Consider the following 56663-nt stretch of genomic DNA (forward strand, 5'->3'; position numbering starts at 1 on the left):
AACAGGCAGGTCATCAACGCCAGCAGACGCAGCGCCGTAATCAACCGGCTGGGATTCTTAACCTGAGAAGCGATAAGCAGACTACCGACGAAGCGCGCGACCATACCACAGCCAAGCAGCAGGCCAATCTTCTCAGCATCCAGGCCGGTGCCTTTCAGCCACACGCCCCAGAATGGCAGATAGATGCCGTAACAGAAGAAGTAAGTGAAGTAGCCCAATCCGAGCCATCTGGCGGAGCCGATTGCCATATTCCCTCCAGCAAGTGTGCTGCCTCGCAGCATGAGTGGGCGCTACTCTGGCAGAGCGCCGCGGGACAGGCAATAAAAAAGGATGGCAGATGCCATCCTTTTTATGCTGTCTCACAACAGGTTAGCGATTAAGCGTAGACCGGCAGACGGCTGCAGATATCCAGCACTTTCTTCTTGGTGCGCTCAATGGTTGCTTCGTCATTGATGTTATCCAGCACATCGGCAATCCAGCCAGCCAGCTCACGCACGTCTGCTTCTTTGAAGCCACGACGGGTAACTGCTGGTGTACCGATACGGATACCGGACGTCACAAACGGGCTTTTCGGATCGTTTGGCACGCTGTTCTTGTTAACCGTGATATTGGCACGGCCCAGCGCCGCATCGGCTTCTTTACCGGTCAGGTTCTTGCTCACCAGATCGATCAGGAACAGATGGTTATGGGTGCCGCCAGACACGATGTCATAGCCACGCTCGATCAGCACTTCTACCATCGCTTTGGCGTTTTTTGCCACCTGCTGCTGGTAGGTTTTGAACTCTGGCTCCATCGCCTCTTTAAAGGCAACTGCTTTACCGGCGATAACGTGCATCAGTGGACCACCCTGCCCGCCAGGGAAGACAGCAGAGTTCAGTTTCTTATAGAAATCTTCGTCGCCGTTTTTCGCCAGAATGATGCCGCCGCGCGGACCCGCCAGCGTTTTGTGGGTGGTGGAGGTCACGATGTGCGCATGTGGAATCGGGCTTGGATAGACTTCTGCGGCAATCAGGCCAGCAACGTGTGCCATATCGACAAACAGCCATGCACCTACGCTATCCGCGATTTCGCGCATTTTCGCCCAGTCGCAGACGCCGGAGTACGCCGAGAATCCGCCAACGATCATTTTTGGCTTGTGGGTTTTCGCCAGTTCAGCCAGTTCGTCATAGTCGATTTTACCGGTCTCATCGATACCGTAAGCCACTACGTTATAGAGTTTGCCGGACAGGTTAACCGGTGATCCGTGAGTCAGGTGTCCACCGTGCGCCAGGTTCATCCCGAGGATGGTATCGCCCGGCTGCAGCAGCGCGGTGTAAACCGCGAAGTTAGCCTGGGAACCAGAGTGTGGCTGCACGTTAGCGTAATCAGCGCCAAACAGTTCTTTTGCACGGTCGATCGCCAGTTGCTCAACGATATCAACGTACTCACAGCCGCCGTAGTAGCGTTTGCCCGGATAGCCTTCAGCGTATTTATTGGTGAGCTGAGAACCCTGCGCCTGCATAACACGCGGGCTGGTGTAGTTTTCAGAAGCAATCAGTTCAATGTGCTCTTCCTGACGCACTGTCTCCTGCTCCATTGCCTGCCACAACTCGGCATCGTAATCGGCAATGTTCATATCACGCTTTAACATCCGGATCTCCTGACTCAGCTAACTTTCTGACGGTATTTACCCCCCTTCAGGGGCGAAGGCCCACAGTGTAAACCGTTTTAACAGGTGAAGGTAGGGTGAACCGCCTCTTTTTACGCAAACGATTGGCTGGCTGCTGGCACGGCATTTTTACACCTTTTTACCCCGTTCAGACGCCACGATTTTTCTTCAGGTTGTGACGAAGGTTTTTCATGATGCACTAAAAAGTTGCCACTCAGACAACCAGAAAGTTCATTGGGTTATTTACACCGCAGACGAAGCGGCTATAAGATGCATTTAAAATACATGTTTATCTGAGAGGCTACTTCTATGCTTGATGCCCACACCATCGCTACCGTTAAATCGACCCTGCCTGCCATCGCTGCCTGCGGCCCAAAGCTTACGGCCCACTTCTATGACCGCATGCTGTCGCACCATCCGGAACTCAAAAACGTCTTCAACATGAACAACCAGCGCAACGGCGATCAGCGTGAAGCGCTGTTCAACGCCATCTGTGCCTATGGCGCGAATCTGGAGAATCTGGCGGCGCTGCTGCCTGCAGTGGAAAAGATTGCGCAGAAACATACCAGCCTGAATATCCAGCCTGCGCAGTACGCCATCGTCGGTGAAAATCTGCTGGCCACCATCAAAGAGCTGCTGGATCCAGGCGAAGAGGCGCTGGCGGCATGGGGCCAGGCCTACGGCGTACTGGCGAGCGTATTCATCAATCGCGAAGAGGAAATTTATCAGGCCACGGAGCAGCAAACCGGCGGCTGGCGCGGCACCCGGGCGTTTCGCATCAGCGCGATTGCGCAGCAGAGCGATGTGATTAAAAGCTTTACCTTTACGCCGGTAGATGGCGGCCCGGTCGCCGCCTTTAAGCCCGGTCAGTATCTGACAGTCCACCTGCAGCCTGCCAGCTTCGAACATCACCAGATTCGTCAGTACTCGCTGACGCATCTCAGCAATGGCAAAGCGTATCGCATCGCGGTGAAACGTGAAGCGCAGGGCACCGTCTCCGGCTGGCTGCATCAGAATGGCAAGGTGGGTGATGAACTGATGCTCGCCGCACCGCACGGCGACTTCTTCCTTGAGGTCGATCCTGTCACGCCAGTAGCGCTGATTTCCGCAGGCGTGGGTCAGACGCCGATGCTGGCGATGCTCCATGCGCTGGCAGCAAGCCAGCACCGCGCGCTGGTCAGCTGGCTGCATGCCGCAGATAACAGTAAACAGCATGCGTTTAGCGCGGAAGTTCGTGACACAGGCGCACAGCTCGCCGATTTCGTCAGTCATGTCTGGTACCGCGATCCCGCGGCTGAAGATGCCGGTCGCTATGACGCGCAGGGTCTGATGGATATCACCGCGCTTTCAGCACGTCTCACCTCACCTGACACCCATTTCTACCTCTGCGGCCCGCTGCCTTTTATGCAACATGTGGTGGCGCAACTGCGTGATGCCGGTGTGGCAGATTCACACATCCATTACGAACTCTTTGGTCCGCACAAAGGTATGTGATTGAGCCATAAAAAAAGCTCGCAGCGCGTGTTTAAATTGCCAACAAATCCAATGTAAACCAGGCAGCCGCACATAAGTCTAAAGCGAGGGGAACACGGGCAGAGGAGGAAAGCGTCCCGCGTCATGGACAAAAACGCCGGGAGCGTTTTTGAACAACGCAGCGCGTTGGCCCGTTTACGGGCGCACCTCAGGGATGAGGTGCGTAATCGCGCGGGCCGAGCGTGCCATGGATGGCGGGTTTTGCGTCTTTCCGATCTGACCGTGTTCCCGGAGCGGGCTCGGTTTCAAAGCCAACCTCACCAAGTCCCAGCATAAAAAAAGCCCGCAGCGCGGGCTTCTTTATGCTGATAAAGAGGTTATCAGATCGCCTCTTCATCCTCTTCACCCGTACGGATACGCACTACGCGCGCCACGTCGAAGACGAAGATCTTACCATCACCGATTTTGCCGGTCTGCGCCGTGCGCATAATGGTCTCGACGCAGGTATCAACGATATCGTCGCCCACCACCATCTCGATTTTCACTTTAGGTAAAAAATCGACCATATACTCTGCGCCGCGGTACAGCTCGGTGTGCCCTTTCTGGCGGCCAAAGCCCTTCACTTCACTCACGGTCATCCCGGTGATGCCCACTTCCGCTAAGGCTTCACGAACATCATCGAGTTTGAATGGTTTGATAATCGCATCAATCTTTTTCATGTCAGACCCTTTTTCACTCCCTCCATGGTCAGAGGGTTTATCAAGTATAAATGTTACTGGCGCTGTCGGGCGGTAATATCCGGGTTTCTTCAGGTTGCCGCAAGCGCTGTCAGATTGCGCTGACTGCAGCCATTCTGCGTCGGGCCTGATCAGTCAACCTCCCGGTATCACTTCGCCGCCCCCGCTACTCTTTGAAATCACTGGCGTCCAGTTCATGCCGGGACAGCAGCTTATAGAACTCCGTGCGATTACGCCCGGCCAGACGTGCGGCGTTGGTCACATTGCCTTTGGTCATCTGCAACAGCTTACGCAGATAGTTCAGCTCAAACTGATTGCGCGCCTCAGCAAAGGTCGGCAACGCGCTGTTCTCGCCGCTTAAGGCCTGCTCCACCAGCGCATCGCTAATCACCGGCGATGAACTCAGTGCCACGCATTGCTCAATTACGTTCACCAGCTGACGCACGTTGCCCGGCCAGCTGGCCGCCATCAGACGCTTCATCGCATCGACGGAAAAACTGCGAATCTGCGGTTTATGCCTTTCTGCCGCCTGACGTAACAGATGATTAGCCAGCAGCGGGATATCTTCGGTGCGCTGATGCAGCGCCGGAATCTTCAGATTCACCACATTCAGACGATAGAAGAGATCCTCACGGAATTCCTTCTTCTCCATCGCCTTTGGCAGATCGCGATGGGTAGCTGAAATGATGCGCACGTCGATCTCAATATCGTGATCGCTACCCAGCGGCCTGACCTTACGCTCCTGCAGCACCCGCAGCAATTTCACCTGCAGCGGTTGCGGCATATCGCCAATCTCATCCAGGAACAGCGTGCCGCCGCCAGCGGTTTTAAACAAACCGTCACGGGCACTGACCGCGCCGGTAAACGCCCCTTTAGCGTGACCGAACAGCTCTGATTCCAGCAGTTGCTCAGGCAGTGCGCCACAGTTAATGGCGACAAACGGCTTGCCGTTACGCGGGCTGGCGGCGTGAATTGCCTGCGCCAGCATCTCTTTACCGGTGCCGCTCTGACCGTTAATCAGCACGCTGACGTCGGACTGCGCCACCATGTGCGCCTGCTCCAGCAGCTTCAACATCAGCGGGCTGCGGGTGACAATCGCTTCGCGCCAGCGGTCATCGCTGACTGGTGCCTGCTGTGCCAGCGCCTCATCAATGGCTTTATAGAGCGCATCTTTGTCCACCGGCTTGGTCAGGAAGCTGAAGACGCCCTGCTGCGTGGCAGAGACCGCGTCCGGAATGGAGCCGTGCGCCGTCAGGATAATCACCGGCAGACCGGTGTGACGCTTCTGGATTTCGCCAAACAGCGCCAGACCGTCCATCTCGTCCATCCGCAGATCGCTGATCACCAGCTCGATTTTCTCTTTCTGCAGCAGACGCAACGCTTCAGGTCCGCTGGCCGCGGTAGTGACCTGATATCCTTCGCTGCGAAGACGCATGCCCAGCAGCTTCAGCAGGCTGGGATCGTCATCCACCAGCAGCAATTTTGCCGCTTGTCTTACCATCATTGCTCCTCATCCTGCGGCAGTGCCGTGCCGTGACCGCTGTCAGACACATCCGGGGCTTTGCGTGATGAAAGCTGACGCTCGATGTCAGTCAGCCGCTCGAGCTTATGCTGCGTGTCGCTGAGCTGCTGCTGCTGTTTCACCATCTGCTGGCGTATCGCCTCAAGCTGCGTATCACTGCTCTGCTGCAGATGGGCATACCGGGTGCGCGCTTCACTGAGGTCAAGCTGCGCGGTCTGATTACTGCGCCACAGCTGAATCAGCGGGCGCACGGACTGCGGGAAATCGCTGCTGTAGCGATCCAGGGTTTCAACATAGCGACGACGTTCAACAGGCGTCACGTTGCCGTTGGACATCAGTACGCCCTGCTTGAAGGCGCGCGACCAGTTTTCAGCCGGCCAGCGATGGGCTTCGGCACGGGCCTCCGCGGGAGAAAGACGTTCGGCACAGTCGATCGCCCGCATCCAGTAGAGGGTGTTACCCAGCGCCGTACTATTTTCTATCGGCCACAGGTCACTGCAGCGGGTCGCCAGGTAATCAGCGATTCTGACCTCGGGTTCCGCCACCTGATGGCCTGACGGCAAAGAAGAGGTGGCCGGGGAGGTCGTACATCCGCTGAGGAGCAGCGTAGTCAGCGTGCTCAACAGCAAAGCGGGTAAATATTTCATCAGTCAGACTTTCCCGGCTGTGGTGTTCAGTTCAATTCGAAAACAGACGTCAGCCTGCTCGCAGGAGACCAGCGTCAGGTCGCCCTGCATCCGGCGCAGGCAATCTTTGGCGATACTCAATCCCAGCCCGCTGCCTTTCACCGGCCCTTTACGCTGCTGGCTGCCCTGGTAGAACGGTTCAAAAATCATCGCCTGCTCTTCAGGCGGAATCGGCGAGCCGCTATTCGCGACCTCAATCCAGACCCGATCGCCCTGCTGCTGACTGCGAAGCCAGATGGTACCGGATTCGCTGCCGTAGTTCACGGCGTTCGAATAGAGGTTATCGATGACCCGCATCAGTAACATCGGTTCTGCCAGGCAGTGACTGACCTTAAGATCGACGACCGTCTGCATCAGTTTGGCGCGGGCCGAAAGCGCATGTGCGTTAACGACATCTTCCACAATCTCCGCCACGCTGACCGGCTCCAGCGCGATCGGGCCATCCGCCAGTTTGCGGTTGTAATCGAGCAGCTGTTCAATCAGCTGCTGCAGATGACGGCTGCTGCTGTCGAGGATAGTGACCACTTCTTTTTGATCGGCATTCAGCGAGCCGGCGACTTCGTCCGCCAGCAGTTCCGTGCCTTCACGCAGGCTGGCCAGCGGCGTTTTCAGCTCGTGAGAGAGATGGCGAAGAAATTCATGACGCTGCGATTCCAGCCACTGAAGCCGCTCGCTGAGCCAGACGATGCGTTGTCCCAGCGATCGTAATTCGCGCGGACCGCGAAATGTCCCGCGGTTACCCAGTGCCCGCCCTTCGCCAAGCCGGTTGATCATCCGTTCAATGCGCTTAACCGGACCGATAATCATGCCGGTAAACAGCGTCATCAGTGCCAGACTGATGATAAACAGAATCAGCGCCTGCCAGCCAAAAAACTGGCCGCGATCGGCAATTTCGCGCTGCAACTGTAAGCCACGCGAAAAGACCACCTCGCGCGTGTCCTGCACCATCTGCGCATTGGTCGCAGAAAAGCGATCCAGCGCCTCTGCGGCAACCGGCACCGGATTGCCATTGTCACATTTCAGTGGCGTCAGCAGCGGCAGCGTCGCCTGTAAGGTCTGGAAGGCGGGCAGTTCGGGCAGGCTCGCGCTGTGTGAGCTCAGCATCTGACTGTAGCGGGTATGCTGAGTCTGATAGAGGCGCGCCAGCGAGGCATCATCCAGCACGCAGTACTGGCGATAGCTACGCTCCAGCTCAACTGCCGTTCGCGCCATCGCCTCACTTCTGCGTACATCGGTAAAGGTATTGCGGTTGGTGTCCGCAGCCTGTTCGCTTAATGCAGAGAGACTTTCCCACGCCTGCCAGGCCAGCACCAGCAGGGGCAGCAGCACCAGGACAAACGCCATCAGCACCAGCTGACGCAGAGAACGGGGAAATAAACGCCATTTTTTCACGCAGCCGCTTCCTTAAGATTCGCTGGCTGGATGCTAGCGGACTCTGTCTGCGGAAGAAAGGGGAACAAAAGAAAACGGCAGGCTCAATGGCCTGCCGCTGGCACGACGCGTAGTGCATCGCGTAAGAATGGGTGGAGCCTTACTCAACGTTACGTCCGGTGTTTGATAACGCAAGCGATTATCGGTCAGGTGGACGGCAGGCTCCGTTTGGTGCGTCATTCGGGCTTTATGAGCTCTTATCCGCTAAGCGGGGCAATCATAAACAGGTGAATGAGCAGCTGCATGAGTATAGCAAGTTCCATGCCAGAAAATAAATCATTATATTTTTCAGCAAATTGAGCAGGCCCTCCCGCTGGCTATTGCGAAAAATCTTATATCAGCACAGGCTACCTGTCTCCGTAAGGCGACACTAAAATCAGTATGATAAGCACACTTTAAAAATCAACGAGATAAATGTCGCCACAAAGCGACAGTGCAACGCCCCTGTTGTCGCTATTTGCCAACAGTGGCGCAAAAAAGAACAGGAGGCACGCTGGCCTCCTGTTCATTTCAGTGGAATAAATTAACCCAGCTGTCTGCGCGCATTGCGGAAAATGCGCATCCACGGACTGTCTTCGCCCCACTCGGCCGGATGCCAGGAGTTACTGACGGTACGGAACACGCGCTCCGGATGCGGCATCATAATGGTGACGCGGCCACTTTCATTGGTCACGGCGGTAATGCCGTTCGGAGAACCGTTCGGGTTAGCCGGATAGGTTTCTGTCACCTTGCCGAAGTTATCGACGAAGCGCAGTGCCACCAGTCCTTTCGACTCCAGCGCTGCCAGATGCGTCGCATCACGGACTTCGACAAAGCCTTCACCGTGCGAAACCGCGATAGGCATATGCGAACCGGCCATGCCGTCCAGCAGCAGTGACGGACTGGCGGCCACTTCGACCAGGCTGAAGCGTGCTTCAAAGCGCTCAGACTGGTTACGCACGAATCGCGGCCAGAGATCGCTGCCCGGGATCAGTTCGCGCAGGTTGGACATCATCTGGCAACCGTTGCAGACGCCCAGCGCCAGGGTTTGCGGACGGTGGAAGAAGGTTTCGAACTCGTCACGCACGCGCGGGTTGAACAGAATCGATTTCGCCCAGCCCTCACCGGCACCGAGCACATCACCGTAAGAGAAGCCGCCACAGGCCACCAGCGCCTGGAACTCTTCCAGACCGCGACGTCCGGCCAGCAGATCGCTCATGTGAACGTCAATGGCGGTAAAGCCAGCCCGGTCAAAGGCGGCGGCCATCTCGACGTGTGAGTTCACGCCCTGCTCACGCAGCACCGCGACGCGTGGACGTGCGCCCGTAGCGATCATCGGCGCCGCCACATCTTCCTGCGGATTGAAGGTCAGATTCACGTTCAGGCCAGGGTCGCTGTCGTTCTTCTTCGCTTCATGTTCCTGATCGGCACACGCCGGGTTGTCACGCAGGCGCTGCATCTGCCAGGTGGTTTCCGCCCACCAGGTGCGCAGCGTGGTACGGCTTTCGCTGTAAACCGCGCTATCACCGGAACGGATCACAAAGCGATCGCCCGGCTGTGCGCTGCCCAACAGATGCGTCGAGGCGGCAAGGCCGTGATTCGCCAGGATCTGCTCAACCGCCGCGCGATCGGTGGCATTGATCTGGATCACCGCGCCCAGCTCTTCGGTAAACAGAGCAGCCAGCGCATCGTTGCCCAGCGAGGCGATATCAACGTCGATACCGCAGTGACCGGTAAACGCCATCTCGGCCAGCGTCACCAGCAGGCCACCGTCAGAGCGGTCGTGGTAGGCCAGCAGTTTCTGCTCAGCCACCAGCGCCTGAATCGCATTGAAGAAGCCCGCCAGCTGTGTGGCATCACGCACGTCGGCAGGTTTGTCGCCGAGCTGCCGATAGACCTGCGACAGCGCGGTTGCGCCCAGCGTATTCGCGCCGTTGCCCAGGTCAATCAGCAGCAGCAGGTTATCCTGATCGGCCTGCAGCTGTGGCGTGACGGTACGACGAACATCTTCGACGCGGGCAAACGCGGTAATCACCAGCGACAGCGGTGAGGTCATCTCTCGCTGTTCGGTGCCTTCCTGCCAGCGGGTTTTCATCGACATCGAATCTTTACCGACCGGGATAGTGATCCCCAGCGCCGGACACAGCTCTTCGCCGACCGCTTTCACCGCCGCGTATAAACCAGCATCTTCACCCGGATGACCGGCTGCAGACATCCAGTTAGCGGAAAGTTTCACGCGCTTCAGCGAACCAATCTGCGTTGCCGCCAGGTTAGTCAGTGCTTCACCCACCGCCAGACGACCCGACGCCGCGAAGTCCAGCAGCGCAACCGGTGAACGTTCGCCCAGGGCAAAGGCTTCGCCGTGATAGCTGTCGAGACTGGCAGTGGTCACCGCACAGTTGGCAACCGGGATCTGCCACGGGCCGACCATCTGATCGCGCGCTACCATGCCGGTCACGCTGCGGTCACCGATGGTGATCAGGAAGGTTTTCTCCGCTACGGCAGGCAGATGCAGCACGCGATTCACCGCATCGACCAGCGTAATGCCGTCGCGCTGCAGTTCGGTCCCCTGTGCCTGCTGTGTCACCACATCACGCGTCATCTTCGGCGTTTTGCCCAGCAGCACGTCAAGCGGCATGTCGATTGGCTTATTATCGAAATGGCTATCTTCCAGGCTCAGGTGCAGTTCTTCGGTCGCTTCACCAATCACCGCGAACGGAGCGCGTTCGCGCTGGCAGATCGCCTCAAACTGCGCCAGCTGATCGGGCGCGACGGCCATCACATAACGTTCCTGTGATTCGTTACACCAGACTTCCAGCGGGCTCATGCCTGGCTCGTCACTCAGGATGTCACGCAGGTTAAACCGGCCACCGCGGCCACCATCGCTGACCAGCTCCGGCATGGCGTTGGAAAGGCCGCCCGCGCCTACGTCGTGAATAAACAGAATCGGGTTCTCATCGCCCAGCTGCCAGCAGCGGTCGATCACTTCCTGGCAACGACGCTCCATCTCCGGGTTATCACGCTGAACCGAGGCGAAGTCGAGATCGGCATCCGACTGGCCCGAGGCCATGGAGGATGCTGCGCCGCCACCCAGGCCGATGTTCATAGCCGGTCCGCCCAGCACCACCAGCTTCGCGCCGACGGTGATTTCGCCTTTCTGCACGTGATCGGCACGGATGTTACCGATGCCGCCCGCCAGCATAATCGGCTTGTGATAGCCGCGCAGCTCGGTGCCGTTGTGGCTGGTGACCTGCTCTTCATAGGTACGGAAGTAGCCGTTCAGCGCCGGACGACCAAATTCATTGTTAAACGCAGCGCCGCCCAGGGGACCGTCGGTCATGATTTCCAGCGCGCTGACGATGCGCGCCGGTTTGCCGAAATCCTCTTCCCACGGCTGTTCAAAGCCAGGGATGCGCAGGTTAGAAACCGAGAATCCAACCAGGCCCGCTTTGGGCTTGGAGCCGCGTCCGGTTGCGCCTTCATCACGGATCTCACCACCGGAACCGGTCGCGGCGCCTGGCCACGGCGAGATGGCCGTTGGATGGTTATGCGTTTCCACCTTCATCAGGATGTGCGCGGCTTCCTGATGCCAGCGGTATTCGCTCTCGCCGGCGTCAGCAAAGAAGCGGCCAACCTCTGACCCTTCCATCACGGCGGCGTTATCTTTATAAGCAGAGAGCACGAAGTCCGGCGTCTGCTCCATGGTGTTTTTAATCATCTTAAACAGCGACTTCGGCTGTTTCTCGCCGTCGATAATCCAGTCGGCGTTGAAGATCTTGTGACGACAGTGCTCAGAGTTCGCCTGCGCAAACATATAGAGTTCAATGTCGTTGGGATTGCGGCCCAGCGCGGTAAATGCCGCCACCAGGTAGTCAATTTCATCGTCTGCCAGCGCCAGACCCAGCGAGATATTTGCCTGAACCAGCGCCTGACGGCCTTCACCCAGCAGATCGACGCTCTTCACCGGCTGCGGCGTATGGTGCGCAAACAGCTGCTCAGCCTGGGCCAGATCGCTATAGACTGTCTCCATCATCCTATCGTGCAGCAGTGTACCCAGCGTCTGCCACTGCGCTTCTGTCAGTTGCGGAGCCTGCACATAAAAAGCCAGACCGCGTTCCAGACGACGTACCTGCGGCAGGCCGCAGTTATGAGCAATGTCGGTGGCTTTGGATGACCAGGGCGAAATGGTGCCGGGACGTGGTGTCACCAGCAGCAGACGTCCCTGTGGGGCATGTTCAGCGAGAGAGGGACCATACTTCAGCAGGCGTTGCAGGCGGCTCTGTTCGTCAGCGGTTAAAGGCGTACTGACATCAGCAAAATGGATGTACTCAGCGTAAATATCACTCACCGGCAGATGAGCGTCCTGAAAGCGGGTCAGCAGTTTGTTTACACGAAATGCCGACAGGGCGGGCGAACCACGCAGAATTTCCATTAATAAGTCTCTCGTCAGGGCGCCGGGCGACGCTTGATTGGGCGCAACAGGGAAAACGGGGCGTATTATAGAGAAAGCGACCTCGCGACGAAACCGTTTGCGCACAATTTTTGGCAACCCGGATTTGCCTGAATTTTGCGCAAAAGCTGCTATAAAAGTTGCTCAGTGTGATTTTGTTGCGCAAAATGCCCCTCGCTCTGGGAGTTCAAAGAAGATAAATACTGCCTTTAAAAGACAGAGGCCTTAGAGCCAGCGAGAGATAACTATTTGAAACGCCTAAAATTTAATTATCTGTTTATCGGTCTGGTTGCCGTGCTGTTAGCGTTAGCGCTGTGGCCATCCATTCCCTGGTATGGGGGTGGGCAGGACAGGATTTCACAGATTAAATCACGGGGAGTCCTGCGGGTCAGTACCATCAACTCCCCATTAACGTACTACACAGTTAACCAGTTACCGGCCGGTATGGATTATGAGCTGGCAAAACGCTTCGCCGATTATCTTGGCGTCAAACTGAAGGTGACGGTTCGTCCTAACCTGAGCGATCTGTTTGATGATCTTGACGAGGGTAAAGCCGATTTGCTGGCCGCTGGCCTGAACTACAACAATGAACGCCTGACGCGCTATCAGACCGGGCCAGGTTACTACAACGTTTCACAACAGCTGGTCTATCGCGTGGATAAGCCACGCCCTAAAAACCTCGGTGACTTAAAGGGGCGGCTGACAGTTGCGTCCGGATCGGCCTATCTGTCCACGCTCAAGAGCGCCCGTTCCAATCAGTTCCCCGATCTGGACTGGGCGATCTCCACCGATCAGAGTCCTAAGGCCCTGCTGGAAGCGGTCGCCGACGGCAAGCTCGACTACACCATTGGTGACTCGGTTACCATCGCCCTGCTGCAGCGCATCTATCCGCAACTGGCGGTGGCGTTCGACGTTACCGATGAAGAGCCGGTGACCTGGTATGTGCGGCACAGCGATGACGACAGTCTGAATGCAGCAATGCTCGACTTTTTTAATGGTATGGGCGAAGAAGGCGCGATGGCGCGGCTGGAGGAGAAATATCTCGGTCACGTCGGTACCTTTGACTATGTTGATACCCGCACATTCCTGCGCGCCATCGATAATACGCTGCCCGACATCAAGCCGCTGTTTGAGAAGTACGCCACCAGCATCGACTGGCGGCTGCTGGCGGCGATCTCCTATCAGGAGTCGCACTGGAACCCGCAGGCTACCTCGCCGACCGGCGTGCGCGGCATGATGATGCTGACGCGTAACACCGCTGATAGCCTGGATGTGGGCGATCGAACCGATCCCGAACAGAGCATTCGCGGCGGCAGTCAGTATCTGCAGGATATGATGGCGAAGGTGCCGCAGACCATCCCGGAAGATGAGCGCATCTGGTTTGCGCTGGCGGCTTATAACATGGGTTATGCCCATATGCTTGACGTCCGCAAACTGACGGCCCGCCAGGGCGGTAATCCGGACAGCTGGGCGGATGTGAAGCTGCGTCTGCCCATGTTAAGCCAGAAGCGCTACTACACGCAGACAGCGTATGGCTATGCCCGTGGGCATGAAGCCTATAACTACGTGGAGAATATCCGCAAGTATCAGATAAGCCTGGTGGGTTATCTGCAGGAGCAGGAGAAGCGTCTGGCGCGGCAGGCTGAAGCCCAGGCCGAACTGGCGAAGGGCTACCCGGCGGTCGAACCGAAGATCGCCATGAACTAACCCTGGCGTTGCGCCTGACGCAGCGCTTTTTTCTGCTCGCGACGCATACGGAAGAAGTCGCTCAGCATGGCTGCACACTCTTCAGCCAGCACGCCGCTATGCAGTTCAACCTGATGATTCATGCCAGGATGGCCCATTACATCCAGCAGCGATCCCGCCGCCCCACTTTTAATATCGTGCGCACCGTAGACCAGTCGGCTAATACGGCTGTGAACCATGGCACCGGCACACATCACACACGGCTCCAGCGTGACGTAGAGCGTAGTATCCAGCAGGCGGTAATTTTCCAGTATTTTACCGCCCTGCCGCAGCGCCATGATCTCTGCATGCGCGGTCGGATCGTGCTGGCCGATGGGCCGGTTCCAGCCTTCACCAATCACCCGGTCGTTCTGAACCAGCACGGCTCCCACCGGCACTTCGCCCTGCTCCCAGGCGCGGCGCGCCAGGCTAAGCGCGTGGCGCATCCAGTATTCATCTTGTTGTTTCACGCTGACCACTCCGGGCGACTGAAAAGCGGCGCATTATAGCGATCTCTGCGAGCGTGTCGAAACTTATTCCAGCTGTTGCAGTTCACCCGCCGGCGTCACACGCCAGCGATGCTGACAGAAGAACAGCAGCGGGTTGTCCTGTTTGCTGTCGCTGTAGCCGCTGTAGAGCTGTAACGGCGTGCCGATTTTCTCTTCAAGCTGGGCCACTTTCTCATGGCCGAGGCAGCGCATCGCCAGCACACGCCCGCCCCAGCCGCGACGCATCTGACTGGCAATCAGCTTCACGCGTGGCAGAAACGCGGAGTCGTAATAGACCTGCTCCACCAGCGACTGTGGCGATCCGGTGATCAGCCAGACGTCAGCGTCATCACTGCCGAGGTAATCCGTCAGGCGCTGCTGTACCACCGGAAAGGCTTTTACGCGCAGGCGAAACCACTGGGCAAACTCGGCTTCGAGGCGCAGCAATGTCTGCTCGGATCGGCCAAAGGTAATTGACCAGAGCAGCAGGCTCATGGGCCAGCGTGCCGCGCGGCCTTTAAACAGCAGACCGATGCCCACCACCGGCAGTAACGGCACCACCAGCAGCAGATTAAGCGGGCGGCGACGCAGCAGATAGCGCATAAAGGTGCCGAACATGTCCTGCTGATGCAAAGTGCCATCGAGGTCGAAAAATACGATGCGACGTTGTGTTCCCCTGGTCAAACAACTCTCCTTAACGGCTGATTCCGGGATGATAAAGAGTAGTGTAGCCATCATCAGGCGGTACGGCGATGACGGTCATTTTTAATTCCGATGACTACAATGCCCGATGAATAGTTTATTCTTCACTGATTATCCCTGAATTATGAGGATTGGGCATGAGTTCATTGCTGCGCATTCGCCAGCTTTATCCACGTCTGGCATTGAACGAGCGTCGGCTGGCGGATTTTTTACTGTCGCAACCCGATCGGGCACGTCACCTGAGTTCGCAAAAGCTGGCGGAAGAGTCGGGCGTCAGCCAGTCGAGCGTGGTGAAATTTGCTCAGAAGCTGGGATATAAAGGCTTTCCGGCGCTTAAGCTGGCTCTGAGTGAGTCACTGGCGGACAAGGATGCCATTACCGTGCATAACCATATTCTCAGCGACGATCCGCTTAAAATGGTGGGCGAAAAGCTGCTGACCGAAAAGCTCTCGGCGATCCGCGCCACGCTGGATATTAATAGCGAAGAGAAGCTCAACGATGTGTTACAGCTTCTGAAAAATGCCCGGCGCATTTTACTGGTCGGCATCGGCGCATCGGGCCTGGTGGCAAAGGACTTCTCCTGGAAGCTGATGAAGATTGGTATCAATGCGGTGGCGGAACAGGACATGCACGCCCTGCTGGCCAGCGTGCAGGCGATGGGGCCAGGTGATGTGCTGCTCGCCATCTCCTACACCGGGGAACGGCGCGAGATTAATCTGGCGGCGCAGGAAGCGGTTCAGGTTGGGGCCGATGTGGTAGCGTTTACCGGCTTTACGCCGAACACCCTGCAACAGAGTGCCAGCTACTGTCTCTACACGGTGGCGGAAGAGCAGAGCACCCGCAGCGCGGCGATCTCCTCGACCACAGCGCAGCTGGCCCTGACCGATCTGCTGTTTATGGCGCTGGTGCAAAACGATCCGGAGCGCGCATCGAGCCATATTCGTCACAGCGAAGCGCTGGTGAAAAAGCTGGTCTGATCAGCGGCAGCGCGTATAATACCCGCGCTTTTTCTGTTGTTATCAGGTGGGTAAAATGGCGCTGTTGATTACGTCCAGATGCATTAACTGTGATATGTGCGAACCGGAGTGCCCGAACCAGGCGATTTCACTGGGCGATACGATCTATGAGATTGATGTCAGCCGCTGCACGGAATGCGTCGGGCATTATGAAGCGCCAACCTGTCAGCGGGTCTGCCCCATCGACAACACCATTATCACTGACCCACAGCACACCGAATCACGCGATGCGCTGTGGGATAAGTTCGTGCTGCTGCACGGCTAGCTTTCAATGATTACCGTGGCGCAGGCGTAGTGACGCTCGTCGGCCAGCGTTACGTGAACGTGGTTAACGCCCAGCTTCTCTGCCACGTCAGCGGCCTGCTGAAAGAAGCGTAACCCCGGTTTACCCAGCGCATCGTTGTAAACTTCGAACTGATTAAATGCCAGACCACCGCGAATGCCGGTGCCGAAGGCTTTGGCTGCCGCCTCTTTAACCGCAAAGCGTTTGGCGAGAAAGCGCACCGGCTGTTTGTGCGCCTGATACTGCTGCCATTCGGCTTCACTCAGCACCCGACGCGCCAGCCTGTCGCCGGAGCGCGCTATCACGTCGGCGATGCGTTCAATCTCAACGATGTCGCTGCCCAGTCCCAGAATAGCCATCAGCGGCGGGCTTCACGTAGCAGTTGCTTCATCTCTTTGACCGCATCCGGCAGGCCACTCATCACCGCACGGCCGATAATCGCATGGCCGATATTCAGCTCATGCATTTCCGGCAGCGCCGCAATCGGCAGCACGTTATGGTATGTCAGACCGTGACCGGCATTCACCTTCAGCCCCAGGCTGGCGGCAAAGGTCGCGGCATGGCGAATGCGTGCCAGCTCTGCGTCACGCGCCCGTCCCTCGGGAGCCTCAGCATAAGCGCCGGTATGAATTTCGATGTAAGGCGCACCGGTAGCAACGGCCGCTTCGATCTGGCGGTGGTCGGCATCAATAAACAGTGAAACCAGAATGCCCGCGTCACGCAGCAGTCGTACGGCCGCGTTCATCTTCTCCTGCTGCCCTGCCACATCCAGTCCGCCTTCCGTGGTCACTTCCTGGCGCTTTTCCGGCACCAGGCAGCAGAAATGGGGCTGGATATCACAGGCGATGCCGATCATCTCATCAGTGACCGCCATCTCCAGATTCATGCGCGTCTGGATGGTGTCCCGCAGAATTCGCACGTCGCGGTCGGTAATGTGACGGCGATCTTCGCGCAGGTGCACTGTAATGCCGTCTGCGCCTGCCTGCTCGGCGATGAACGCCGCCTGCACCGGATCGGGATAGTTTGTCCCACGGGCGTTACGCACCGTGGCAATGTGATCGATATTGACGCCTAACAGCAACTCAGCCATAACCATCCTCACTTCTTTTCCATCGTGATGTTGAGTGTACCGCGCAACTATAAACCGTCAGTACACCCTGCGCTATTCATCTGCCTGTTCGGGCTTTTTCTTCGGGATAAACTGACGGAACAGCTCCTGACTTTTCAGCGGCTTGCCACCCAGGTAGGGCTTCAGGGCAATACGGGTAAACCGCTTCGCAGCGCGCAGCGTGTCGGCATCGGGAAACTCACGCTCGCACAGGGCGTGCAACTCGCGGCCGGTAAAGCTGCGCTGATTGACCACCAGACTGGCGATAAAGCCACGCTCTTCACGGTAGCTGTACGTCATGTCGTCACTGACCGGCTCGCCGCTGCCGGCGCAATGCAGGAAGTCGACGCCGTAGCCCAGGTGACCGAGCAGCGCCAGTTCAAAACGGCGCAGTGCCGGTTCGGGCTTGCCGTGCGTTGAGGCTAATGCCTGAAGGCAGTTGAGGTAGTCGAAGAAAAGTTCCTGGAAGGGCGATTCCGGCTGCAGTACGCGAGAGACCAGCTCATTGACGTAGAGACCGCAGTAGAGCGTAATGCCGCTGAGCGGTAAAGCCAGCGACACCGCTTCGGCGTTGCGCAGGGTTTTGACGTCCCCGCGCCCGCTCCAGCGAACCAGCAGCGGGGTAAAAGGCTGTAACGCACCTTTCAGCTGGGAGCGCCGCGAGCGTGCGCCCTTGGCCAGCACCCGAACCCGCCCTTCGTTTTCGCTGAACAGGTCGAGCAGCAGGCTGGTTTCGCTGAAGGGACGACTATGCAGCACAAAGGCGCGTTGCCAGCCTTCCATTGAATCAGAGATCGTCTGTATAACCCAGGCTGCGCAGCGCTCGTTCGTCATCTGCCCAGCCGGATTTCACTTTCACCCACAGTTCGAGATGCACTTTCGCTTCGAACATCTCTTCCATTTCCCTGCGCGCTTCTGTTCCGATGACTTTGATTTTGGCACCTTTGTTGCCAATCACCATCTTCTTCTGCCCTTCGCGCTCGACCAGAATCAGACCATGGATGTCATAACCGCCGCGTTCGTTAGTCACGAAGCGCTCAATCTCCACGGTGACCGAGTAAGGCAGTTCAGCGCCCAGGAAGCGCATCAGTTTTTCACGGATCATCTCTGACGCCATGAAACGCTGAGAGCGATCGGTGATGTAATCTTCCGGGAAGTGATGATCGGCCTGCGGCAGATGCTTGCGGGTAATGGCCGCAATGGTATCGACGTTTTTGCCGCTCTCCGCAGAGATTGGCACGATATCAAGGAAGTTCATCTGCTGGCTGAGGAACTGCAGATGCGGCAGCAGAATGGTTTTATCCTGGATGTTGTCGACTTTATTCACAGCCAGCACAACCGGCACTTTGTTGTCGCGCAGTTTGTTTAACACCATCTCATCATCTGGCGTCCAGCGGGTACCTTCAACGACGAAGATCACCAGCTCTACGTCGCCAATTGAACTGCTGGCTGCACGGTTCATCAGACGGTTAATGGCGCGCTTCTCTTCCATGTGCAGTCCGGGGGTATCGACGTAAATCGCCTGATAGTTGCCCTCAGTATGAATGCCCATGATGCGGTGGCGCGTGGTTTGCGGCTTACGCGAGGTGATCGACACCTTCTGCCCCAGCAACTGGTTCAGTAAGGTGGATTTACCGACGTTCGGTCGGCCAACAATCGCGACAAAGCCGCAATAAGTAACGTTTTCGCTCATTCGAGTCCTGAATTGTTCAGCGCCTGATGCGGCGCCGAAGAGTGCTATTTGAGTCATGTGTCATTCAGCGTCTTCTGACGCCGGGATAGAGCTGTCAGAGGGTGATTGATTCAGCGCCGGTCCGGCACTGTCACCCCGACAGACCTATTCGAGACCTAATTTTATCAGTGCCTGTTCAGCCGCTGCCTGCTCGGCTTTACGACGGCTGGAGCCGACGCCGACGACCGGCTCGGCCATGCCACTCACCTGACAGTGAATGGTAAATTCCTGATCGTGGGCTTCGCCACGCACCTGCACCACCAGATAACTTGGCAGCGGCAGATGACGTCCCTGCAGATACTCCTGCAGGCGCGTTTTGGGATCTTTTTGTTTGTCGCCAGGACTGATTTCATCCAGGCGCGTCTGATACCAGTCGAGGATCAGTTGCTCTACCCGCTCAATGCTGCTGTCGAGGAAGATGCCGCCAATAAGCGCTTCCACCGTATCCGCCAGGATCGATTCGCGACGGAAACCGCCGCTTTTCAGCTCACCCGGCCCTAAGCGCAGGCACTCGCCAAGATCAAATTCGCGAGCCATTTCAGCCAGCGTATTGCCGCGCACCAGCGTGGCACGCATGCGGCTCATGTCACCTTCATCAACACGCGGGAAGCGGTGATAAAGGGCATTCGCAATCACATAGCTAAGAATAGAATCGCCCAGAAATTCCAGGCGCTCGTTGTGCTTACTGCTGGCGCTGCGATGAGTCAGGGCCTGCTGTAACAGTTCCGAATGAGTAAAAGTGTAGCCCAGTTTGCGCTGAAGCTTGTTAATCAGGATGGGGTTCATGCGATTCCAGTTCTTTGTTGCGTCTGTGACTCTGCATACCAAACGGGGCTGGCAGTCCAACACGTTCCGTTTGGTGTGCAGTGGCCTCCCTGAGGAGGCCACCCGATTTGCCTGTTAATCAGACAAAATTATTAGTGGATACCGCCGATGCGACTGAATCGCACGCCGGTTGGCCACTGACCTTCTTGTTTCTCAAAGCTCATCCAGATAGCGACCGCTTTGCCGACCAGATTACGCTCCGGGACAAAGCCCCAGTAGCGGCTGTCGGCGCTGTTATCACGGTTGTCGCCCATCATGAAATATTGCCCTTTCGGCACGACCCAGCTCGCCTGCGGCTGACCCGGCTGCTGATAATACATGCCCGCCTGACTCTGCGCTTCGTTAACCAGCAGAATGTCATGCGTCACGTTACCGATTGTCTCTTTGCGTGTTCCCAGGCGCAGACCACCGCGCAGGGTATCGCCCTGTGGCACCTGATAAAAACCGTTGCCGGTTTCGTTGCCATCAAAGCCGCTAAAGGTCTGGATAAAGTTGCTTGGCTCAACGTCGGTGTAAGTCACTGCTAACGCTGTGTCGCAGGCTTTATCATCACCACAGGTCGGTTTCACCGTCAGCGTTTTGCTGTAAGGATCATAGATGACTTTATCGCCTGGCAGGCCAATAACGCGCTTAATGTAGTCCAGGCTCGGATCTTTCGGGTATTTAAATACCGCAATGTCGCCACGCTTCGGCTGACCGGTTGGAATCAGCGTCGTCTGGGTGATCGGATCTTTAATGCCGTAAGCAAATTTCTCCACCAGGATAAAGTCGCCAATCAGCAGTGTTGGCATCATCGAGCCAGAGGGAATCTGGAACGGTTCGTAAATAAACGAACGCACGATGAAAACCACAGCCAGCACCGGGAACACGGACGCGGTGGTCTCAACCCAGCCTGGCTGTGAAGAGACTTTCGCCAGCGTTTTGCTGTCAAGTGCGTTACCGGTCTGAGCCTGCGCCGCCGCCTGTTTCGCGCGACGCTCGGGTGCCCATTTGAAACGATCAATTACCCAGACGATGCCAGTAATCAGCGTCGCTATCGCCAGAATCAGGGCGAACATATTAGCCATTGGAAATCCTTATTTGCTGTCCTTACCGACATGCAGAATGGCGAGGAACGCTTCCTGTGGCAGCTCAACGTTACCAACCTGCTTCATGCGCTTCTTACCATCTTTCTGTTTCTGCAACAGTTTCTTCTTACGACTGACGTCACCGCCATAACACTTGGCGAGAACGTTTTTACGCAGCTGTTTAACGGTTGAACGCGCGATAATGTGGTTACCAATCGCAGCCTGAATCGCAATATCAAACTGCTGACGCGGGATGAGCTCTTTCATTTTCTCAACCAGATCGCGGCCGCGATAAGGCGCATTGTCGCGGTGGGTAATCAGCGCCAGCGCATCCACACGTTCAGAGTTAATCAGTACGTCGACACGCACCATGTCTGAAGGCTGGAAACGTTTGAAGTTGTAATCCAGTGAGGCATAGCCGCGCGAGGTGGATTTCAGACGGTCAAAGAAGTCGAGGACCACTTCTGCCATCGGAATTTCATACGTCAGTGCAACCTGATTGCCGTGGTAAACCATGTTGGTCTGCACGCCACGCTTCTCAATACAGAGCGTGATAACGTTGCCCAGATACTCCTGCGGCAGCAGCATGTGACATTCCGCGATCGGCTCACGCAGTTCTTCGATGTTATTTAGTGGCGGCAGCTTGGATGGGCTGTCGACATGAACAATTTCGCCGCCGGTGGTCACGACTTCATACACTACCGTCGGTGCAGTGGTAATCAGATCGAGGTCGTATTCGCGCTCCAGACGCTCCTGGATGATTTCCATGTGCAGCAGACCGAGGAAGCCACAGCGGAAACCAAAGCCCAGCGCCGTTGAGCTTTCTGGCTCATAGAACAGCGAGGCATCGTTCAGACTCAGCTTGCCAAGCGCATCACGGAACGCTTCATAGTCGTCAGAGCTGATCGGGAACAGACCGGCATAAACCTGCGGCTTCACTTTTTTAAAGCCTGGCAGCGCTTTGTCTGCCGGGTTGCGGGCGGTGGTCAGGGTATCCCCCACCGGTGCGCCGAGGATATCTTTAATGGCGCAGACCAGCCAGCCGACTTCACCGCAGTTCAGTTCATTACGATCGACACGTTTCGGGGTAAAGATACCCAGGCGATCAGCGTTATAGACCTGGCCGGTGCTGAGGACTTTGATCTTGTCACCTTTACGCATGGTGCCGTTTTTCACACGCACCAGCGAGACAACGCCCAGGTAGTTATCAAACCAGGAATCGATAATCAGCGCCTGCAGCGGGCCTTCCGGATCGCCTTCCGGCGGCGGAATATCGCGCACTAAGCGTTCCAGCACGTCCGGAACGCCGACGCCGGTTTTAGCGGAGCAGCGCACCGCATCAGCCGCATCGATGCCGACGATATCTTCAATCTCCTGCGCAGCGCGATCGGGGTCGGCGGCCGGCAGGTCAATTTTGTTAAGAACCGGCACTACTTCCAGATCCATCTCCATCGCGGTGTAGCAGTTCGCCAGTGTCTGCGCTTCAACACCCTGACCCGCATCCACCACCAGCAATGCACCTTCGCAGGCAGCCAGTGAGCGGGAAACTTCATAAGAGAAGTCTACGTGGCCCGGAGTATCGATGAAATTGAGCTGGTAAGTTTCGCCGTCTTTCGCGTGGTAATCGAGTGTGACGCTCTGTGCTTTGATAGTAATGCCACGCTCCCGCTCCAGATCCATGGAGTCAAGAACCTGCGCAGCCATTTCACGGTCAGAGAGGCCACCACAGATCTGAATAAGGCGGTCAGAGAGCGTAGATTTACCATGGTCGATATGAGCGATGATGGAGAAATTTCTTATGTGCTTCATTTATAGGGATATCTTCGCTTAAAATTCAGTTGAAAATCTGAGCACAGACACATTCAGGAAGATCGCTCTTTACCCACAATCCTGTCAGCCTCATTAATGACGACGCATATTACACTGTTAACGCCGCGCATAAAAGAATGGAACGTGGTGGAAGCGAAACAGATATCTGCGCAAGGCAGAACGGACAAAGGCCGCGGGATGCGCGGCCTGGACGTACATTACGCTTCGCTTTCAACACGCAGCGCATCGGGAGGGAGGGCAATGTTCAGAATGACCGGCTGAAAGGCTTCGCGATCGCCAAATTTCATTGAAACGCCTTTCGCGACAATAAAACCGCCGATGCCGCCCAGCAGTGCGCCACAGGCGGCCGCCAGATCGCTGCTGAACAGCGACTGAAACAATCCGGCAACCACAAACAGGCCAAACAGCGGCGTCATATAGACCAGCAGCGCTGAACCCAGCAGGCTGCTCTCTTTGATGCCTAACTCAATGCGCTGTCCCGGCTGCAGCGGCTTGCTGCTGGCAATCTGCATCACGTGAGCATTCTTCGGACCGAGTTTGTTCAGCATATGGCTGCCACAGCCTTTGCGTGCCTGGCAGCTGTTGCAGGACGTTTTTGCTTCGGTGTGCAGTGTGGCAATACCATCCTGCCATGCCACCACGGTGGCCCATTCTCTCATCATTTTTGTGACCCCAGGTCGATGCTGTCCGCAATACGTTTTGCGGTTGAGGGCGGTAATTCGCCGATCACCGCAATTTCGTTATTATTGCGCACAACGGTCTGGACCGTACGACGCCCAGTGCGCAATGTCTGGGTTGTGCTGCTTTTATCAGCTGGCGTCACGTTGATCGCGAAACTAAACAGACCATCGCTGTAGAGCTTCGACTCAATATTTTTGTTCAGCCCCGGCAGCGTGCGACGATTCTGCGACACCAGCGACATGCCTGCGGGTATCCAGCCTGGCTGCCAGGTAACGGTAACCGCGTCCCCTTTCGGCACGGACAGCGACGGTGGCAGATTCGCTTTCTCCAGCCCCTGCATCAGATTGCGCACCCCTTCATCCACCGCAAAGCTGATGACGCGGAACTGCTCCAGCGTTTCACCATCACGATCGAGCAGGTCGATGCGCAGCGGCAGCTTGGTGTCCACATCCAGCCAGACCACATAGCTGTAACGCGTGCCATCGCGTGACACGATGCGCAACACATCACACATCTGATCGGCAATGCGCGAGCGTCCCACGGTAATAAAATCGTAGGCAGTGGCGAGCTTGGTGAAGTCAGCAAAAATCACCGACGGCAAAGCGTCAATAATGTGATTGCCAGGGAGCGAGAAAGGATCAAGGCCGGGTTCGAAGTAGCTGATATCGTTGCCACGCTGGATCACTTCCCGACGTGGCCCATCCATCTGCAACAGCTGCGCGAATATCCGGTTATCGATCACAGCATGACGATAACGCAGCGATTCAATGCCGATGCGCGAGACGTTGATATAGGCAAATTCGTAGTTAAGGTTCTGACTTGCCTGCTCCATCTGCTGCAATAGCGCCCCGGACGCAGTAGTTTGCGCCGGGGCGGCAGATGACCACAACAGGCTGCCTGTCAGCAGGCTAACAGCATACCAAAGCGGCTTCATTACTGCTGCTGCTGTCCTAATGACTGGTTTCCGGGAACATCAACCTGCGCCTGTTTTGGCGCATCGGTTTCAAACTGCAGCTGATCAGCATGCAGACGACGTTGCAGTTCATAGTCCTGCAGCATGGCGTTTACGCGACGACGCTGATCCTGAACCTGCTGATTTGAGCTGTTGGTGTCAAAGGCATCAGACGGCACACCCAGGCTCACCGGTGAAGCTTTACCCATCATCGGCAGCGTATTAAACACCGGAGAGTCAGAGGTCTGCGTGGCGCTACCCTGCGGCTGGTTGTAGTGCTGAACACCCACGATCACGGCCAGTGACACACAGGCAGCTACGCCCACCTGAGTCAGTTGCGCAGCCCACGGGCGCGCTTTTTTCCAGAACGGCATTTTTTCCCAGCGGGAAGGTTCTGGCTGAGCTTCAGGGATCAGCGTGGTAACCGTACGCAACGGTTCTTTTTCGATAGCAGCAGCGACGCGCGCAGAGATATCAAAATGCAGGACATCGCCCACATCACCGCGCATGGTATCGCGAATAAGATGATAGCTCGCCCAGCTTTTCTGTAGTTCTGCGTCCTTAGACAAGGCGGAAAACAGCTCGTTATCTAAGGTCTCACCATCCATTAAAGCGGAAAGTTTTTCTTTCTGCATGCCTATGTACCCTTCCAGTAGCCGTTATCACTAACGTTGGATAAGCGGTTGAACTTTGTTATCAATGGCCTCTCGCGCACGAAAGATACGTGATCGAACAGTGCCTACCGGGCAATCCATAATGACGGCGATCTCTTCATAACTCAGACCGTCCAGTTCCCTGAGGGTGATTGCCATACGCAAGTCCTCGGGTAGCGCCTCGATGGTACGAAAGACAATTTGTTTCAATTCGTCAGACAACATTAAGTTCTCAGGGTTCGAAATTTCTTTTAATGCACCCGCACTTTCGAAATTTTCTGCGTCAATCGCATCCACATCGCTGGATGGCGGACGACGCCCCTGAGCAACCAGGTAATTTTTCGCTGTGTTTACCGCAATGCGGTACAGCCAGGTATAAAACGCGCTATCGCCCCGGAAAGAGTCCAGTGCGCGATACGCTTTAATAAACGATTCCTGTACTACATCAGGCACGTCGCCCGAGGGAACATAGCGTGAAACCAAACTCGCCACTTTATGCTGGTAACGAATCACCAGTAAGTTGAACGCTTTTTGATCTCCCTTCTGTACCCGCTCGACAAGGACCTGATCCGTTAACTGCTCGCTCATCCGAGGTAATGTCTCCCCAAATTTTTCATATGCAAAAGTAACTGCCAGCACATCTCATGTTTCTGAGCAAGCATGCGCTTAGAGTTGTGATGTGGTGCGAAGTTCACTTCCCGCCGTGATATTTACCGCTCCGATGGAGATAACACAGGTTGTTCGTTTTCGTTCAGTGTCAGGAGCGTAAATCGCAGGCAGAGTAACCTATGACAACAGCTTTTTCATCATTAAATCCTTTAGGTTTAATAAGTTTGCTATAAAAAACCACGGCTGAAGCGGCATGTTTTTAACTTACTGATTATAGGTGACTTTAGATAATTGCCAGATTAACGCGCGCATCTGATGTTTAAAATACTTCACAGAACCCCCTGTTACGCTTATGCTCAGGCCTGGTCTTGTTTAGTAAATTAAACATTATGATGAATGCGAAACCGGATTATCAGTGTGATGTGTTGATTGTAGGCAGCGGTGCGGCTGGACTGTCGCTGGCGTTACGGCTGGCAAAACAGTATCAGGTGACCGTTCTCAGTAAAGCGCAGGTCAATGAAGGGTCAACCCTTTATGCGCAGGGCGGTATTGCTGCGGTATTTGATGAGACGGACAGCATCGAGTCACATATCGAAGACACGCTGATTGCCGGCGCGGGATTATGCGACCGTGAGGCCGTGTCGTTTATTGCCAGTAATGCCCGGCATTGTGTGCAGTGGCTGATCGACAACGGCGTTGCGTTTGATCTCGATCCACAGGCGGCGGGTGACATGCGCTATCACCTGACGCGCGAAGGCGGCCACAGTCATCGCCGCATTCTGCACAGTGCTGACGCCACCGGCCATGCGGTAGAAACCACGCTGGTGAGCCAGGCATTAAGCCACCCTAACATCCGGATTCTGGAGCGCACCAACGCGGTCGATCTGATTCTTTCAGATAAAATCGGCCTGCCTGGCGCTCGGCGAGTGGTGGGTGCGTGGATCTGGAATCGCAATCGCGAGCAGGTCGAAACCTGTCGGGCGCGGGCCGTCGTCGTTGCAACGGGCGGGGCCGCCAAAGTCTATCAATATACTACTAATCCTGACATCGCCTCCGGTGATGGCATCGCGATGGCGTGGCGCGCGGGTTGCCGGGTAGCCAATCTGGAATTTAACCAGTTTCATCCGACTTGCCTGTTTCATCCTCAGGCGCAGAATTTCCTGTTAACCGAAGCGTTACGCGGAGAAGGTGCCTGGCTGTTACGTCCCGATGGCAGTCGTTTTATGCCCGACTTCGACGAACGCGCCGAACTGGCCCCGCGCGATATTGTTGCCCGCGCTATCGACCACGAGATGAAACGGCTGGGTGTGGACTGTATGTATCTGGATATCAGCCACCAGCCTGAAGAATTTGTGCGCGCACACTTCCCGATGATCTATGAGAAGTTGCTGACCTTTGGCTTTGACCTGACCAAAGAGCCGATTCCGATCGTGCCCGCTGCGCACTACACCTGCGGTGGCGTCGTCGTCGATCAGCACGGTCAGACCGATGTCAGTGGCCTGTATGCCATTGGTGAAGTGAGTTATACCGGCCTGCATGGCGCTAACCGCATGGCCTCCAATTCGCTGCTGGAGTGTCTGGTGTATGGCTGGTCCGCGTCAGAGGAGCTGATGCGTACCCTGCCCGGCATTGAAGCCGTCACTGCCCTTCCTGCATGGGATGAGAGTCAGGTTGATGACGCCGATGAACGCGTAGTGATCCAGCATAACTGGCACGAGTTGCGGTTATTCATGTGGGATTATATGGGCATCGTCCGCACCACCCGGCGGCTGGAGCGGGCGCTGCGCCGCATCAATCTGCTTCAGCAGGAGATCGATGAGTATTATCACCACTTCCGCCTCTCCAATAATCTGCTGGAGCTGCGGAATCTGGTGCAGGTCGCTGACCTGATGGTACGCTGCGCGCTGGAGCGAAAAGAGAGTCGCGGCCTGCACTATATCCATGACTATCCGGACTTACTGCCAGAAGCGCTGCCAACTATTCTGACCCCGCCGGGTTACATGAAGAGGTAAAAGTCCTGCGTCAGGCTACACCACTTATCGGAATAGTGGGTGTCTGGTGCGCGGATTGAGAGACGCTCCAGCAGCGTTTCCCCAGCCTGCGGCGACAGACCCAGTACGACGCGGTGTGGCGGACGATGGGCATATTCCGCCACGTCCAGCCGGAAACGCAGATGCCAGCCATCGGCCTGCGCCAGGGTGATAAACGTCTGCCCAATATCGACGGGCAGCACCACGCAGAACATCCCCTCTTCTTCAATTAATAAGGCTGCACTGCGTAACAGCGTCTGATGATCGAGCGAGGCTGTCGCGCGTGCATTGTCCCGTGCCACGGTAGAACAGGCTACGCCCGGCGTAAAATAAGGGGGATTGCTGACAATCAGCGAGTAACGTTTATCGCACTGCTCAGCCCAGCTGGCGATATCCTGCTGATGAACCTGAATACGTTCAGGCCACGGCGACTGCTGCATATTCTCCTGCGCCTGCTGTGCGGCTTCAGGTTCTAACTCCACCGCATCGATTTGGACCTGTGACGGCGTGCGCTGCGCCAGCATCAGTGCGATTAACCCGCTGCCACTGCCAATATCCAGAATGCGTCTGACTCCGGCGACCGGCGCCCAGGCACCAAGCAGAATGGCATCGGTGCCCACTTTCATCGCACAGCGATCGTGGGCAACAAAAAATTGTTTAAAGGTAAATCCGTTCTTGTTTAACTGAGGCCGTTCACGCGGCTTATCCTGCATCATTCGTCACTACCATCGTTTTTTCCTGCCGCACGGCAGCGCATGAGTGTAACGTGACGACAGTGGGAATTCACGCAGCAGACAACCCCAGGCGCAGCGGAAACGGATTAACAGATGAAGATTCAGTCTGATCTGTCTATAATCAGCGCCCCAAACTGAGGTAGACCATGACAGTAACCACATTTTCCGAACTCGAACTCGACGAAAGCCTGCTACAAGCGTTGCAGGAAAAAGGCTTTACGCGCCCAACAGTGATCCAGGCCGCTGCAATTCCGCCCGCGCTGGAGGGCCGTGACGTTCTGGGTTCGGCACCTACAGGAACCGGGAAAACCGCCGCGTATCTGTTACCGGCGCTGCAGCACCTGCTTGATTTTCCGCGCAAGAAATCCGGACCACCACGCATCCTGATTGTGACCCCGACCCGTGAACTGGCGATGCAGGTTGCCGATCATGCGCGTGAACTGGCGAAACATACGCATCTGGACATCGCCACGATCACCGGCGGCGTGGCTTACATGAACCATGCCGAAGTCTTCAGCGAAAACCAGGATATCGTGGTCGCGACTACCGGCCGTCTGCTGCAATACATCAAAGAAGAGAACTTTGACTGCCGCGCCGTAGAAACGCTGGTGCTGGATGAAGCGGACCGCATGCTTGATATGGGCTTTGCTCAGGATATCGAAACCATCGCGGCTGAAACGCGCTGGCGCAAGCAAACCATGCTGTTTTCCGCCACGCTGGAAGGCGACAATATCCGTGACTTCGCCGAACGTCTGCTGAACGAACCGGTTGAACTGGAAGCGGATCCGAGCCGTCGCGAGCGCAAAAAGATCCAGCAGTGGTACTACCGCGCTGATGATCTGCAGCATAAAACCAAATTACTGATTCATCTGCTGAAGCAGCCGGATGTGACGCGCAGCATTGTGTTTGTGCGAAAGCGTGAACGCCTGCATGAACTGGTGAGCTGGCTGCACGAAGCGGGGATTCGTAGCAGCTATCTTGAAGGTGAAATGGTGCAGGCCAAGCGTAACGAAGCGATTAAGCGTCTGAGTGAAGGACGGGTTAATGTGCTGGTTGCGACGGATATCGCCGCGCGCGGCATCGATGTTGAAGATGTCAGCCACGTCTTCAACTATGACATGCCGCGTACTGCCGATACCTATCTCCACCGCATCGGTCGTACCGGTCGTGCGGGCCGCAAAGGCATCGCCATTTCACTGGTTGAAGCGCATGACTTCGTGCTGCTGGGCAAAATCACCCGCTATGTTAACGAGCCAATTAAAGCGCGTGTGATTGATGAGCTGCGTCCTGAGACGCGTGCGCCTGGTGCTAAAACCACGGGTAAACCGTCGAAAAAGGTGCTGGCAAAGCGTGCCGAGAAGAAAGCGAGCGAAACAGAAAAGCCGCGCGTGAAAAAACGCCATCGTGATGCCAAAAACGTCGGTAAACGCCGCAAGGCAAGCGGCACTACGCCAGCTAACGAGAATGCGGAATAAAACATCACACGCATAAAAAAATCGCCTCACAGGAGGCGATTTTTTTTATCTGATAATCAGTTACGGCCTTTTCAGAATGTTTTTTCTGCCAGTGCCCTTTCTTCACAACACTGGCATCCGCATGCCGGGTAATTAACTGCTTATCTCTTTCATAATACGAATAAAAATTGCTGTGTGCGCTTTGCGCTAATTTTCAGCGCCCGATAATTCAGGCGGTTTACAGACTTTCGGTAAAGGTACGGGTGATCACGTCGCGTTGTTGCTCAGGCGTCAGTGAGTTAAAACGCACGGCATAGCCTGAAACACGAATGGTCAGCTGCGGGTAGTTTTCAGGATGTTTTACCGCATCTTCCAGTGTTTCGCGACGCAGAACATTGACGTTCAGATGCTGTCCGCCTTCAACGCGCACCTGCGGTTTGATTTCAACCGGCACTTCACGGTAAGCGAATTCGCCCAGTTCGCTGATGGCGACAACCTGATCTTCTTCATAGCCCGCTTTTGCGCACAGGCAACGCGCTTCAGCTTTCTCTTCATCCAGCAGCCAGAAGGAGTTCAGAAGTTGTGAATTGTTAGTTTGAGTGATCTGGATACCAGTGATCATGATTGCGTCTCCCGGATAAAACGTGAATAAATCAAATTTGAGGCCCCGGTATACCATCGTTCATTCGACACAGCCTTGACCTGTATCAATATTAATCAGCCATTCAGCGCGCTTTTTAGCTAACCCATTGATCTCAAAATGCCTGCCAGCTAAAAATAATTTTTATTTTTCAAATTATTTTTGCCTTCAGGTCAGCGGCAGGAACGGCTAAGCTTACTCCACTAACGTTAAGGGAGTTAAACATGGCTGAAAAGCTGACCTGGCACGACGTGCTGGCTGAAGAGAAAGAGAAACCCTATTTTATTGAGACGCTGAAGCAGGTCGCCGATGAACGCGCCGCGGGCATAACCGTCTATCCACCGCAGAAAGATGTGTTCAATGCGTTTCGCCTGACGGAACTGGGTGACGTCAACGTCGTGATTCTGGGGCAGGATCCCTATCACGGTCCAAATCAGGCGCACGGGCTGGCTTTCTCGGTGCTGCCGGGCGTTCAGGTACCGCCCTCACTGCAGAATATCTATAAAGAGCTGATGCAGGATATTCCCGGCTTCCAAAAACCCGATCACGGCTTTCTTGAGAGCTGGGCAAAACAGGGGGTGATGTTGCTGAACACGGTGTTAACGGTTGAGGCGGGTAAAGCCCATTCCCATGCTCGTTTTGGCTGGGAGACCTTTACGGACAACGTGATTGCGGCGATTAACCAGCACTGTGAAGGGGTGATTTTCCTGCTGTGGGGCTCACATGCGCAGAAGAAAGGCAGCATTATCGATCGCAAGCGCCATCATGTGCTGCAGGCGCCGCACCCCTCGCCGCTCTCCGCGCACCGTGGATTTTTCGGCAGCAAACACTTCTCAACGACCAATGAACTGCTGAGCGCTGCCGGTAAAAAGCCGGTGGACTGGACGCCGGTCTTACCTGAATAGCGCCCAAACGCACACGGCCGCGTCAGTGCGCGGCCGTGTAACAGGATTCAGGTTGAATCAGCTTTTAGCTTTAGAAACCGCAACCATCGCCGGGCGCAGCAGGCGACCATTCAGCGTATAGCCACGCTGCATCACCAGCATGACATGGTTAGGTTCAAATTCTTCAGACTCCATCATCGACATCGCCTGATGGACTTCAGGGTTGAATGGCACGCCGGTTTCGCCGACCACTTCAACACCGAACTTACGCACGGCACCGAGCAGGCCCTTCAGCGTCAGTTCAATCCCTTCGATCATGGATGCCAGCTGTGGGTCCTCTTTATTGGCCACTTCCAGCGCACGTTCCAGGCTGTCGATGACCGGGAGCAGTTCGTTGGCAAACTTCTCCAGCGCAAACTTGTGCGCCTTCTCAACGTCCATCTCGGCACGACGACGAATGTTCTCAACCTCAGCCTGCGCACGCAATTGGGCATCGCGTACACCGGTCTGCGACTGCGCTAATTCGGCTTCGAGCTGAGCAATACGCTCATCACGCGGATCCACCTCTGCTGCTGTCTCCGCTTCCTGAGGTTGCTGCTGATCCTGCTGAATTTCGTCTGAGACTTGCTCGTTTGGGGTGTTCTGTTCTTTACTACTCATGAATTTCTCCGCGTTTTGCACATTCATTTCGCTGGTTGGCTTATTATGGGGATTGGTATGACGGATTCAAGGGAACCTATCACATTGCCTTGCCGTTTTGGCTTATAAGGAACACCGACCAGATGAACAAACACTTTAACTGCATTGGTATCGTGGGTCATCCGCGCCATCCCACCGCGTTAACCACGCATGAGATGCTCTGGCGCTGGCTGACAGCCAAAGGTTATCAAGTGATCGTTGAGAAGCAGATTGCGCAGGAGCTGTCGCTTCACGACGTGCAGACCGGCACGCTGGCGGAGATTGGTCAGCAGGCTGATTTAGCGGTCGTCGTGGGCGGTGACGGTAACATGCTGGGCGCAGCGCGAGTGCTGGCGCGCTATGATATCAAAGTGATTGGCATTAACCGCGGTAACCTCGGTTTTCTCACCGACCTTGACCCGGACAATGCGCAGCAACAGCTGGATGAGGTGCTTCAGGGTAACTATTTCGTCGAGAGCCGCTTTCTGCTGGAAGCGCAGGTGTGCAAATCTGACTGCTCACCACGCATTGGCTCCGCCATCAACGAAGTGGTGCTGCATCCCGGTAAAGTCGCGCACATGATCGAATTTGAAGTCTACATTGATGAAGTGTTCGCCTTTTCCCAGCGCTCTGATGGGCTGATTATTTCGACCCCCACCGGCTCTACCGCCTATTCCCTCTCTGCGGGTGGCCCGATTCTGACGCCATCACTCGAAGCGATTGTGCTGGTGCCAATGTTCCCGCATACGCTGTCAGCGCGGCCACTGGTCATTAACAGCAGCAGTACCATCCGTCTGCGCTTTTCTTCACGCCGTAGCGACCTGGAAATCAGCTGTGATAGCCAGATTGCGCTGCCAATTCAGGAAGGTGAGGATGTACTGATTCGGCGCAGTGCCGGTCATCTTGATTTAATTCATCCTAAAAACTACAGCTATTTCAATACGCTGAGTTCAAAACTGGGCTGGTCAAAAAAATTGTTCTGAAAACCGGCCTCACCTCTTTACTGGATAAAAAACCAGTTTATACTGTATGAAAAACCATATGTGTTTATTCGTACAGGTGAACCTATGCTGGCCCAACTGACCATCAGTAATTTCGCTATCGTTCGTGAGCTCGACATTGATTTCCAACGCGGCATGACGGCAATCACTGGTGAAACCGGTGCCGGTAAGTCTATCGCGATTGATGCGCTGGGATTATGTCTGGGCGGCCGTGCCGATGCTGACATGGTGCGTCAGGGTGCCAGCCGGGCCGACCTTTGCGCCCGCTTCCAGCTTAAGTCCTCCCCTTCTGCTCAGCGCTGGCTGATGGATAATCAACTCGACGACGGCAATGAGTGCCTGCTGCGCCGGGTGATCAGTGCTGATGGTCGTTCCCGTGGCTTTATCAATGGCACGGCGGTGCCACTTTCTCAGCTGCGCGATCTGGGCCAGCTGCTTATCCAGATCCACGGTCAGCATGCCCATCAGCTTTTGCTCAAACCTGATCATCAGAAGCATCTGCTGGATGCCTATGCCGGTCACGACGATCTCCTGCAGAAAATGCGCGCCAGTTATCAGACCTGGCACCAGAGCTGTCGCACTCTCGCGCTGCATCAGCAGCAGGCGCAGGAGCGCGAATCACGTCGCGAGCTGTTGCAGTATCAGCTTAAAGAGCTGAACGAGTTCGCGCCGCAGCAGGGCGAATATGAGCAGATTGACGAAGAGTACAAGCGCCTGGCCAACAGCGGACAGCTGCTGTCGACCAGCCAGCAGGCGCTGCAGCTGTTAGCAGACAGCGATGACAATAATCTCAACAGCCTGCTCTACACCGCGCGTGAGATGATTTCAGAACTGACCTCGCTGGATGAGAAACTGAACGGCGTTCATAACCTGCTGGAAGAGGCGGCGATTCAGCTGAGCGAAGCCAGCGACGAACTGCGTCACTACTGCGACAGCCTTGATCTGGATCCCAATCGCCTGTACGAACTGGAAAAGCGTATTTCCCGCCAGATTGCGCTGGCGCGTAAGCATCATGTCACGCCAGAAGCGCTGCCTGAACTGCATCAGCAACTGCTGGCGGAAGCGGAGTTGCTGTCACAGCACGAAAGCGATCAGGAAAGCCTGCAATCGCTGGTGGGTGAACATTACCAGGCGGCACTGCAAAGTGCAGAGCAGCTGCATCAGCAACGCAGCCACTATGCCGATGAGTTGCAGCAGCTGATTACCCAGAGTATGCATCTGCTCTCAATGCCACACGGCCAGTTTAAAATCGCGCTGACCTTTAATCCGGATCAGCTGACGGCAGATGGCGCGAGCCGCGTCGATTTCCAGGTGACGACCAACCCAGGCCAGCCACTGCAGCCGCTGGGCAAAGTTGCTTCGGGCGGTGAACTGTCACGTATCGCGCTAGCGATTCAGGTGATCACCGCGAAGAAAATGGAAACACCGGCGATGATTTTCGATGAAGTGGATGTCGGGATCAGCGGCCCGACCGCTGCCGTCGTCGGTAAACTGCTACGTCAGTTGGGTGAATCGACCCAGGTCATGTGCGTCACCCACCTGCCGCAGGTTGCCGGTTGCGGACATCAGCACTTCTATGTCAGCAAAGAGACCGATGGCGCGATGACCGAAACCCATATGCAGCCGCTGGACAAGCGGGCGCGTCTGCAGGAACTGGCGCGACTGCTGGGCGGCAGCGAGGTGACACGCAATACCCTGGCCAACGCAAAAGAACTTTTAGCCGCATAGCAGCGCACTTTTTTAACGTACCGTGGTCATATGCTTGCTCTGTAGAGGTTTCCAACGGCAAAAAGGTTTATTATCATCGGCACTTATGTCGCCAGAGTAATAAAGCCTGCCGCAGGCAGAGTTCAGATTTTGATGGCAAGAAAGCCGCCTGTTAAAGGCGTTTGGCCCCGGAAAAGGAATGTATAGATGCGCTGTAAAACCCTGACTGCCGCGGCAGTGGTAATGTTGATGATGACCGCCGGATGTTCCACCTTAGAGCGCGTGGTCTATCGTCCTGATATCAACCAGGGTAACTATCTGGTTGCCAACGATGTGGCCAAGATCCATACCGGTATGACACAGCAGCAGGTGGCTTACACGCTCGGTACGCCGATGATGAAAGATCCGTTTGGCAGCAATGTCTGGTATTACGTCTTCCGTCAGGAGCCAGGCCATGAGAGCGTGAAGCAGCAGACGCTGACGCTGACCTTTGATGGCAACGGTGTTCTGACTAACATCGATAACAAGCAGAATCTGTCTAAGAACAACGACTGATTTCACGACAGACCGTTTTAAAGACAGCAAAAAAGGCGCATTGAGCGCCTTTTTTATGCCTGTTATCCGCTGATTCTGGCGATATCACGACTTATTTTTTGCTTTCTGCTGCTCGCTCTGCGCGCTGACGACGCAATTCTTTCGGATCGGCAATCAGCGGACGATAGATCTCGATACGATCGCCGTCCTGAACCACATCATCCAGCTTCACTGGTCGACTATAGACGCCGACTTTGTTGCTGGCGAGGTCAATCTCCCGACGCAGTTCCAGCAGGCCTGACTTCAGGATGGCCTGCTCTACCGTGCTGCCCTGCTCCACTTTCACGTAAAGCTGATACTGCTTTTCAGGCAAGGCATAGACCACCTCGACGGAAATATCAGGCACGGTAGACCTCTTTGGCGCGCTGGGTAAAGGCCTGCACCATACTGTTGGCTAACTCTTTAAAGATACGACCAAAGGCCATCTCTACCAGCATGTTGGTGAATTCAAACTCCAGGCTTAACTCCACCTTGCAGGCATCATCGCCCAGCGAGACGAATGTCCAGCCACCGGTCAGCTTGCGGAACGGCCCATCAACCAGTTGCATATGGATGCTCTGGTTATCCGTCAGGGTATTGCGGGTGGTAAACGTTTTGCTGATGCCCGCCTTCGACACATCCACGGATGCCGTCATCTGATTATCAGACGCATCCAGCACGCGGCTTCCGGTACAACCCGGCAGGAATTGCGGATAGGCATCCACGTCATTTACAAGTTGGTACATCTGCCCGGCACTAAACGGGACCAGTGCCGAACGACTAATCTGAGCCATAATGGTTCCTGTTCATCACAAAACCGCTGAATAATAGCATTTTCAGCGATTAAACAAAAATGTCCCCGAGTGAGGGTGTGCTAGAATATCCCGTTTCCTGCTGCCCCGCTGGACTGGGGATGCGATAACCGACTAAGTGATGTAAAATACGCCGCACTATGACAAAGAAAAAAGCACACAAACCCGGTTCTGCCACTGTTGCCATGAACAAACGCGCCCGCCACGAGTACTTCATTGAAGAGGAGTATGAAGCGGGATTGTCGTTACAAGGATGGGAAGTTAAGTCACTTCGTGCCGGTAAAGCCAACATCAGCGACAGCTATATTCTGCTGCGCGATGGCGAAGCCTTTCTGTTCGGTTCAACCTTTCAACCCTTAGCCGTTGCCTCCAGCCACGTAGTCTGTGACCCGACGCGCAGCCGTAAGCTGCTGCTGAAGCAACGTGAACTCGACTCCCTTTATGGCCGCGTTAACCGCGAAGGCTACACCATCGTGGCACTGTCGCTGTACTGGAAGAATGCCTGGTGCAAACTGAAGATTGGTGTTGCACGCGGTAAGAAAGAGCACGACAAGCGCGACGATATCAAAGACCGCGAATGGCAGTTAGACAAAGCACGTATCATGAAGAATTCAAAGCGTTAAGCACTGGATTTTTATTTGTATTGTTGCTAGTATTTGAAGTTCTGGGGCTGATTCTGGACTCGACGGGATTGTGAAGCCTTAGGAGCATGCCGAGGGGCGGTTTGCCTCGTAAAAAGCCGCAAAAAAATAGTCGCAAACGACGAAAACTACGCTTTAGCAGCTTAATAACCTGCTCTTAGCCTTCTCTCCCTAGCTTCCGCTCTTAAGACGGGGATCAAGAGAAGTCAAACCCAAAAGAGATCGCGTGGATGCCTTGCCTGGGGTTGAAGCGTTAAATCCAATCAGGATAGTCTGTTAGTGGCGTGTCTGTTCGCAGCTAACCGGCGAATGTAAAAACTGACTAAGCATGTAGTGCCGACGGTGTAGTAATTTCGGACGCGGGTTCAACTCCCGCCAGCTCCACCAAAATTCTTCAAAGATGGTTCCAGTGCCATCCGCAGAAGTCCTGAAAGCCCGCATGGCACAAGCCTTGCGGGCTTTTTTGTGTCTGTAGTTATCCGAGACGATCCGCCTGAATCCAGAGATAATTGGTACACGTTTAGGTACACGTTATAATGTGGGCCAAAAACGTGTACCAATTATGGACGGAAACCAGTCATGGCGCGGATGACACGCCCTCTCACCAATAATGAAATTCTCAAAGCTAAGCCTCAAGAGAAAGACTTCACGCTGCATGATGGCGATGGGCTTTTTCTGCTCATCAAAACGTCTGGTAAGAAGCTATGGCGTTTTCGCTACCAGCGGCCAGCAAGTAGCAGCCGTACAAATCTCAGTCTAGGCGCTTACCCTGCCCTAACGCTCGCTGTCGCACGACAAATGCGTGACCAATATCTCTCGATGCTTGCGCAAGGTATAGACCCGCAGAAGCAGCAAGAGGAAGTATCAGAGCAACGGCAAATTGAACTGGATAGTCTTTTTTCAGTTGTTGCTGGGAGATGGTTCCAGCTCAAAAGCAAAAGCGTCACCGAGGATTATGCGAAGGATATCTGGCGATCGTTGGAGAAGGACATCTTCCCGACTATTGGTGAGATTCCTGTTCAAACGCTCAAAGCCAGAACGATCGTTGAAGCATTGGAGCCGATTAAAGCTCGCGGGGCGCTTGAAACAGTTCGCCGCTTAGTCCAGCGTATTAATGAGATCATGATTTATGCAGTCAACACAGGGTTGATTGATGCGAATCCTGCTTCTGGCGTTGGGATGGCTTTTGAGAAACCCAAAAAGCAAAATATGCCAACCTTGCGACCGGAAGAACTGCCAAAGCTAATGCGTTCTCTAATGATGTCAAATCTTTCTGTTTCGACTCGCTGCCTGATTGAATGGCAGCTCTTGACACTTGTTCGCCCTTCTGAGGCTTCCGGTACTCGGTGGGAAGAAATCGATCTAGATACGAAGCTCTGGACTATTCCAGCAATGCGGATGAAGGCTAAGCGGGAGCACATTGTTCCTTTATCACCTCAGGCTTTAGATATTTTGGAAGTAATGAAGGCTATCAGCCCTCATCGAGAGTATGTTTTTCCAAGCAGAAATGATCCACAGCAACCAATGAATAGCCAGACGGCTAATGCTGCTTTAAAACGCATTGGATATGGTGGTAAGTTAGTTGCACATGGATTGCGTTCAATTGCGAGTACAGCAATGAATGAAGCTGGATTTAACGCCGATTTAATTGAAGCAGCTCTGGCGCATTCAGATAAAAATGAAGTGCGTCGCGCCTATAACCGTTCCACTTATCTTGTACTCCGTCAGGAGTTAATGACTTGGTGGTCAAATTTAGTTTATAATCAATTTATTATAAAACCGTTAGAGGTAAATGATGGCAACCCTACTATTAGATCAGAATGAAGAATTAGCGGAAGAAGGGATTTTATCTGGAGTTGAAATTGAAGATGAAGATATCTCGAATGAATCTTATGAAAAAGAACCTTTTGATACTGATTCCATTTCAATAACATCTAAAATTGTCGCTTTAGATACTGTTCTTAGAAGAATAAAAAATAAGACCATTAAATTAGCTCCCGACTTTCAACGAGAGTATGTGTGGGATATAAAAAGGAAAAGTCAGCTCATTGAGTCCATGATGCTTAAAATACCTTTACCAATGTTCTATGTTTCTGAAGATAAAAATGGAATATGGGAGGTTGTAGATGGTCTCCAGAGGCTAACTACTATTAAAAATTATGTTCTAGGTGACGATAATGATGGTAAAGGCTTTAAGCTCAAAGGGCTTGAGTTTTGGTCAGAGATTTATGATGGTTTTGATTTTTTTAATCTAGAAAAGCAAGCGTCTAATGTTAAGGTCGTCAATAATATTTTAGAAACTGAGCTTTCATTTATAGTAATAAATCCCGAGACACCAGAAAAAGTAAAAAGGAATATTTTCAAGAGGATAAATACTGGTGGAATGAGATTATCAAACCAAGAAATAAGGCATGCTCTTTATCAAGGGAGAGCTAGTGATTTATTAAAAATATTAGTTGAAGATAATGTATATAGCAATGTAATTAATAACACCGTTAAAGATAACCGAATGGCTGGCAGAGAGTTAATTCTAAGGTTTTTATCATTTTATTTACTAAACTATGCCACTTACAAAGGCGATATGGATGATTTTCTTTCAAACACTATGAGAGCTATAAATGGTGAAATTGATATACCATTTAAGGATATAGCAATCCCAGATGATACAGAGATTGTTAAATTATTTAGAACTGGATTATCACGAGCTTATAGTTTGTTTGGTGAGCATGCCTTTAGGAAATCATTACCTAATGACGCAAGAAAAACACCAATAAATAAATCACTATTTGAACTATGGCTTTGTGTATTATCAAAAATGAAAGAAAATACATATAAAACGTTGAATACGAAAAAAGATTTACTTATTAAAAGATATTCTGAAATAATGCAGGATGATGATTTCATCAATTCGATTAGCAGACATGGCTCAAGTATGCAAGGTGCTAAACACCGCAGAGAACAGATATTAAAATTGATTAGGGAGATTAAAAGTGCTTGATTCCATTAATATTAAATCATTCAAGTCTTTCATAGACTCGACTATTTCGTTGAATAAATTAACAATTTTAACTGGACTTAATAACTCTGGAAAAAGCTCTATCATCCAAGCAATTAGAATGTGCTTGTTATGCAAAGACAATTTATCTCCATATATTCTAGGGCATGGTGATTTTTCAGAGTTAAAATCAAAGCTATCTTCACTGCATTCCAAAATTGATATCACCCTGAAAGAATCAAATAATGATTCAGGTGGGGTTTTGAATGTCAAATTAGAAGAAGATACTACCTTTTGCGACTGTAATATAGAACCTATTTCTTATGATTATATAAGCGCTGATAGGCATGGCCCTAGTGTAATTCTACCAACAATGAATAATGACATTAGTAACATTACTATCGGTTCAAAGGGTGAGTATTTCGTTGATTATTTCTTAAAATTTGAAAATGTAATCATCCCTGAATTAATCAGACATGAGAGTTCAATTGGTAATACGCTGAAACACCAAGTATCATATTGGATGAGTGAAATATCACCGGGCGTTGACTTAAACTTTGAAGTTAACAAAACCATGATATCTCTCATCTTGAAGTAAATACTTTCCGTGCAACCAATACAGGTTTTGGCATTAGTTATTCATTACCTATTGTTTTGTCAGCTTTAACAATGACTTCTATGCCACCGCTTGATGAATTTAAAAATCCCAAATTAAAAAAATGGCACAGCTGTCCTAATAAACTACTTATCATTGAAAATCCAGAAGCACATTTACATCCTAAAGGGCAAACAGCTCTTGGGAAATTGATTGCCTTAGCCTCAGCATGTGGTGTTCAAGTTATCATCGAAACTCATAGCGATCATTTTGTTGATGGTGTCCGATTAGCAGTTAAACAGTATAACGCACTTTCTGCGCAAGACTGTTCAATTCATTACCTTACAAGAGAAAAAGGAATGCAATCTGTTAGTGAGGTAATTAAAATTAGTGAGGATGGAAAGCTAAGTTCTTGGCCAATAGGATTTTTTGACCAAACATCAATAAACTTATCAAAATTAGCCAAACGAGATAAAAAATGAATGCCACATTTATACTTGATGAACGTTGGTTGATTAATGCACTCAATGTAATCCCAAAATCTATTGGGCATTTAGAAAACATTACTGATTTGGTAGACAATATAAATGAAAAATCAAATTCACTTATTCTTTGCTGCTCTGAAATTTATGAAAAACAATGCTCCGACCAACAGCTTTGTGATGTAATTTTTGGCGATTTAGCCAGGCACCCTATATCTAGGGATGCATTATTACGCTTATCTGTCATGTTAAATTCGATGGAAAAGATAGATATTACAAGTGACAATAAAAACATCGAATCAGATGCATTAAAGATATTAAAAGAATATGATTTCGGTGGGTTAATTTTTAATGAAGATATCGTTACCGACTGGTGGAAGCCAGAATCAATGATGGTAGTTAATGAAAAAAACAATATAGAAAAATACTATAGACTTCAATCGCTCCATGAAATGATTCCTTATCCCGATCTTTCTATCCATCTCGATGATTTATTCCCATTGTTATATTTCCTTCCTGACGCAAAAGATTTCTCCAAGCTAGGCGTTTCTCACAGAGAACATTTTAAAACCATCATTGAACATTTGTCTTATTTAAATGACCACGCTCGCAATCATTATCTAGAAGATAGAGACTCTTTCAATCGCACAGCAAGTTCGCACGGTATTGATCTTTCTGGCGAAAGTAGTAACACAAGAAGTAATCCTAGTGCAATCAGAGAAAGAATTCGAATAATAGAAGATATTAATCTTGGGTTTGAAATGCATACTAAAATAACATGGAACAAGGGTAGAATTCATTTTCACATCGGAAATAACTTGCCCGCATCAGTCTCAGAAATTACAGAAGGAAAATTAATTATCGGAATCGTGTGCGAACATTTGTCAACTTGACATTTACTTCCAGCGCGCAATGCTATCCCCGCCACGCCTGCCCGCTTTAAGCATCGCTTTTCATGCAGGTGCATGATGCGGGCCGGACTACGGCCGGCATGGCCTGAACAGGGGAAAGCGATGCATAGTTTTACATGCAGATTCATGCACGCTATTCATGCACGGCTCTTTACAAAGCGGCTGGCCAGAAAAAGGGCTTCAGAAAGCCAAAGCGAAGACACAAAAAAGCCACTGGTCAGGCAGCGGCTGTGCGGGATCAATGAATCTGGCGGAATGCAGAACCATAACGGCCCAGCGTCTGGCGTTCTCTTGCTCGTTCCGGTGATGGTACCGGTATTTTTTCCGGCTGTGGCGGTGCGGTGATCACCTTTGTGATGCTCTCATTCGTCTTGAAAGTACAGGAGCAGTCGAGGTTAGTGCACTGGTGATAACGCTCTTTTACCTGCTCTGACATATAGCGGCTCGATTTGGTATGTGCCGCACTTTTGCAGTAGGGACAGTGCATCATTTCTGGCTGCCCTCCTGAAGTTTTGCACGCTGCGCCCGGATTGATTCAGCCAGCTTCTGGCGGCGCATAGGATGGCGGTATAGCTCCATATCAATACCCGTAAGCGGCGGGCGATACAGACCAATATTCTCCAGCAGCGGAGCCTCATTTAGTATGCTGTCTGGCAGAGCAGCAGCAGCCCGCGTCAGTGCTTCACCGACCAGATATGCCACGTCCTTAATACTATCCCGGTCGTCTCCGGCAAACGTCGGGGAAAGCTCTTCACGACGGAGACGCAGCTTAATGGCCCATAGCAGCGACGGACTTACGTTACGCAGGGCTGACTGCCAGTGCACATCCGCAAACCCGGTAAAAGCCTCCCGGTGCGATTCAACATACTCTTTACCACTGCTGCAGCATTTCAGCATCGCCTCCTGCTTATCCAACGCCAGCTCTTTGAGCAGCCCGCCGAACTCATCGGCCAGTTCACGGCTGGCGATGCGCTGAGAATGTTGGGCGCGCAGCTCGTCGGTGAGATTGCCTCGCAGGTTGCGAAAGCTCGTGCGCCAGCTGCTCTCGGCTTCTTTCCCTGCCTCGATGGCTTCCTGCTGTTCTTTTTCACAGCGGGCGATATCGGCGCAGATGCCGTTATAGGCTTTCATCCTTTCGGTATGTCCAGCGCGGGCTTTCTCGAAGCGTTCCAGTGATGCAGGTTTCTGTTCCGGGGTGGTCATGATTGTCTCTCATCGTTTGTAAAGGATGAGGCCATTCTGTCGTGTACCACAGGACAGCGCATTTCATTGCTTTCCGCCTGTCGATGAACAAACAAGGGCATAACCGGTACGGGATGCCCCCTTAACTGGTGATATTTCTCATATAACTGTTCACTGGTATTCACTAAGATAAAAAAGGTAATAAATACAACATTTAAAGTAGTGAACACTTTAAAATTAAGTCTTCACTGAGTATTCACCTGTGTTCACATAGCCTCAGATAACAGCTTTTTTCTGGCGAGCCTTTTTCAGATTTTAATTCTATTAATAATCGCTTTTTAATCACTGAAAGCTCTTAAAAGGCAAACACTGGCAAACGTTGGCAAACAAAGGCAAACAGGAGGTAAGAGAAGTGCTTTTTGCTCATTTTTCAGCAATCAGGGGGTTGTTTACTTCGCCAGAAATATAACCAGAATAGGGGGTTACCTGAAGACACTACCGGAACCGGACAGCACCGGCCGGACTCATAATGAGGTAACACCATGCACGCAGCTTCATCCGTACCAGCCCCTGCCATTCCCGTAATCCGCGATGCCATTTATCCGCGCGACCGCTTTATGCGCCTGCCGGAAGTCATCAGCACCTGCGGTCTGTCACGTTCGACCATTTACGATTTAATCAGCCGGGAGCAGTTCCCCTCGCAGATTTCGCTTGGTGGTAAAAACGTCGCCTGGCTGGCGTCAGAGATTGACGGCTGGATGCAGGCCCGCATCGCACAGCGCGCCGGGGGTGCAGCATGATTACGCTGAATTTTGGCACGAAAACCTTTCCGCCCCCCCGCGAAGAAGCCGCCTTTGTCGCGGAAAGTCTGACGGCATCGGTCAGCGGCAAACCCGCCACGGTATCAGCTTTTACCAGCGGGATGCGCTGCCATATCTTCATGCTGAGTCAAAAAGCGAAGTCTGCAAAGCAGAAGGTAAAAAAAGAGGACGTTAAATACCGATCAAATCCGCCGCAATCCGATCACGTCCTGACCAGTTGCTGAGGAAAACGCCCTGATGTGTGAAAAAAGGCTTTTCTCTGGCGAGCGGCCGTTATACAGTTTTCGTGCTGCCGCAAAATCGGCAGCCGGGATTTGCAGCCCGTGTAACTCAATGGCGACACAACACGCGCCAGGCGTGTTTTTTTGTGTCATTGCTCTGGCTTACCCATTTTTCAGGCTGTGGTTCTTAGACCGCAGTCGCTGTCAAATAATGGTGGCCCGGGCGGGGCAGCCTTCGGGCTGGCCGGTATCCATTGAGGCCGGTACTGCAAACCCCGTTCGGGCCACCACCCATGAGATTTGCAGCTCCGGTGGTGGCGTTAACCGCTACTCGATGGAGATTGTCCTAATGACAACGGTCCTTACTGCCGCTCACTCTCAATTTACCTTTATTTTTGCCGCCGTCCGACGCACTGATGCCGCCGCCCGTCCCTGTATGCTGCGTACCGTGGCAGGTGATGAGCGAAGCGCCCGCGCCAGCCTCGCCCGCGATTATGTCCTGTCCTTTGCCGGTCGTCTGCCGGTCAAGGCGGTAGCGGTATGAATACGCTTTCTCAACACCTGAATAACCATGACACCTACCCCATTCCCCACGCTGACTACCTGCGCCTGCTGCACGCGCACACGGTAGGCGTGACCGTGCTTGATATGTTCGACTCGGTGAACTGCCTGAGTGCACATGGCTGCGTGCCGGATGGTGCGGCGCTGGCATCCGTCGTCGCCCTGCTCACCGACCAGCTCGGTAAAGTCGTTGAAACCTGTGAATCCCGCATGTTAGCCACGGAGGCCCGCCATGATGACCGTTAATCACTCCTGCCTGCCCGTTGAGGTACGCACCGCCGTTTACCGCCGCGCGCTGGCGCAGGGCTACCTGAACGCCTGTAAAAGCCTCGGCATCGCCGTCTCCGCCACGCTCGATGAGCTTCAGATGACCATTGCCCTTGAGCTGGAAGGCTTTTATGTGCACCGTCACGGACCGGATGCGGGTATGGAGATGGCCTGCACCATGCTGGGCGATATGGTCGAGCCGGACCTGCTGACCGCACCGCCGCGCCTGACGCAGCTCGGTGTCACCATGATGGATGAGCTGTTCCGCAGCCAGCTTGCGGCCGCCAGCCGCATCACGCTGCACTGAGGGAGAACGCACACATGAAACATATCGTCTCTGACACCGTAAAGGCGGCCACCGGATTCTGGCCGCAGCTTCTGCCCGCCCTCGGCATCAGCGTGCACGCCGGGGGGCGACACGGTGCCTGCCCGGCGTGCGGCGGTAAAGACCGCTTCCGTTTTGACAATCAGGACGGGCGTGGAACCTGGCTGTGTAACCAGTGCGGGGCCGGTGACGGCCTTAACCTGGTGGAAAAGGCGCTCAGTATCAGCGCTAAAGAGGCCGCGATGAAGGTGGCCGGAATGCTCGGCACACTGCCGGAGTCAGCCCCGTTTATGCATTATGAAGCCGCAGACAAAAGCCGCGCGCAGGAAGACGCCGCCGCACGGGCGCAGGCACTTATCGCCGCCGCCATCAGCCGCACGGACAACGTCTACCTTTCATCGAAAGGGCTGCACGGTACGCAGGCGCTCACGCTTACTGATGCGCTGCGCTGTGGTGGCATCAGCTTTGCCGCCGGGGATGTGCTCATCCCGCTGACCGGCGAAGACGGCACGGCCGTTAACGTGCAGCTCATCAGCGCCGCAGGCGACAAGCGCACCCTGCCCGGCGGGCGGGTAAAAGGCACGTACTGGCTGGCAGGCGAGCCGGATGGCAAAATGCTGTGGCTCACCGAGGGATATGCCACCGGCCTGACCGTGCACCGGCTGACCGGCCAGGCGGTTTACGTGGCGCTGAGCGCCAACAACCTGCCTTCACTTGCAAAGCGGCTACGTGAGTCACACCCCGCCGCGCTGATGCTGATTGCCGCCGACCGCGACGACAACGGCACCGGCCAGTTAAAGGCAGAGGAAGCGGCGAAAGTCTGCGGCGGGAAAACCGCACTGCCGCCTGTTACGGGTGACTGGAACGACGTGTGGCAGGCGCAGGGCGATATCGCCACGCTGGCGCAGCTCACCGACTTCACGCAGCCGCAGCCGCTCAGCCCGTTTGAATCCGTCAGCGAGGCCGACCTGAAGGCCATGAGCGCCAGCCAGAAAGCCGAGCTGCTGGTCGCACATTACGGGGAGGCGCTGGCCGTGCCGCCGGTCGGGGAGGAAATCTGCCGCTATGAGAACGGCGCATGGCAGGTGATGGAGGCGAAGACACTGCGCCGGGAAATCGCTGCGCTATTTCAGAAAGTGCGCGCACCGTTCTCGGCCGCCGGTATCGGCAGCGTGCTGGACACGCTCAAGCTGATGGTGCCGCAGATGGGTGAACCGTCTCGTCGGCTGATTGGTTTCCATAACGGCGTGTATGACACCACAACAGGCACCTTCAGCCCGCACCGCCGCGAGCACTGGCTGCGCACCGTCAACAGTGTGGACTACACCGCGCCACGTCCTGGTGAAAATATCGCAGACCACGCCCCGGCTTTCTGGCGCTGGTTAACGCGGGCCGCCGGGCATAATCACGACAAGCAAGAGCGCATTCTCGCGGCGTTATTTATGGTGCTGGCAAACCGCTATGACTGGCAGATGTTTCTTGAGGTGACCGGCCCCGGCGGCAGCGGTAAAAGCGTCATGGCCTCGATTGCCACTTTGCTGGCCGGAAAAGACAACACCACGTCAGCCACTATCGATACACTGGAATCCTCCCGCGAGCGCGCCAGCGTGGTAGGTTTCTCGCTGATTATCCTGCCTGACCAGGAGAAATGGAGCGGCGACGGCGCGGGCATCAAGGCAATTACCGGCGGCGATGCAGTGGCAATCGATCCGAAATACCGTGACGCCTATTCAACGCACATCCCGGCGGTGATTCTGGCAGTGAACAACAACCCGATGCGCTTCAGCGATCGCAGCGGCGGCGTGTCGCGCCGTCGGGTAATTCTGACTTTCCCGGAAGTCATACCGGCAAAAGAGCGTGACCCGCAGTTGCTGGACAAAATCAGCACCGAGCTGGCCGTGATTGTTCGTCATCTGATGCAGCGCTTCGCGTCACCCGATGAAGCGCGCGAGCTGTTGCAGGCGCAGCAATCATCCGGCGAAGCGCTGGAAATAAAGAGACAGGCGGATCCGCTGGTCGATTTCTGCGGCTACCTGATGCCGCTGAGCACGCCGAACGGACTGTTTATCGGTAACGCCAACATTCGCCCGATTAACCCTAAGCGCTATCTCTATCATGCGTATCTGTCATTTATGGAATCGCGGGGGCATCAGCACCCGCTCAGCCTGACGGCTTTCGGGCAGGCGGTGCCGCAGACCCTAAAAGAATATGAGCGCGTGCTGCTTAAGCGCCGTACGAATAACGGCATACAAACTAACCTAACGTTGCATGAGGACAGCGAGGCAGATTGGCTGCCTGCTTGCAGTCAGTAGATTATTCAAACCCCAACCGGCTTAGGCCGGTTTTTTACATTAGATTCTAAATTAAAGATGCAATTACGTATGACGACTAAGCTCAGCTTAGAGCAAGGAGCATACATAACTTTATTTTTAATGTACTTCGGTGATTAGTAATTAAACTATTTCGTATGCATGCCGATACTGATCGAGAGGAAATAAATTTTGGTTTTGAAAAAGGAAATTTGAGTTGAAAAAAATCACAGGAATCGCTGTTTTATGTCTGTCGCTGCTGGGATGCAGCTCTGTACCTTCAGAAAACAGAACGCTTTACCTGAAAACGGAAATGCAATCATCAGTGTCAGGACAAAATGGTGCAACCGTAGCTGCAGATAACTTTCTCAAACAAGAAAATACTCGCAACTTTGTACTGTATGCGCTCCGTCCATTGCCTGGGAAAAAATTCAGCTCCGAGCTGGAAAGAAAATTTACAGCAGTGACGATGTATATCAATTTGTCCCCTGGCACAATAAACAGAACTGCCGAGATTAGTGGTGAGGTAAATTACTATGATCATGAGCGATATGAAAATGCCCGCTTGGTAGGAGATAGTGTCAAAACAATATATTTTGCACAGCAGACAGTTCCGTTGACACTCAACAAGCCAGTATCAATTGAACTACCGCAGCATATTCATTACTCCATCATGTTGACGGACAGTCAGCCTTAAACATGCCCAAGTTGTCATCAGAAGCGAGCACTCACTCTACATCAACCGGCTTATGCCGGTTTTTTATAAATTTGTACAGAGTAATCACCCCTAGTGCACACCAGTGTACATCCAGCCTTAAACCCTTCACTGCCTAATCAATTGAATTTAATAAACAAAAAACAATAGTGAACAGTGTGAACACTTTTTCCTAAAATCATTTTATTCAGATTATACGCTGACCGTAGGTTGCCCCAGTAAAGCCGTTCCGGGGTATGAGATCCAATAATTGGTACACGCTTAGGTACACAGAACAAAGTTGAATTAGATAAAAACAATTAAATACATAACCTTGCGAGCTTTGTTCAGATTCCGCCAGCCCACCAAAATTCTTGGTTGATGGTTGCCAGAACCATCATCGAAGTCCTGAAAGCCCGCAAGGTGAAAATCTTGCGGGCTTTTTTGTGTCTGTAATCGGCTGAATAGCTCCAAACAAACTTGGTAATTGTGGAGCGGTGACGGTGCCCGCATCAATGCCATCATCGGCAGCATATTGAGCCGCAGGGTGATCCTGCACATGTCGGAGCCAATGAACTCTATATGGGGAATGTCAGTATCAGTACGCGTCAGGCCAGGCATTACCTCTACTACGACAGATTGACTGAATGGAAGCCAGCAGCCTCAAGAATCCGCTCATCATAAAAAGTCGCCGCATAGCATAACGAGGCTATTTTCAATTTCATTAGCACATTTGTTATATTCGTGGAGTTGCTCATCTAACAGGGACTGAAAATGGATACGGCCTTACTTAGTGCGCTGGACTCAGACGGCAAAACGAAATTTGAAAGTGCGGTGAACGCATTACAAGGCGATGTATCTGCGGCAGCAGCAAGGCTCTCGGTCGATCCCCGACTGCGTCTTGAGTACTCTAAACGCATTAAAGAAATGACCGAGGATCTCAGAGCAAAAGCGAGTAGTGGCATTATTAGCTGGGATAAAGCTGCAATGGAGGCACAGGAAACCAGAAATCTGATAATGGATATGGTGCGCACCCGGAGTACGCCACTTGGCAGGGCAATGGCAGAAAGGATCAAGACTTCAGGCGTAACGCTTAATGAATTAGTCGCCAAAAAAACTGCCGCTACATTCGGGCCAAAGGCTAATTTTTACAGCTTATCTGAAACGCAAAAAAATCAGGTTTATGCCGCGATTGTAGAGTCAGCGGGTAAATCAAATCCTCAGGTCAACCTGAGAATGATGAAATTATCCCGTGCAGCTAAAGGCTTGATAGCTCTTTCTATCGGGGTATCTGTGTATGAAATATACACGTCAGACAACAAAGCCTCACAAATCGGCAGACAGGTTGCTATTAACGGAGCTGGTATTGCGGGCGGTTGGGCTGGCGGTGCCGTTGCTGGTTTAATGTGTAGGCCTGCGCACCCGTATGCGTGCTATTAGACGGATTTGTCGGCGGTGTTTTAGCGGCGTGGGAAATGGGCAACTGGTGGAAATAGAAATGGAAGAAGTCACTACACTATCCTTGTCGGAAGTTAATGAGGCAACCGATACCGCCCAGGCTCGTTCCGAAGTTTTGATTGACGGCATCTCAACGAGAATTATCATCCCTGGAAAAGTGCTTGAGGGTGCGATAATAATTGATGAGCGCCGCTATCTTTTATTCATAACAGATGACGTTCTTTTTGAAGAAATGCTGACGCTCCTGCTGTTAGATCTCTCTCAGGGAATTTTAGAGAAACTGACTATTGGGGGTATCTATACTTCAGGTCATTTCGAGGCTTTGAAAGTTTCACCTCATTCTGCGAGCTTCCGCTTCATCGGTGATACCACGTGGACAGTAAAAGTATCAGCATCTCCAACGTTTAAACTCCCCTTTTCCGATCCTCCCGGAGTAAGCCGCACAATGGGATTGAGAAAATACATTGATATCAATGCTAACCCTGCACCAGCCAAAGCAGATGGTAGTCGATAGGGCAACCTGAAGACCCTTTTCCCTATTAGTTGATCAGGCGATAAGGCAGCGAACAAAACGGCATAGATGTAAGCTTAGGAATATTAGTTAAATGTGCGAATGCTGCCCGCATTATTGCTTAGCCAGTTAATCTCGCTACGTACTTAACCCGGTTAAGGACAACACTGTCAAACGTCGGAGAAAGCTTTTCACGACATATACGCAAGTTAATGAAACATAGCAGCTACGGGCTCACTTTTCGCAGGGCTGACTGCCAATTAGGATCTGCAAGTTCGGTAAACGCCGCACCGTGTGATCCAATTTACTTTTTGCCGCTGCCACATCATTTCAGCATTTTCTCCTGTTTATCCAGCGCCAGCTCCTTTCAACCACCTGTGAGAAATGAATAGCTTTCACTAACTTAATTTATGGCACTGAAATGGTTGGCTGCACCTGAAAAAAGCATACAATTATGCTGTTTGCCTTTTAAACACATAAGGTCACATTATGGATGATGGCATAAAGATCGCGATGTCCCCTGTTCAGCTTGCTGCCGCACTCTCTGATAAGACAGTGACAGAGGCGGAAACGATGAGTAACCGCCTTCTCGGAGGGCTAGGGCTTGTCATGGGTTCACTTGAGCTTGCAGGCGCCACCGCTCTATGTATCGCACCTGAACCTACCGGATTAACAAAAGCAGGATGTGTAGTTGTCGGCGCACATAGTCTCGATAGCATTCACGCAGCTGCAAATCAGCTCATTGTGGGTAGAGACACTCGCACAGCAACATACGAGGCAGCAACAGCAATTGCTAAATCCTTTGGAGCAGATGAAGATACGGCGATGAAAATCGGCCTGACTGTCGATATCGCTGTTCCACTAGGATTTGCACTTGGCATCGGCGCAAGTCGTGTAGCAGCAGTAAGAGCTGGCCGTATTAAACTTACTGAGCATGAGTCAGTAACAGGTTTGAAACCCGGCGGGCATACGCTTTCCACACATGTTGGCAAAAGCGATGCAGAACTATTATCCCGCTTTGAAGCCAATAAGCGTTTGCAGTATTCCACTACCTTTACCAACGTGCAGATAGCCGAAGAAGCCATATCGAAAGCGATTTTTGCTAATCGGGACGTTATAAAATCGGTCCCTGGCGGAGGCAGACAGGGAGCCAGGTTAACTATTCGAAATGCATCTGGCAAAGCAATTGGCTACGGTTTCCGGCGCGGGAGTAACCAGCGAATAGTCATGACAAATGTGAGAATTGTTATCGAGTTTCAGCAATATAACGGCAAACCCTATTACATTCTCACAGCATTCCCGGATCTATAGGTACAAAATGCAAAAATTCCACTTCCTTGACCAACTTATTTTAGGTTATTTCAACCAGGACGCGGACATCATCAATGATGGCGAGGATACGGTCGAAGGCATAGTACGGCTATTCAAAAAGTCAGTACCAGACTGGATGCTCAAAGATCTCGCCGAAGAAGTTGATGATTTTATCTCCGCCTATGGTGACGGTGTCGAAGAGGAGTTCAGGAAACGATACGGGTTTGATTTTTCGCCTGAACTTTGGGAAACCACTGCTCATGAATTCCTGATGACAGTACGTCAGGTCTCGTCAGAGAAATGAGGTTTCCGGGAGGATATTTTCCTGATTGATGGTTACCAGAACCATCATCGAAGTCCTGAGAGCCCGCAAGGTGAAAGCTTTGCGGGCTTTTTTGTGTCCTCAATTCGAACATTTCAAACGCCTGGTCATCTTTTTCCAATAACGCCTTTCGCTGCATCACCTCGAATATCAGAATGTACCCGATGGCCTTTCTGACTGGCAATCAACCATCTCCTTCGCACCATCTCAGCGCACTCATTTTTTACACCTCATCACATTTATTCCGCCCGTAATTCTATTACTAATTGAATTTAGTAATTTTTTTAAACTGGCACACATCCTGCTTTATCGCTTTACGTACATATCCGCGTATCGGGATGGTTTCGGAGAAGGAGCATTTGAAGGTAATGGTTTGAATAGGTGCGACGACAAAAAAGTGATTAAGCAGAGCAAAGCGTAATTATGGAGACAGACAATGGCCTTAATGAGCGAACCGGTAGTAATAGCGAAACACAGCAAGTGGGTACAACTTCTGCTTGGATTACTTTGCATGGCAGCCATTTCCAGCCCGCAATATGTCTGGACGCTGTTAACCAAACCGATGATTGCCAAACTCGGCGTCGGACTGGCGGAACTGCAGGTCACATTCTCGCTGCTGATTATTCTGCAGACCTTTTTCTCACCTTTTCAGGGTCGGCTGGTCGAGCGCTTTGGACCACGTCTGCTGATCTCCATCGGTACACTGATGGCAGGTTTCAGCTGGGTGATCGCTGCCCGGGTCAACAGCCTGACCTCACTGTATCTGGCCTATGGCTGCCTTGGCGGACTGGGAACGGGTATTGTTTACATCGGCGTGGTGGGACTGGTGATGAAGTGGTTTCCACAGCAGCGCGGCTTTGCCGCCGGAACCGTGGCGGCGGGCTACGGCATGGGGGCAATTTTCACCACCTTCCCGATTTCTATTTCTCTTAATAGCTACGGGCTGGAGCAGACGATGACGACATTTGGCCTCATCTTCGCCGCTATGGGTCTTCTCGCCAGCCAGAACCTGAGACTGCCTGAAACCAGCATGATGATACCGGCCAGCAAAACACCGTCTCCCGTGCTGGGCCAGCGCCAGTTTAAATCCGGGGAAATGCTGCGCCAGCCATTGTTCTGGCTGATGTTCATGATGATGACCATGATGTCGACTTCAGGGCTGATGGTGACTTCGCAGATGGCGATTTTTGCCGAAGACTTCGGCATCAGCAAGGCGGTGATTTTCGGCATGGCCGCCCTGCCGCTGGCGCTGACCATTGATCGTTTTACTAACGGTTTAACACGTCCCCTCTTTGGTTTTATTTCTGACCACTACGGCCGCGAAAATACGATGTTTATTGCCTTCGCGCTGGAAGGTGTGGCGATGATGCTGTGGCTTGCCTGCCGTGAAGATCCGTTGCTCTTCGTACTGCTTTCAGGCGTCGTGTTCTTTGGCTGGGGCGAAATCTTCTCGCTGTTCCCCTCCACACTGACCGACACCTTTGGCAGTGAAAATGCCTCAGCGAACTATGGCTGGCTCTATATCTCGCAGGGTATCGGCGCGGTCTTTGGCGGACCGCTGGCGGCGCTGATGTATCAGCACACTCATAACTGGCACCTGGTCTTTGGCTGCGCGATTACCTTCGACTTCATCACCGCCGGTCTGGCGTTGTGGGTTCTCAAGCCCTGGCGTGCGCGATTTATGCAGGCGCAAGATACTCTTTCACGCTGATTATCCGGTAGTGAATAAAGCGCTTAAAACAGTGTCCCCCGACTGCGTGTATTGCCATTGAAAATACTTCGCCTGTCAGAACTCCAGGCGCATCGTTAAGACTCTGCTCGATAGCGGAGACAGTGACCATCCGCTGATCTTCATTCTCTTCTCTGCGTGAATTAAAACGCCCCGGCAGCCGGGGCAAAGTCCTTTTTACTCGGTCCAGTAAGTGCCGGTCAGTTCGACGGCGAGGAACGGGTTATAGTTTTTTTGCGTTTGCTACGCATCGGGATCGGCAAACTGCTGCGGATAAAACACCCTGGCGAAGAACTGCACGGCCAGCACGTTACAGGAGGAATGGTACCAGATGCCAAAACTGCGATCGGCTTCAACCGCTTTCAGCATGCTGATACCTTTACGCGCCAGCAGCGGCTTCATGCTGGCACTCGCCTGTTCTGCAGTAGTCTGCGTGCCCAGCACTAAACCGGCGGGTAGTGGATCGCCCGCTATCGGCGTCCTGACGCCACCGCTGACCAGAAAGGCATCCAGCTGCGCGGCGATAACTTTTTCCAGATTCACCTGCCCGAGCGCGCCCGGCAGATCGATAAAATTCCGCATATTACCGTGACCGTCTGAGCGACACTATTCATGGGCTGAAGACGCCTGAGCCATGACCATTTTGTTGTTCACCACGAAAAACTAAGCGCCATATTAAGACATTGCTGCTCTGCGCCTGCACCAAAAAAGTGCTTTAACCCTTGCACTATCACGGCGTTGCACCGTTCCGCTTCTTCTGAGGCTGGCACACTTTATGCTTGGATAGAGTGACAGCCTTTAACGTCTGCGAGGTGACGATGCTGAATATCAATCTCTCCGCTTCACCCTTTTTTGATGAGATGCTTCTGGCTGAAGGTGAACACCGTGACCACTACGCCGCCTACTGGCAATGGCTGCAGCAGGCCGATCACCAGGCGGTACAGCGCAAGCGAGAAGAAGCCGCCCTGCTGTTTCACCGGGTAGGGATTACCTTCAATGTCTACGATGACGACAATGGCGCTGAACGGTTGATCCCGTTCGACAGCGTGCCCCGTATTATCCCGGCTGCCGAGTGGGCCATGCTCGATGCCGGTATTCGTCAGCGTGTGCAGGCGCTCAATGCCTTTCTCTACGATATCTACCATGAACAACACATTCTGAAAGCGGGCGTCATTCCGGCAGAACAGGTTCTGGCTAACGAACAGTATCAGCCCTGCATGCAGGGTGTTGATCTCCACCGTAACATCTACGCACACATTATCGGCGTGGATATGGTGCGCAACAGTGATGGCGAATATTACGTCCTGGAAGATAACCTGCGCACCCCCTCCGGCGTCTCCTATATGCTGGAGAACCGTAAGATGATGATGCGGCTCTATCCGGAACTGTTTGCGCAGCAACGCATTGCCCCCGTAGAACGCTATCCCTCGCATCTGCTGCAAACGCTGCGCGAAAGCTCACCCGTCAACGATCCCACCGTGGTGGTATTGACCCCAGGCCGCTTTAACAGCGCTTACTTCGAACACAGTTTTCTGGCGCAGCAGATGGGCGTTGAGCTGGTTGAAAGTGCCGATCTGTTCGTTAAGGATGGCATGCTGTTCATGCGCACGACGGCCGGGCCATGCAGAATACATGTGATCTATCGTCGGGTTGACGATGCTTTCCTCGATCCGCTGGCGTTCCGCCCGGACTCCATGCTCGGCGTACCAGGACTGCTGTCAGTTTATCGGGCTGGCAATGTTGTCCTGGCCAATGCCATCGGCACGGGCGTGGCTGATGACAAATCTATCTACCCCTACGTACCGGATATGGTGCGCTTTTATCTGCAGGAAGAACCGATCCTCAACAACGTACCAACCTGGCAGTGCAGACATAAAAATGAGCTGTCGTATGTGCTGGCCAACCTCGAAAAAATGGTGGTGAAAGAAGTTCATGGCGCTGGGGGCTACGGCATGTTGATTGGCCCTGCCGCGAGCAAAGCTGAGCTCGCCCACTTCCGTGACCTGTTGCTGGCGCGCCCGCAGAATTACATCGCGCAAAACACGCTGGCGTTGTCCACCTGTCCCACGTTTGTCAACGACGGCCTGGCACCGCGTCATATCGATCTCCGGCCCTTTGCGCTCAGTGGTGCAGAGATCCGACTGGTTCCCGGCGGGCTTACCCGCGTCGCGTTGACGGAAGGATCGCTGGTCGTCAATTCATCTCAGGGCGGCGGAACCAAGGACACCTGGGTACTGGAGGATGATCTATGCTGAGCCGCACAGCCAGTGAACTCTATTGGATGGCCCGCTATCTGGAACGGGCAGAAAATATCGCCCGGGTGCTGGACGTCACCAACAAGCTGTCGATGATGCCAATCCGTAACGGGGGGACGCATGATCTGCTGGTACCGCTCAACCTGACCAGCACCAGCGGGCTGTATGCTGAGACCTACCCGACATTGACGATGCCCAATCTGGTCAGTTTTTTCGCCCTGGATAACCGGAATCACAGCAGCATTTTCAGTTGCCTGCAGATGGGCTGGAACAACGCGCATGCGGTGCGTGGCAGCCTGTCATCCGAAGTCTGGGAGTGTATCAATGCCACCTGGATCGGGATGAAATCGATACGCCGTCAGGGCATCGGCTCAGACGGTGCCGACGCCTTCTTTGACTGGGTGAAAGAGCGCTCTCATCTGTTCCGCGGTGCCATGTTCGGTACCCTGCTCCGCAGCGATGCGATGCACTTTATCCGCCTGGGGACGCTGCTGGAACGGGCTGATGGCACCGCCCGTCTGCTGGAGGTGAAGAACCGACTGATGGACATTGATGACGATCCGGTGCGCGAATATTACCGCATGGACACACTGCTGCAGGCAGTAAGTGCGCGCGAAGCCTACCATAGTATTTATAAGCAGCCCCTGAGCCGGGAGACCATCGCCGAACTGATGATCCTGCGTAACGAGCTGCCGCGTTCGTTGCTGGCGTGTATCAACGATATGGTTCAGCAACTGGAGCTGATTGGTGGCCGTGCAAACCCGCCACGCCGCCTCGCGCACATCCTGCACGCCGAGCTGCGCTTCAGTTCCATGAAAGACCTGAACAGAATCGGGCTGAACAACTGGCTGGAAGCCTTTCTCGCCCAGGTCAACGAGATCGCCGAAAGTATTCATCACACGTATCTGGAGGCGCAATGAAACTTAGCATTGAGCACAACACGCACTATCGCTACGACCAGGC

General features: G+C 53.4%; 60 protein-coding genes and 1 other RNA gene (2 of these 61 running past the window's edge). 32 read left to right on the forward strand and 29 right to left on the reverse strand.

Going from position 1 to position 56663, the window contains the following annotated elements; all coding sequences use genetic code 11:
• Window positions 1-248, reverse strand: the beginning of a protein-coding gene (locus BY447_RS05975) for a 3-phenylpropionate MFS transporter (protein ID WP_110330751.1). The gene continues 901 nt to the left of window position 1, outside the view; only the first 248 of its 1149 coding nucleotides appear in the window; the start codon lies at window positions 246-248; the stop codon falls past the left edge of the window.
• A gap of 128 nt (window positions 249-376) precedes the next feature.
• Window positions 377-1630 carry a serine hydroxymethyltransferase gene (gene glyA / locus BY447_RS05980; protein ID WP_013358744.1) on the reverse strand — a complete coding sequence of 418 codons (1254 nt, stop codon included), beginning with the start codon at window positions 1628-1630 and terminating at the stop codon, window positions 377-379.
• A 327-nt stretch (window positions 1631-1957) separates the two neighbouring features.
• Between glyA and hmpA the strand changes: the two genes are divergently transcribed.
• Window positions 1958-3142, forward strand: a complete 1185-nt coding sequence (gene hmpA, locus BY447_RS05985) for an NO-inducible flavohemoprotein (RefSeq protein WP_110330752.1) — start codon at window positions 1958-1960, stop codon at window positions 3140-3142.
• A gap of 359 nt (window positions 3143-3501) precedes the next feature.
• Here hmpA and glnB read toward each other — a convergent pair whose 3' ends face one another.
• The 5 genes from glnB to purL all read right to left on the reverse strand — a co-directional run bounded on the left by glnB (window position 3502) and on the right by purL (window position 11908).
• Window positions 3502-3840, reverse strand: a complete 339-nt coding sequence (gene glnB / locus BY447_RS05995; RefSeq protein WP_003848647.1) for a nitrogen regulatory protein P-II — start codon at window positions 3838-3840, stop codon at window positions 3502-3504.
• A 184-nt stretch (window positions 3841-4024) separates the two neighbouring features.
• Window positions 4025-5359: a two-component system response regulator GlrR gene (gene glrR / locus BY447_RS06000; RefSeq protein ID WP_061063753.1), complete on the reverse strand. Its 1335-nt coding sequence runs from the start codon at window positions 5357-5359 to the stop codon at window positions 4025-4027.
• Window positions 5359-6027 carry a two-component system QseEF-associated lipoprotein QseG gene (qseG, locus tag BY447_RS06005; protein ID WP_107320023.1) on the reverse strand — a complete coding sequence of 223 codons (669 nt, stop codon included), beginning with the start codon at window positions 6025-6027 and terminating at the stop codon, window positions 5359-5361. Before qseG ends, glrR begins: the two co-directional genes overlap by 1 nt.
• A 3-nt stretch (window positions 6028-6030) precedes the next feature.
• The gene (locus BY447_RS06010; RefSeq protein ID WP_110330754.1) at window positions 6031-7458 is read right to left on the reverse strand and encodes a sensor histidine kinase; all 1428 of its coding nucleotides are present in this window, start codon (window positions 7456-7458) and stop codon (window positions 6031-6033) included.
• A gap of 562 nt (window positions 7459-8020) precedes the next feature.
• Complete coding sequence (gene purL, locus BY447_RS06015; RefSeq protein WP_110330755.1) at window positions 8021-11908, reverse strand: phosphoribosylformylglycinamidine synthase; 3888 nt, start codon at window positions 11906-11908, stop codon at window positions 8021-8023.
• 267 nt (window positions 11909-12175) lie between these two features.
• Between purL and mltF the strand changes: the two genes are divergently transcribed.
• Window positions 12176-13633, forward strand: coding sequence for a membrane-bound lytic murein transglycosylase MltF (gene mltF, locus BY447_RS06020; RefSeq protein WP_013358751.1), 1458 nt, complete (start codon window positions 12176-12178; stop codon window positions 13631-13633).
• On the opposite strand, the gene tadA is transcribed toward mltF, so the two are convergent.
• Together tadA and yfhb are read right to left on the reverse strand one after the other, a co-directional pair.
• Window positions 13630-14121 carry a tRNA adenosine(34) deaminase TadA gene (gene tadA, locus BY447_RS06025; protein WP_110330756.1) on the reverse strand — a complete coding sequence of 164 codons (492 nt, stop codon included), beginning with the start codon at window positions 14119-14121 and terminating at the stop codon, window positions 13630-13632. The genes mltF and tadA overlap by 4 nt on opposite strands.
• Window positions 14122-14184: 63 nt before the next feature.
• Window positions 14185-14823 (reverse strand): phosphatidylglycerophosphatase C, encoded by a 639-nt coding sequence (gene yfhb / locus BY447_RS06030; protein ID WP_033733545.1) that lies wholly within the window; start codon window positions 14821-14823, stop codon window positions 14185-14187.
• A gap of 155 nt (window positions 14824-14978) precedes the next feature.
• Between yfhb and BY447_RS06035 the strand changes: the two genes are divergently transcribed.
• A complete protein-coding gene (locus BY447_RS06035) occupies window positions 14979-15818 on the forward strand; it encodes a MurR/RpiR family transcriptional regulator (RefSeq protein ID WP_010257643.1) in 840 nt (279 codons plus the stop codon).
• 55 nt (window positions 15819-15873) lie between these two features.
• Complete coding sequence (locus BY447_RS06040) at window positions 15874-16122, forward strand: YfhL family 4Fe-4S dicluster ferredoxin (RefSeq protein WP_110330757.1); 249 nt, start codon at window positions 15874-15876, stop codon at window positions 16120-16122.
• Here the strand turns inward: BY447_RS06040 and acpS are convergent.
• From acpS to rpoE, 11 genes are all read right to left on the reverse strand, one after another.
• Window positions 16119-16499: a holo-ACP synthase gene (acpS, locus tag BY447_RS06045; RefSeq protein WP_013358755.1), complete on the reverse strand. Its 381-nt coding sequence runs from the start codon at window positions 16497-16499 to the stop codon at window positions 16119-16121. The genes BY447_RS06040 and acpS overlap by 4 nt on opposite strands.
• Window positions 16499-17230, reverse strand: a complete 732-nt coding sequence (gene pdxJ / locus BY447_RS06050) for a pyridoxine 5'-phosphate synthase (RefSeq protein ID WP_013358756.1) — start codon at window positions 17228-17230, stop codon at window positions 16499-16501. Before pdxJ ends, acpS begins: the two co-directional genes overlap by 1 nt.
• Before the next feature lie 72 nt (window positions 17231-17302).
• Window positions 17303-18031 carry a DNA repair protein RecO gene (recO, locus tag BY447_RS06055; RefSeq protein WP_033733548.1) on the reverse strand — a complete coding sequence of 243 codons (729 nt, stop codon included), beginning with the start codon at window positions 18029-18031 and terminating at the stop codon, window positions 17303-17305.
• Between the two features lie 4 nt (window positions 18032-18035).
• Window positions 18036-18941 carry a GTPase Era gene (gene era, locus BY447_RS06060; RefSeq protein ID WP_110330758.1) on the reverse strand — a complete coding sequence of 302 codons (906 nt, stop codon included), beginning with the start codon at window positions 18939-18941 and terminating at the stop codon, window positions 18036-18038.
• Between the two features lie 144 nt (window positions 18942-19085).
• Complete coding sequence (gene rnc, locus BY447_RS06065) at window positions 19086-19766, reverse strand: ribonuclease III (protein WP_010257656.1); 681 nt, start codon at window positions 19764-19766, stop codon at window positions 19086-19088.
• A 131-nt stretch (window positions 19767-19897) separates the two neighbouring features.
• Entirely contained in the window at window positions 19898-20872 is a 975-nt protein-coding gene (lepB, locus tag BY447_RS06070; RefSeq protein WP_033733550.1) for a signal peptidase I, read from the reverse strand.
• 9 nt (window positions 20873-20881) lie between these two features.
• The gene (gene lepA / locus BY447_RS06075) at window positions 20882-22681 is read right to left on the reverse strand and encodes a translation elongation factor 4 (protein ID WP_013358760.1); all 1800 of its coding nucleotides are present in this window, start codon (window positions 22679-22681) and stop codon (window positions 20882-20884) included.
• A 218-nt stretch (window positions 22682-22899) separates the two neighbouring features.
• Window positions 22900-23364, reverse strand: a complete 465-nt coding sequence (rseC, locus tag BY447_RS06080) for a SoxR-reducing system protein RseC (RefSeq protein ID WP_033783909.1) — start codon at window positions 23362-23364, stop codon at window positions 22900-22902.
• Window positions 23361-24317 (reverse strand): sigma-E factor regulatory protein RseB, encoded by a 957-nt coding sequence (rseB, locus tag BY447_RS06085; RefSeq protein ID WP_110330759.1) that lies wholly within the window; start codon window positions 24315-24317, stop codon window positions 23361-23363. The genes rseC and rseB overlap by 4 nt, the downstream gene beginning before the upstream one ends.
• The gene (gene rseA, locus BY447_RS06090; RefSeq protein WP_013358763.1) at window positions 24317-24970 is read right to left on the reverse strand and encodes an anti-sigma-E factor RseA; all 654 of its coding nucleotides are present in this window, start codon (window positions 24968-24970) and stop codon (window positions 24317-24319) included. The genes rseB and rseA overlap by 1 nt, the downstream gene beginning before the upstream one ends.
• A 30-nt stretch (window positions 24971-25000) precedes the next feature.
• Window positions 25001-25576 (reverse strand): RNA polymerase sigma factor RpoE, encoded by a 576-nt coding sequence (rpoE, locus tag BY447_RS06095; protein WP_013358764.1) that lies wholly within the window; start codon window positions 25574-25576, stop codon window positions 25001-25003.
• Between the two features lie 413 nt (window positions 25577-25989).
• Here rpoE and nadB point away from each other — a divergent pair, with 413 nt between their 5' ends.
• A complete protein-coding gene (gene nadB, locus BY447_RS06100; RefSeq protein WP_110331918.1) occupies window positions 25990-27609 on the forward strand; it encodes an L-aspartate oxidase in 1620 nt (539 codons plus the stop codon).
• On the opposite strand, the gene trmN is transcribed toward nadB, so the two are convergent.
• The gene (gene trmN, locus BY447_RS06105) at window positions 27594-28343 is read right to left on the reverse strand and encodes a tRNA(1)(Val) (adenine(37)-N(6))-methyltransferase TrmN (protein WP_110330760.1); all 750 of its coding nucleotides are present in this window, start codon (window positions 28341-28343) and stop codon (window positions 27594-27596) included. The genes nadB and trmN overlap by 16 nt on opposite strands.
• A gap of 164 nt (window positions 28344-28507) precedes the next feature.
• Between trmN and srmB the strand changes: the two genes are divergently transcribed.
• Window positions 28508-29836: an ATP-dependent RNA helicase SrmB gene (gene srmB / locus BY447_RS06110; RefSeq protein ID WP_033783912.1), complete on the forward strand. Its 1329-nt coding sequence runs from the start codon at window positions 28508-28510 to the stop codon at window positions 29834-29836.
• Between the two features lie 217 nt (window positions 29837-30053).
• Here the strand turns inward: srmB and grcA are convergent, their stop codons facing one another.
• Window positions 30054-30437: an autonomous glycyl radical cofactor GrcA gene (gene grcA, locus BY447_RS06115; RefSeq protein ID WP_013358769.1), complete on the reverse strand. Its 384-nt coding sequence runs from the start codon at window positions 30435-30437 to the stop codon at window positions 30054-30056.
• Window positions 30438-30679: 242 nt separating this feature from the next.
• On the opposite strand from grcA, the gene ung reads away from it, so the two are divergent.
• Window positions 30680-31360: a uracil-DNA glycosylase gene (gene ung / locus BY447_RS06120; RefSeq protein WP_033783913.1), complete on the forward strand. Its 681-nt coding sequence runs from the start codon at window positions 30680-30682 to the stop codon at window positions 31358-31360.
• Window positions 31361-31417: 57 nt separating this feature from the next.
• Here ung and grpE read toward each other — a convergent pair whose 3' ends face one another.
• Entirely contained in the window at window positions 31418-31999 is a 582-nt protein-coding gene (grpE, locus tag BY447_RS06125; protein WP_003848585.1) for a nucleotide exchange factor GrpE, read from the reverse strand.
• A gap of 122 nt (window positions 32000-32121) precedes the next feature.
• Between grpE and nadK the strand changes: the two genes are divergently transcribed.
• The 3 genes from nadK to bamE all read left to right on the forward strand — a co-directional run bounded on the left by nadK (window position 32122) and on the right by bamE (window position 35280).
• Window positions 32122-33000, forward strand: a complete 879-nt coding sequence (nadK, locus tag BY447_RS06130) for an NAD(+) kinase (protein WP_003848582.1) — start codon at window positions 32122-32124, stop codon at window positions 32998-33000.
• Between the two features lie 84 nt (window positions 33001-33084).
• A complete protein-coding gene (gene recN, locus BY447_RS06135) occupies window positions 33085-34746 on the forward strand; it encodes a DNA repair protein RecN (protein WP_110330761.1) in 1662 nt (553 codons plus the stop codon).
• A gap of 186 nt (window positions 34747-34932) precedes the next feature.
• Window positions 34933-35280: an outer membrane protein assembly factor BamE gene (gene bamE / locus BY447_RS06140; protein WP_013358772.1), complete on the forward strand. Its 348-nt coding sequence runs from the start codon at window positions 34933-34935 to the stop codon at window positions 35278-35280.
• 91 nt (window positions 35281-35371) lie between these two features.
• On the opposite strand, the gene BY447_RS06145 is transcribed toward bamE, so the two are convergent.
• Entirely contained in the window at window positions 35372-35665 is a 294-nt protein-coding gene (locus BY447_RS06145) for an RnfH family protein (protein ID WP_110330762.1), read from the reverse strand.
• Window positions 35658-36092, reverse strand: coding sequence for a type II toxin-antitoxin system RatA family toxin (locus BY447_RS06150; protein ID WP_013358774.1), 435 nt, complete (start codon window positions 36090-36092; stop codon window positions 35658-35660). Before BY447_RS06150 ends, BY447_RS06145 begins: the two co-directional genes overlap by 8 nt.
• Window positions 36093-36250: 158 nt before the next feature.
• Here BY447_RS06150 and smpB point away from each other — a divergent pair, with 158 nt between their 5' ends.
• From smpB to BY447_RS23160, 7 genes are all read left to right on the forward strand, one after another.
• The gene (gene smpB / locus BY447_RS06155) at window positions 36251-36733 is read left to right on the forward strand and encodes an SsrA-binding protein SmpB (RefSeq protein ID WP_010257694.1); all 483 of its coding nucleotides are present in this window, start codon (window positions 36251-36253) and stop codon (window positions 36731-36733) included.
• A 43-nt stretch (window positions 36734-36776) separates the two neighbouring features.
• Window positions 36777-37138, forward strand: a transfer-messenger RNA (tmRNA) gene (ssrA, locus tag BY447_RS06160).
• 192 nt (window positions 37139-37330) lie between these two features.
• Window positions 37331-38575: an integrase domain-containing protein gene (locus BY447_RS06165; RefSeq protein WP_110330763.1), complete on the forward strand. Its 1245-nt coding sequence runs from the start codon at window positions 37331-37333 to the stop codon at window positions 38573-38575.
• Entirely contained in the window at window positions 38544-39749 is a 1206-nt protein-coding gene (locus BY447_RS06170; RefSeq protein ID WP_323859482.1) for a DUF262 domain-containing protein, read from the forward strand. Before BY447_RS06165 ends, BY447_RS06170 begins: the two co-directional genes overlap by 32 nt.
• Window positions 39742-40344: an AAA family ATPase gene (locus tag BY447_RS06175; protein ID WP_110330765.1), complete on the forward strand. Its 603-nt coding sequence runs from the start codon at window positions 39742-39744 to the stop codon at window positions 40342-40344. The genes BY447_RS06170 and BY447_RS06175 overlap by 8 nt, the downstream gene beginning before the upstream one ends.
• Window positions 40326-40823 carry an AAA family ATPase gene (locus BY447_RS06180; RefSeq protein WP_323859502.1) on the forward strand — a complete coding sequence of 166 codons (498 nt, stop codon included), beginning with the start codon at window positions 40326-40328 and terminating at the stop codon, window positions 40821-40823. Before BY447_RS06175 ends, BY447_RS06180 begins: the two co-directional genes overlap by 19 nt.
• Window positions 40820-41716: a hypothetical protein gene (locus BY447_RS23160; RefSeq protein ID WP_146210987.1), complete on the forward strand. Its 897-nt coding sequence runs from the start codon at window positions 40820-40822 to the stop codon at window positions 41714-41716. The genes BY447_RS06180 and BY447_RS23160 overlap by 4 nt, the downstream gene beginning before the upstream one ends.
• A 256-nt stretch (window positions 41717-41972) precedes the next feature.
• On the opposite strand, the gene BY447_RS06190 is transcribed toward BY447_RS23160, so the two are convergent.
• Window positions 41973-42224, reverse strand: coding sequence for an ogr/Delta-like zinc finger family protein (locus tag BY447_RS06190; protein ID WP_110330768.1), 252 nt, complete (start codon window positions 42222-42224; stop codon window positions 41973-41975).
• Entirely contained in the window at window positions 42221-42937 is a 717-nt protein-coding gene (locus BY447_RS06195; RefSeq protein ID WP_110330769.1) for a hypothetical protein, read from the reverse strand. Before BY447_RS06195 ends, BY447_RS06190 begins: the two co-directional genes overlap by 4 nt.
• Window positions 42938-43458: 521 nt before the next feature.
• Here BY447_RS06195 and BY447_RS06200 point away from each other — a divergent pair.
• The 7 genes from BY447_RS06200 (at window position 43459) to BY447_RS06230 (ending at window position 48117) form a co-directional block, all read left to right on the forward strand.
• On the forward strand, window positions 43459-43716 hold the full coding sequence (locus BY447_RS06200; protein WP_110330770.1) for a helix-turn-helix transcriptional regulator: 258 nt from the start codon (window positions 43459-43461) through the stop codon (window positions 43714-43716).
• The gene (locus tag BY447_RS06205) at window positions 43713-43961 is read left to right on the forward strand and encodes a hypothetical protein (RefSeq protein WP_110330771.1); all 249 of its coding nucleotides are present in this window, start codon (window positions 43713-43715) and stop codon (window positions 43959-43961) included. The genes BY447_RS06200 and BY447_RS06205 overlap by 4 nt, the downstream gene beginning before the upstream one ends.
• Before the next feature lie 13 nt (window positions 43962-43974).
• Complete coding sequence (locus BY447_RS06210) at window positions 43975-44502, forward strand: host cell division inhibitor Icd-like protein (RefSeq protein WP_110330772.1); 528 nt, start codon at window positions 43975-43977, stop codon at window positions 44500-44502.
• The gene (locus BY447_RS06215) at window positions 44499-44765 is read left to right on the forward strand and encodes a hypothetical protein (RefSeq protein ID WP_110330773.1); all 267 of its coding nucleotides are present in this window, start codon (window positions 44499-44501) and stop codon (window positions 44763-44765) included. The genes BY447_RS06210 and BY447_RS06215 overlap by 4 nt, the downstream gene beginning before the upstream one ends.
• Window positions 44752-45093, forward strand: coding sequence for a DUF5375 family protein (locus BY447_RS06220; RefSeq protein WP_110330774.1), 342 nt, complete (start codon window positions 44752-44754; stop codon window positions 45091-45093). The genes BY447_RS06215 and BY447_RS06220 overlap by 14 nt, the downstream gene beginning before the upstream one ends.
• 14 nt (window positions 45094-45107) lie before the next feature.
• Window positions 45108-47423, forward strand: coding sequence for a primase-like DNA-binding domain-containing protein (locus BY447_RS06225; protein WP_110330775.1), 2316 nt, complete (start codon window positions 45108-45110; stop codon window positions 47421-47423).
• 214 nt (window positions 47424-47637) lie between these two features.
• On the forward strand, window positions 47638-48117 hold the full coding sequence (locus tag BY447_RS06230) for a hypothetical protein (protein ID WP_146210988.1): 480 nt from the start codon (window positions 47638-47640) through the stop codon (window positions 48115-48117).
• A 303-nt stretch (window positions 48118-48420) separates the two neighbouring features.
• Here the strand turns inward: BY447_RS06230 and BY447_RS06235 are convergent, their stop codons facing one another.
• Window positions 48421-48735, reverse strand: coding sequence for a hypothetical protein (locus BY447_RS06235; RefSeq protein WP_110330777.1), 315 nt, complete (start codon window positions 48733-48735; stop codon window positions 48421-48423).
• Between the two features lie 153 nt (window positions 48736-48888).
• Between BY447_RS06235 and BY447_RS06240 the strand changes: the two genes are divergently transcribed.
• The 5 genes from BY447_RS06240 to oxlT all read left to right on the forward strand — a co-directional run bounded on the left by BY447_RS06240 (window position 48889) and on the right by oxlT (window position 53427).
• Window positions 48889-49554, forward strand: coding sequence for a hypothetical protein (locus BY447_RS06240; RefSeq protein WP_323859483.1), 666 nt, complete (start codon window positions 48889-48891; stop codon window positions 49552-49554).
• Window positions 49555-49612: 58 nt separating this feature from the next.
• Window positions 49613-50086, forward strand: a complete 474-nt coding sequence (locus BY447_RS06245) for a hypothetical protein (protein WP_110330778.1) — start codon at window positions 49613-49615, stop codon at window positions 50084-50086.
• Between the two features lie 486 nt (window positions 50087-50572).
• Window positions 50573-51394: an RNase A-like domain-containing protein gene (locus BY447_RS06250; RefSeq protein WP_110330779.1), complete on the forward strand. Its 822-nt coding sequence runs from the start codon at window positions 50573-50575 to the stop codon at window positions 51392-51394.
• Between the two features lie 7 nt (window positions 51395-51401).
• A complete protein-coding gene (locus BY447_RS06255) occupies window positions 51402-51698 on the forward strand; it encodes a contact-dependent growth inhibition system immunity protein (RefSeq protein ID WP_110330780.1) in 297 nt (98 codons plus the stop codon).
• 454 nt (window positions 51699-52152) lie between these two features.
• Entirely contained in the window at window positions 52153-53427 is a 1275-nt protein-coding gene (gene oxlT / locus BY447_RS06260; protein ID WP_110330781.1) for an oxalate/formate MFS antiporter, read from the forward strand.
• A 261-nt stretch (window positions 53428-53688) separates the two neighbouring features.
• On the opposite strand, the gene BY447_RS06265 is transcribed toward oxlT, so the two are convergent.
• Complete coding sequence (locus tag BY447_RS06265) at window positions 53689-54027, reverse strand: hypothetical protein (protein ID WP_199226923.1); 339 nt, start codon at window positions 54025-54027, stop codon at window positions 53689-53691.
• Between the two features lie 236 nt (window positions 54028-54263).
• On the opposite strand from BY447_RS06265, the gene BY447_RS06270 reads away from it, so the two are divergent.
• The 3 genes in view from BY447_RS06270 to BY447_RS06280 are tightly spaced (each overlapping or abutting the next) and all read left to right on the forward strand, a layout consistent with a single transcriptional unit that may run on beyond the window.
• Window positions 54264-55700: a circularly permuted type 2 ATP-grasp protein gene (locus BY447_RS06270; RefSeq protein WP_110330782.1), complete on the forward strand. Its 1437-nt coding sequence runs from the start codon at window positions 54264-54266 to the stop codon at window positions 55698-55700.
• On the forward strand, window positions 55694-56620 hold the full coding sequence (locus tag BY447_RS06275) for an alpha-E domain-containing protein (protein WP_013358779.1): 927 nt from the start codon (window positions 55694-55696) through the stop codon (window positions 56618-56620). The genes BY447_RS06270 and BY447_RS06275 overlap by 7 nt, the downstream gene beginning before the upstream one ends.
• Window positions 56617-56663 carry the start of a transglutaminase family protein gene (locus BY447_RS06280; RefSeq protein WP_110330783.1) on the forward strand. It continues 736 nt past the right edge of the window, so 47 of the gene's 783 nt are visible here — the first part of the coding sequence; its start codon is at window positions 56617-56619; the stop codon falls past the right edge of the window. Before BY447_RS06275 ends, BY447_RS06280 begins: the two co-directional genes overlap by 4 nt.

It is taken from the genome of Pantoea sp. JKS000250 (genome assembly GCF_003201065.1).
Classification (GTDB): Bacteria; Pseudomonadota; Gammaproteobacteria; order Enterobacterales; family Enterobacteriaceae; genus Pantoea; species Pantoea vagans.

Excerpts from the sequence above, each read along its gene's own strand:
- hmpA (WP_110330752.1), top strand. The coding sequence starts at position 1,958 with ATGCTTGATGCCCACACCATCGCTACCGTTAAATCGACCCTGCCTGCC.
- glyA (WP_013358744.1), bottom strand. The coding sequence starts at position 1,630 with ATGTTAAAGCGTGATATGAACATTGCCGATTACGATGCCGAGTTGTGG.
- BY447_RS06205 (WP_110330771.1), top strand. The coding sequence starts at position 43,713 with ATGATTACGCTGAATTTTGGCACGAAAACCTTTCCGCCCCCCCGCGAA.
- lepB (WP_033733550.1), bottom strand. The coding sequence starts at position 20,872 with ATGGCTAATATGTTCGCCCTGATTCTGGCGATAGCGACGCTGATTACT.
- BY447_RS06220 (WP_110330774.1), top strand. The coding sequence starts at position 44,752 with ATGATGACCGTTAATCACTCCTGCCTGCCCGTTGAGGTACGCACCGCC.
- BY447_RS06190 (WP_110330768.1), bottom strand. The coding sequence starts at position 42,224 with ATGATGCACTGTCCCTACTGCAAAAGTGCGGCACATACCAAATCGAGC.
- BY447_RS06275 (WP_013358779.1), top strand. The coding sequence starts at position 55,694 with ATGCTGAGCCGCACAGCCAGTGAACTCTATTGGATGGCCCGCTATCTG.
- smpB (WP_010257694.1), top strand. The coding sequence starts at position 36,251 with ATGACAAAGAAAAAAGCACACAAACCCGGTTCTGCCACTGTTGCCATG.
- glnB (WP_003848647.1), bottom strand. The coding sequence starts at position 3,840 with ATGAAAAAGATTGATGCGATTATCAAACCATTCAAACTCGATGATGTT.
- rnc (WP_010257656.1), bottom strand. The coding sequence starts at position 19,766 with ATGAACCCCATCCTGATTAACAAGCTTCAGCGCAAACTGGGCTACACT.
- ung (WP_033783913.1), top strand. The coding sequence starts at position 30,680 with ATGGCTGAAAAGCTGACCTGGCACGACGTGCTGGCTGAAGAGAAAGAG.
- acpS (WP_013358755.1), bottom strand. The coding sequence starts at position 16,499 with ATGGCTATTCTGGGACTGGGCAGCGACATCGTTGAGATTGAACGCATC.
- rseA (WP_013358763.1), bottom strand. The coding sequence starts at position 24,970 with ATGCAGAAAGAAAAACTTTCCGCTTTAATGGATGGTGAGACCTTAGAT.
- rseB (WP_110330759.1), bottom strand. The coding sequence starts at position 24,317 with ATGAAGCCGCTTTGGTATGCTGTTAGCCTGCTGACAGGCAGCCTGTTG.
- srmB (WP_033783912.1), top strand. The coding sequence starts at position 28,508 with ATGACAGTAACCACATTTTCCGAACTCGAACTCGACGAAAGCCTGCTA.
- BY447_RS06195 (WP_110330769.1), bottom strand. The coding sequence starts at position 42,937 with ATGACCACCCCGGAACAGAAACCTGCATCACTGGAACGCTTCGAGAAA.
- recN (WP_110330761.1), top strand. The coding sequence starts at position 33,085 with ATGCTGGCCCAACTGACCATCAGTAATTTCGCTATCGTTCGTGAGCTC.
- BY447_RS06165 (WP_110330763.1), top strand. The coding sequence starts at position 37,331 with ATGGCGCGGATGACACGCCCTCTCACCAATAATGAAATTCTCAAAGCT.
- oxlT (WP_110330781.1), top strand. The coding sequence starts at position 52,153 with ATGGCCTTAATGAGCGAACCGGTAGTAATAGCGAAACACAGCAAGTGG.
- nadB (WP_110331918.1), top strand. The coding sequence starts at position 25,990 with ATGAATGCGAAACCGGATTATCAGTGTGATGTGTTGATTGTAGGCAGC.
- grpE (WP_003848585.1), bottom strand. The coding sequence starts at position 31,999 with ATGAGTAGTAAAGAACAGAACACCCCAAACGAGCAAGTCTCAGACGAA.
- BY447_RS06150 (WP_013358774.1), bottom strand. The coding sequence starts at position 36,092 with ATGGCTCAGATTAGTCGTTCGGCACTGGTCCCGTTTAGTGCCGGGCAG.
- BY447_RS06210 (WP_110330772.1), top strand. The coding sequence starts at position 43,975 with ATGTGTGAAAAAAGGCTTTTCTCTGGCGAGCGGCCGTTATACAGTTTT.
- BY447_RS06250 (WP_110330779.1), top strand. The coding sequence starts at position 50,573 with ATGGATGATGGCATAAAGATCGCGATGTCCCCTGTTCAGCTTGCTGCC.
- BY447_RS06255 (WP_110330780.1), top strand. The coding sequence starts at position 51,402 with ATGCAAAAATTCCACTTCCTTGACCAACTTATTTTAGGTTATTTCAAC.
- lepA (WP_013358760.1), bottom strand. The coding sequence starts at position 22,681 with ATGAAGCACATAAGAAATTTCTCCATCATCGCTCATATCGACCATGGT.
- BY447_RS06235 (WP_110330777.1), bottom strand. The coding sequence starts at position 48,735 with ATGCCTGGCCTGACGCGTACTGATACTGACATTCCCCATATAGAGTTC.
- BY447_RS06200 (WP_110330770.1), top strand. The coding sequence starts at position 43,459 with ATGCACGCAGCTTCATCCGTACCAGCCCCTGCCATTCCCGTAATCCGC.
- era (WP_110330758.1), bottom strand. The coding sequence starts at position 18,941 with ATGAGCGAAAACGTTACTTATTGCGGCTTTGTCGCGATTGTTGGCCGA.
- BY447_RS06265 (WP_199226923.1), bottom strand. The coding sequence starts at position 54,027 with ATGCGGAATTTTATCGATCTGCCGGGCGCGCTCGGGCAGGTGAATCTG.
- BY447_RS06225 (WP_110330775.1), top strand. The coding sequence starts at position 45,108 with ATGAAACATATCGTCTCTGACACCGTAAAGGCGGCCACCGGATTCTGG.
- rseC (WP_033783909.1), bottom strand. The coding sequence starts at position 23,364 with ATGATGAGAGAATGGGCCACCGTGGTGGCATGGCAGGATGGTATTGCC.
- BY447_RS06270 (WP_110330782.1), top strand. The coding sequence starts at position 54,264 with ATGCTGAATATCAATCTCTCCGCTTCACCCTTTTTTGATGAGATGCTT.
- BY447_RS06040 (WP_110330757.1), top strand. The coding sequence starts at position 15,874 with ATGGCGCTGTTGATTACGTCCAGATGCATTAACTGTGATATGTGCGAA.
- qseG (WP_107320023.1), bottom strand. The coding sequence starts at position 6,027 with ATGAAATATTTACCCGCTTTGCTGTTGAGCACGCTGACTACGCTGCTC.
- BY447_RS06240 (WP_323859483.1), top strand. The coding sequence starts at position 48,889 with ATGGATACGGCCTTACTTAGTGCGCTGGACTCAGACGGCAAAACGAAA.
- bamE (WP_013358772.1), top strand. The coding sequence starts at position 34,933 with ATGCGCTGTAAAACCCTGACTGCCGCGGCAGTGGTAATGTTGATGATG.
- nadK (WP_003848582.1), top strand. The coding sequence starts at position 32,122 with ATGAACAAACACTTTAACTGCATTGGTATCGTGGGTCATCCGCGCCAT.
- glrR (WP_061063753.1), bottom strand. The coding sequence starts at position 5,359 with ATGGTAAGACAAGCGGCAAAATTGCTGCTGGTGGATGACGATCCCAGC.
- rpoE (WP_013358764.1), bottom strand. The coding sequence starts at position 25,576 with ATGAGCGAGCAGTTAACGGATCAGGTCCTTGTCGAGCGGGTACAGAAG.
- BY447_RS06215 (WP_110330773.1), top strand. The coding sequence starts at position 44,499 with ATGAATACGCTTTCTCAACACCTGAATAACCATGACACCTACCCCATT.
- BY447_RS23160 (WP_146210987.1), top strand. The coding sequence starts at position 40,820 with ATGAATGCCACATTTATACTTGATGAACGTTGGTTGATTAATGCACTC.
- purL (WP_110330755.1), bottom strand. The coding sequence starts at position 11,908 with ATGGAAATTCTGCGTGGTTCGCCCGCCCTGTCGGCATTTCGTGTAAAC.
- BY447_RS06170 (WP_323859482.1), top strand. The coding sequence starts at position 38,544 with ATGATGGCAACCCTACTATTAGATCAGAATGAAGAATTAGCGGAAGAA.
- trmN (WP_110330760.1), bottom strand. The coding sequence starts at position 28,343 with ATGATGCAGGATAAGCCGCGTGAACGGCCTCAGTTAAACAAGAACGGA.
- grcA (WP_013358769.1), bottom strand. The coding sequence starts at position 30,437 with ATGATCACTGGTATCCAGATCACTCAAACTAACAATTCACAACTTCTG.
- pdxJ (WP_013358756.1), bottom strand. The coding sequence starts at position 17,230 with ATGGCTGAGTTGCTGTTAGGCGTCAATATCGATCACATTGCCACGGTG.
- BY447_RS06245 (WP_110330778.1), top strand. The coding sequence starts at position 49,613 with ATGGAAGAAGTCACTACACTATCCTTGTCGGAAGTTAATGAGGCAACC.
- recO (WP_033733548.1), bottom strand. The coding sequence starts at position 18,031 with ATGGAAGGCTGGCAACGCGCCTTTGTGCTGCATAGTCGTCCCTTCAGC.
- BY447_RS06035 (WP_010257643.1), top strand. The coding sequence starts at position 14,979 with ATGAGTTCATTGCTGCGCATTCGCCAGCTTTATCCACGTCTGGCATTG.